Consider the following 47804-nt stretch of genomic DNA (forward strand, 5'->3'; position numbering starts at 1 on the left):
AAGATTCCAAAGATTCCAAAGATTCCAAAGATTCCAAAGATTCCAAAGATTCCAAAGACATATTAGAGTAAAAGCTCTATTTCCAAACTATGTTTCTCTCTATCTTCTTATTTGCTTTGATTACTTTTCATTATTATTGATCTATAGATTGTTCCACGTGGAACGTTGAATTATTTTTGTGATCCTTAAATAAAAAAAGCAGGATTACTCCTGCTTTTTATCACTACACAACATTCTTAGTCAGTGAACGTTACACGTGCAATTGCTTTTTTACCTGACTGAATAATGAAAGTGCCATTTTCTTTTACAGAGAAACTTGCATCAACAGCATTCCAGTCAACTTTTACTGCACCACGAGCTACCGCATCTTTTGCAGCTGCTGCATTTGGATTTAGACCAGCTACACGTAGAATTGTGGCAATAAAGATTTCTCCACCAAACTCACTACGCGAAATAGTCACCTCTGGGGTGTCTTCTGGTACCTCACCTTCTGTAATAAGGTTACCAGCACTTTTATGTGCATTAGCCGCAGCTTCTGCATCATGGAAACGTTCAACTAGTTCAAGTGCAAGGATACGTTTTACTTCTTGCGGATTACGACCAGCAGCAATTTCATCTAATAAGGTTTTGATCTCATCTAGAGATTTAAAACTTAATAAATCGAAATAGCGTTCAATTAAAGAGTCTGGCATTGATAAAACTTTTTGGTACATTGCCCCTGGAGTATCAAACACACCAATATAGTTAGCTAAAGATTTAGACATTTTATTTACGCCATCTAGACCTTCTAGAATCGGTACAGTGATACACACTTGCGATTCTTGGCCATAACGGCTTTGTAAAGTACGCCCCATAAGTAAGTTAAAGGTCTGGTCTGTACCGCCCAACTCAACGTCAGCTTCAAGTGCAATAGAGTCATAACCTTGAACTAAAGGATATAAAAACTCATGGATTGCAATCGGCTGATGGTTGCTATAGCGCTTTGTAAAGTCATCGCGTTCTAACATGCGAGATACGGTTTGCTGACTTGCTAGCTGAATAAGGTCAGCAGCAGACTTTTGATTAAACCATTCTGAGTTGAAACGTACTTTTGTTTTATTCGGATCTAATATTTTGAAAACTTGTTCTTGATAAGTCTTAGCGTTGGCTTCTACTTGTTCACGTGACAACGGCGGACGAGTTGCGCTTTTACCAGTTGGGTCACCGATCATAGCTGTATAGTCACCAATCAAGAAGGTAACTTCATGGCCCAAATCTTGGAAAGTTTTTAGTTTGTTAATAAGAACCGTATGGCCTAAATGTAAATCTGGTGCTGTAGGATCAAAACCAGCTTTAATTTTAAGAGGGCGATTCTCTTTAAGCTTTTTCAGTAAATCTTCTTCTGAAATAATTTCGTGCGTGCCTCGTTGGATGAGGGCAAGCTGTTCTTCGGCGGGCAAGAAATTTGACATCACAAAACCTAAACACATCAGTTATTCAATTTGTGCGATATACTAACATTTTTTCAGCGTCTTGCAGGGGAAGTTGTATATGAGCGCAATCTATATCGGCGTAATGACTGGCACTAGTATGGATGGTGTGGATATTGTTGCGGCTTCATTTGAGCCACTACAGCTTCATGCCACACTTACTGTTCCATTCGAACCCGAGTTACGTGATGAGCTTATGGCGTTAACTTTACCTGATGACAATGAAATTGACCGCATGGGTAAAGCTGATGTTGCTCTAGCGAAAATGATTGGTCATGGGATTAATACTCTCATTGAAAAAAACCAGCTAGATCGTAGTCAAATTAAAGCGATTGGTTCACATGGGCAAACCATTCGTCACCGTCCAGAACATGGCTTTACACTACAAATTGGCGATCCAAATATCATTACTGAAATCACTCAAATTCCAGTTGTTTCAGATTTTCGTCGTAGAGATATGGCAGCAGGTGGTCAAGGCGCGCCATTAGTTCCAGCTTTTCATCAGGCATTATTTCAACATCCAAGTATTCATCGTGTGATTTTGAATTTGGGTGGTATTGCCAATGTGAGTATGTTGCCTGCCAATAATCCTGATGGTGTATTTGGTTTTGATACGGGTCCTGCAAATATTTTGATGGACGCGTGGTGTCATCGCCATACAGGTCATCCATATGATGAAAATGGTGATTGGGCAGCTTATGGTCACCCTATTCGCTCTTTACTCGACCGTCTCCATGCACATGAATATTTTTCTAAAGAGCCACCTAAAAGCACAGGACGTGAGGATTTCAATATTGACTGGTTAGATGATCAGTTAATCGATTGGCGAAACGATTTAACTTATGATGAGTTAGAAGACACACCTGAAAACATTCAAGCCACCTTATTAAAGCTTACTGTACGTGCCATTCAAAAAGCGATTTATCGCTCAGAGATGGAAACAGGTGAAGTATATGTATGTGGTGGTGGTGCTTATAACTCTTACTTACTAGAACAATTACGCTGGCGTCTTCGTAAGCACAATTGGTCTGTTCAACCTACAGATGTTTTAGGACTCTCCCCTACTTGGGTCGAGGCTACCGCATTTGCTTGGTTAGCAATGCGGTTTGTAAAAGGTTTAAGTGGTAATTTGCCAGCAGTAACAGGTGCTTCGGATTTTAGAATTTTAGGAACAATCACGGCGGTGTAAGGCTATTTATCGATTTAATTGGTCATATTCGACCTCATAGCACATTTACTGACCCGAAATGCTCTTATTTAAATGAGCATAAAAACTCATGATGAACGCCAACAAAAATAATTTAAGGTATGTTTTCATGGATCTGACCAAACGTATTGATCAATACACTCGTGGCACCTGGACATTCGATGTGATTGATTCAGGCCCTATAGATGGTCCTCTCGTTGTTTTATTGCATGGTTTTCCAGAAACTGCTCATAGTTGGGAGCAGACTTCTGAGTTATTGCATCAGCATCAATTTAGAACGCTTGCGATTCATCAACGCGGTTATAGTTTGAATGCCAGCCCCCAAAGCCGATTTCAATACGCACTGAGTGAACTTGTAGAAGATGTAGCAAGTTTAATTGAGCAGCTTGGTCAGCCAGTTTATTTAATTGGGCATGACTGGGGCTCGGCAATCGCTTCAGGCGTTGCGATGAAATATCCACAATATATTCAACATCTCACTTTAGTCTCTGTGCCTCACCAAGCTGCTTTTTTAAAAGCTTGTTTAAGCAGTAGACAACTTTTTAAATCTTATTATTTTGCAATTTTTCAGCTGCCGATTCTGCCCGAACTTTTATTTAAAAAAATACCTAAATTGGGCCGCAAATTTCTTAAGTCATCAGGTATGACCGAAGAGCAAATTGAGATATTCGAGGCTGAGTTTATAGAAGAAAATAGATTATCTACGGCGTTGAATTGGTATCGTGGCTTTTTTTGGGACAAGCCTCAAAATCCGTTTAAAGCCATAGATGTTCCTACTCTTTTTATTTGGGGTAAACATGATATTGCAGTTACAGAAAAAAGTGCCGAGCTAAACTCACATTATTTTAAAAATAGTTATGAGGCAGTTTTTATGGATGCATCGCATTGGATTCCATATCAGAATGCACCTGAACTGGTGCAATATTTTTTAGAATCTGTCCGTAAAAAGTAAGGATCTGACCAATAAAAAAACCTCTCTATTTTGAGAGGTTTTTTTAATTTTAAAATTTTTTTAAATCGAGAACGAAGAACCACAACCACATGTTGTTGTTGCATTTGGGTTTTGGATAATAAAACGTGACCCTTCAAGACCTTCTACATAGTCAACCACTGAGCCAATTAAATATTGATAGCTAAGTGAGTCAACAAGCATTTTTACATCGCCATTTACGAATTCTGCATCATCTTCATTTACGCTTTCAGCAAAATTGAAGCCATACGAAAACCCTGAACACCCGCCTCCTGTTACATACACACGTAACATGAGATCGTCATTCCCTTCACTATCACGGAGTTGGCGTACCTTATTGGCAGCATTATCTGTCAAAACTAGAGCTTGGGCATTCATGATGATTGTTCCTCGGATTTTGCTGTGCCTTTCAAAATAAAAAAGACCCTATATTGAGTATAGCATAATCAATATAGGGTCTGTCTTCGAACTTTAAAGCCAATCTTGAGTATTTTTATCAAGATTATTTGTAATTCTCATCCTGTAAGCCACATTCAAAGTTTTTAGCATCTTGCTTACAACGGAATTGCCAAAGGAGTTTCATCATACGTTTATCGTACACACCACGTTGTGTAAGGTTAATGCGAGACTCACGCATGAGCTTTTGGTAACCAGGTTTATCTGCAGCTGGAACATCCATCCAGTAGCTTTGTGGGATATCAGCTTTCATTTTACCTAAAATGTTAAATGCACGTGGTAGCTGAGCTGCTACCCATTGTCGTGATTTCTGTCCAAAACCAGCAGGAAACTTATCAGGTCGAATAATAATATTTCCTGTCACCTGCAAAATCGGATAGTTCACGATCGCGCCTTTTGTTCCTAGCCCTTTTTGTAGTTCTAAAGGTTTAAATGCTGCTGCTGGCGCACCAATAATATCAACTTGATGGTTATTAAATTTAGCACCGAAATTTGTTACGTCAGCACTAACAGCCTGCGCTCCTACCTGCTGCACCATAATTTTTTGTGCTTCATCATAGTCAAGAACGGCAATTTTTTTACCTGCAGCTTTCGCTACTGTATTAATGCTACGGTCATTTACTAATAGATAGGCATCGCCAACTGGAATAACACCAACAACCTCATAGCGGCCGTTAACCATATATTTACTAAAAGTCGGACTCGCTAAACCCTGCATCACTTTTACAGCAAGCTTGAGATCAGGAATAGCTCCAATTGCATCTAATGACCCTGTAAACGAGTTAAATTGACGACCACGCATCCCTGACACACTAATACCATCACATTTGCCCGCTTTGAAATCTTCAGCAATCACGGCTTCATTCTGGTTTACTTTGAGTTCAATATCAGCTCCCCAGTTTTTAGCGGCAAGTTGATAATCCTTCATTAGCGCATAGACATCGCCATTTTTACCAACGAAGTCAAAAACACATACTGTTTGTTTAGCCTGAGCTGCAAAAGAAACTGTGGTAAGTCCAATCGCAAGTAATAGCATTTTGGAAAATTGCATATTCTTTTTCCTTTCCTTGTGGAGTTTTTGTTTTTCGATACCAAGAAATTTCACACCAAAATGGTATGAGTCGGATAGGCCTCATATAAAAAATCATGTTGTAGATATTTTTACGGAACTTTTTGCTTTTATGATTTTATTTCCATGAAAAATAGATAGCGATTGATCTACCTATTAGCAATTATATTCATCATTCAAGTCCTTGATCCATTTTTATACCTTCATGTTTCCCTATGAAGTTTTTATCTAAATTTAGCTTAACGTCTTTCTAACTAACAACAATGGCAGAATTGACAGTACATAGAAAACAAAAAGCCTAGAACTGAGTCTAGGCTTTTTGAGAGAAATTAAGATTATTCACCAGGCATTGAACATTCAAAGTTAGCCTTGTCCACAGAACAACGTGCTTTTTTCAATACAGACATCATTCCTGCATCGTAAACGCCACGTTTAGTTAGGTCCATACGGCCATCACGTAACATTTTTTGATACTTAAGCTTGTCTTCTGCACTTAAGTTCATTTTGTATTTGCCAGGAATTTGCGCTTCTAAACGGTTAATCATTGCCAAGTTCTTAGGTAACTGTTTAACGAACCAGTCACGAGATTTTTGACCAAAACCAGCTGGGAATTTATCAGAACGTAATACTAGATCTGCTGTAACGTGTAGTACAGGGAAGTTCCACATTACACCGTTTGCACCCAAACCTTTATTTAACTCTAATGGTTTATAAGCATAAGCAGGCGCACCTACCATATCTACTTGACCATTATTAAATTTCGCAGCAAAGTTTGAAATATCAGAAAGAACTGCTTGAGCACCTACGCGTTGCACCATAATTTTTTGTGCGTCGTCATAACCCAATACAGCGAATTTTTTACCCGCAGCTTTTTCAACAGAGTTGATGTTTTTATCACGTACGAAAATGAATGCCGAACCTAGCGGAGAAATACCAGCAACTTCGTATTTTTTACCACCCATATTAGTGGTCATTTTTGCTGCATTACGCGCATCTAATACATATGTGATTGCACGTTGAGCGATTTGGTTATTTGGAACACCGCCTAGTGAGTCGATAGATCCTGCGAATTTGTTATATTGGCGCGCACGCATTGCTGTCATTGCTACAGCATCACATTTGCCTGCTTTAAAATCATTATCAGCAACTGCCTCGTCCTGACGAGGAACCAAGTTAATTTCAGTACCCCAGCCTTTTGCAGCAAGAGCCCATTCTTCCATCATTTTATATGAGTCGCCTGCTTTTCCTAAGAGGTCGAATACACATACGGTACTCGCTGCTTGCGCTGAAGCAGAAAAACCAACAACAGAAGCGGCAGCCATAGCAAGTACGATTTTTTTCATTTTCTTCATCCTTCCACGGAACAGATTTTTTGTTTGAAGTTTCCTTTCAAAGACAGATATTAATCATGTTTTTTAGAAAAAAATAGAGCATTTACTCAATTTTTTTATCTAATTGGACCATTGTTTGTTCAATTTAAATTATTTATTAGCGATAAAAATCTCTAAGTTTCCATAAGTTACTTTTTATATTTATAATTTTCATACCCATATTCAGCTTTGAAATATATGTAGCGTTTTTGTGTTTAAAAAATCAACTACTCTGCGTTAAGTGTGCATTCAAAATTTGTCCGTTCAACTGTACAGCGAGCACGCTTAAGCACACTCATCATTGTGGCATCGTATACGCCCTGTTTTGTTAAGCTGAGGCGACCTTCACGTAAAATTTTTTGATATTTGGTTTTATCTTCTGCTGAAAAGTTCATTTTAATTTTTGCTGGGACACCCATTTCTAGACGTTTTATCATGGCAAAATTCTGAGGTATTTGTTGGATAAACCAATCGCGTGACTTTATTCCAAAATCTATGGGAAACTTATCACTTCTAGTAATTAAATCACCCGTAACGTTCACTACCGGAAAAGTAAACATAGCCCCACTCGTTCCCACACCTTTACCAATTTCTAGTGGTTTATAAGCATAAGCAGGTGCGGCAATTGCATCGACTTGCCCACTATTAAACTTTTTCACAAAATCGGTAATTTCAGAAGGAATGGGCTTTGCGCCAACACTTTCAACCATAATTTTCTGTGCTGCGTCATATTGCAAAATAGCAAACTTAGTCCCACGTACTTTTTCAATTGAGTTAAGGTTTTTATCTCTTACAAATAAGTATGCTAATCCAATTTGAATAATCCCAACAACCTCGTAATTCATTCCATTTTGCGCAGTCACTAGACGATGTTTATTGCGCTTATCGAGAACATAGCTAATCGCTTTTTGTGCAATCGAATTACTGGTTACCCCACCAATCGCATCGATAGAACCCGCAAATTTATTATAATTTCGCGCCCGCATGGAGGTCATATAAGCAGCATCACATTTGCCTTCACGCAATCTACGGTCAACCAAACCCTCATCTTGAAACGGAATTAAAGTGATATCAGCTTGCCAACTTTTAGCTGCAAGCGCCCACTCCTCCATCATTTTATAGGATTCACCCGACTTTCCTAATAAATCAAATACACACACATTTTGTCCCGCATGTGCAGTCCCCATAGCACAGCAAAGTACTGTACTAACAATCCCCAATCCCTTTTTCATTTTACTTTCCTTAGTCTGGTTTTATTAATAGCTCATTTATCAACCAAATCTTAATTTTTTTATTTTAGCCACATTTTTTTCGTTATGTGCTTTATCTTGTTCAATATTTGGATAATTTCAGACGAATAGCTAAATCTATAGCTTTTTAATCTCTCCAATATTTGCCAACTTGGAACTAAAATCCGGAAAGTTTTGTTTTCATCGGCAGTTCTCTTTAAAATACAGCATCCCTAACTCACCTCGATACAATAAGATGATTCAATTTGACCAAGTTTCTTTACGCCGCGGTGGACGTGTTCTATTTCAAAAAGCGTCTATGCAATTACACCCAGGCTGGAAGATTGGTCTGACTGGAGTCAATGGAGCTGGAAAATCCACCCTATTTGCAGCTTTACTTGGAAGTTTAGGGGCTGATGAAGGTTCACTAACTCGTCCTTCAGGCTGGATCGTGGCGCATATGGCGCAAGAAATAAAAGCACTAGATATGCCTGCAATTGATTTTGTTCTCTCGGGCGATGAAGAGTTTTGGGATATTCAAAATAAGCTTGCTCAACCAGATCAACTGAGTGACTTCGAGTTAGCTAAATTACATGGCCGCTTTGATGAAATTCATGGTTATTCAGCACCATCTAAAGCTGCTCAGCTCATGGCTGGTCTTGGCTTTTTAGAAAATCAATTGCGTTTGAACGTTGAGAGTTTCTCAGGTGGATGGCGTATGCGTTTAAATTTAGCACGCACCTTAATGAGCCGTTCAGATTTATTATTACTTGATGAACCAACAAACCATTTAGACTTAGATGCAATCTTGTGGTTAGAAGATTGGCTTAAAGCCTATGAAGGTACACTCATTCTCATTTCACATGATCGTGACTTTTTAGATGCGATTACAGATCATATTCTGCATATTGAAAATCAGGAACTCACGCTTTACACCGGGAACTACTCTACATTTGAAACCACACGTAGTGAACGTCTTGCCCAGCAACAACAAGCTTTTGAGAAACAAGAAGAAACGCGCGCTCATCTACAAAAGTTTATTGATCGTTTTAAAGCAAAAGCGACAAAAGCTCGTCAGGCACAAAGCCGTATTAAACAACTTGAGCGTATGCAGCAACTTGCACCTGCACATGTAGATACGCCGTTTACGTTTAGCTTCCGTGAACCGACCAAAATGAGTTCTCCTTTGCTGACTTTAGACAATGCCAGCATTGGTTATGGCGATACACAAATAGCTGAGAAAATCAGATTACAAATTACGCCAACCTCACGTATTGGTTTACTTGGTATGAACGGCGCAGGTAAATCAACCTTAATTAAAAGTTTGGTTGGTGACTTACCGCTATTAGCTGGTGAACGCAAGGCGTCAGAGTTACTTAATATTGGTTACTTTGCCCAGCACCAAATGGATGCTTTAGATGGCCATGCTACTCCAATGTTACAGCTTGCGCGTATAGCAGATAAAAAAATTAGTGAAGCCACCTTACGTTCTTTCTTAGGTAGTTTTGGCTTTAGTGGTGAACGCATGGATACGCCATGTGAAACCTTTTCTGGTGGAGAGCGCGCTCGTTTGGCCCTCGCACTTATTGTATGGCAGCGCCCAAATGTTTTAATCCTCGATGAGCCAACGAACCATTTAGATCTTGATATGCGTCACGCATTAAGCATGGCATTACAAGATTTTGAAGGGGCTGTTGTGCTGGTTTCCCACGAACGTCAACTCATTGCAAGTGTTTGTGATGAGCTTCTTTTGGTACACGGCGGTAAATCTACCGAATTCGAAGGTGATTTACAGGATTATGCAAAATGGCTACGTGAAGCACGTCAGCAACTAATCAATGCTCAAAATGCTGTAGGTCAAAATAATTCTTCCTCTCCCGCTCCTGCCCTCGCTAAAGTTGATAAAGAAGCGCAGCGTAAAGAAGCGGCTCGCCGTCGTGAACAAACTCGACCTATTCGTAAGAATATTGAAAAAGTTGAGTCTCAAATTGAGAAACTTCAACCACAGCTTGTCAAAATTGAAGAGTCTCTGGCAGACACGACGTTATATGAAGCTGCACGTAAGGATGATCTGCTCAAACTTATGAATGAACAGACTGAGTTGAAGGCTAAACTTGAACAATATGAAGAACAGCTTTTAGAACTTATGATGGAGTTAGAAGAGTTGGAAGCTTCATTCGAAAACTAATTATCTTGCCAGTTCCAGACTGACTGCATGCTGGAACTGGCTTTTTTGATAGAATTAAAAATAAAGCATATATTTTTGATAACATCAGAAGATGTTTGGGTGAAGATCAACTAATTTAATTTAGCTATTAAATTTTTGAGATAGATTCAAATTTGATAACATATAAAATATAAACTACATCTTAAGGGTTGCCATACACAGATAATTTAACTAAATTCTGTAGCTTCGTTTTACCCTTCTATTGAGTAGGTATTTAATTCGGGATCAGACAAACTGAATGAATTTTTTTGATTTTATTACTAATTTTGAACAATTTTTACCTATTTTGATTCAGGAGTATGGTGCATGGGTCTATGCCATTCTCTTTTTGATTATATTTTCTGAAACAGCTTTTGTGTTTATGTTCTTTTTACCTGGAGATAGCTTACTTTTAACTGTTGGTGCGCTGTGTTCAGTGATTGAAATGATGCATCTAGGTTATATGATTACTTTACTAACCGTTGCTGCCACACTGGGTTATATCGTAAATTATTCTATTGGTCGACATTTTGGTAATCGTATTTTTGAAGCAAAATCACGTTTTATTAAAAAAGAGTATTTAAATAAAACCAACCGCTATTTCTTGCAACACGGTGGTAAAACTATTCTTCTGGCACGTTTTATTCCATTCGCACGTTCTTTTGCCCCACTCGCGGCTGGCTCTAGCAATATGAGTTATGGAAAGTTTTTGATTTACAACGTAGCTGGCGCTATTTTATGGATCTGCATTTTAGTGACGGCAGGTTATCTATTCGGTCATGCCCTCATTCAGGTTACAGATTTAGTAGAAAATTAATATGCTTCAGGTTTAATAAAACTGAATACACAATAAAAAAAGGGGAATGATTTATCATTCCCCTTTTTTTTATATAGATCGAAATTAATCTATCTAAATTTTTTGTGGTTCTCATTACGGATGTTAACCAAGTTGATTGCTTCAGTTTTGGCTTGGTCTAATTGGCCTTTATCGACCAATACCGTAATTCGATCAATTTCAGCAACCAGCTGATCTAGACCGGTTTCATATTCTTTTACCTGTACATTTTCTGGTGGTAAGCCTTCTAATTTATGAGGTAGAACATGCTTTGAAGATACTGCTGCCTGACGCATAATCACAAGTTGCTGTTTTGCATTACTTACATCTTTCGCTTCAGCAAACGCTTTTGTGCTTTTTGCTAAAGTTTTCATGTCGGCTTCCAAGTCCGCTGCAAATGCAGAATGACTCACTAAAGCCGCACATGAAATCAGCATACTTGCTAAAAGTTTTTGACCCATCATCTTCTCTCCCTAGACTGATTTAGAATCGTGTTATCAATTAAGCATCAATATCTGCATTTAGAGCATTCTCTTCAATGAATGCACGACGTGGTTCCACATCATCACCCATTAAGCAAGAGAACATACGATCTGCTTCAATCGCATCGTCAATGGTCACCTGCAACATATGACGGTTTTCAGGGTCCATTGTCGTTTCCCAAAGCTGTTCAGCATTCATCTCACCAAGACCTTTATAGCGCTGGATCATCATACCGCGGCGCGAATCTTGCAAAATGTGTTGCCAAACCTGATGGAAGTTAGCCACTTGAATACGGCGATCACCTTTTTGTAAATAAGCACCATCTTCAAGCAAACTGAACCAACTCTTCGAGTTTTTCAGCAAACGAGCATACTCAGCTGAGTTCAATAAACCTGCATCAAGCAAATATGCGTGTGGCAGATTATGAACATATACCGTAATACGCGGCCAATAATGTGCAGATTTTTCACCCTGAGCATTTTCACGTTCAAATGACTCTAGTGTAATTTCTGGACGTAAACTTGGCTGTAATCTTGTAATGATATCTTTTACCTGATCAGCCCATTGCTGTACATAAGCCTGATCATGATTTTGATCGCTCTTGAATGCTTCTACTTCAAGTAAAGCATCAAGCAAACTCGCAGGATAACGTAACGTTAAGCGCTGTAAGCTCTTTTGCGAAACTTGATAATCCTGAATGACTCTAGCAAGTGCTTCACCTGTAATTGATGGTGCTTCAGCATTGGTATGCAAAGATAGCTCATCAATCGCATTTGAAATTAAATAATTTTCCAATGCATCATTATCTTTGATGTATTGTTCCTGCTTACCTTTTTTCAATTTGTATAAAGGTGGCTGTGCAATATAGATATACCCACGCTCAACCAACTCTGGCATTTGACGGAAGAAGAACGTTAACAACAAAGTTCGAATATGCGAACCATCAACGTCGGCATCGGTCATGATAATGATTTTATGATAACGCAGCTTGTCTGGATTATATTCTTCACGGCCAATACCACAACCGAGAGCAGTAATTAAAGTACCCACTTCCTGACTTGAAATCATTTTGTCAAAGCGTGCACGTTCAACGTTCAGGATTTTACCTTTCAACGGCAAAATAGCCTGCATTTTACGGTTACGACCTTGCTTGGCACTACCACCAGCAGAGTCACCCTCGACAAGATATAATTCAGAAAGTGCTGGATCTTTTTCCTGACAATCAGCCAATTTACCTGGTAAACCAGCAATATCAAGTGCGCTCTTACGACGCGTCATTTCACGCGCTTTACGTGCAGCATCACGCGCACGTGCAGCATCAATAATCTTACCGGCAATTGACTTTGCAGCTTGCGGGTTTTCAAGTAAGTAAGCAGAGAACTCTTTGTTCATTGCTTGCTCAACGGCAGGTTTTACTTCACTCGATACCAGTTTTTCTTTGGTTTGAGATGAGAATTTTGGATCAGGTACTTTTACCGAAATAATCGCGGTTAAACCTTCACGTGCATCGTCGCCCGTTACATTGACTTTTTCTTTCTTGAGAATATTTTCATTTTCAAGATATTGGTTTAAACCACGCGTCAAAGCTGCACGGAAACCAGCTAAATGGCTACCGCCATCTTTTTGAGGAATGTTATTGGTAAAGCAACGAACATTTTCTTGATAACTTTCATTCCACTGCAAGGCTACTTCTACACCAATACCGGTATCTGTATCCGCAGTAAAATGGAAAATCTCATTTAGATGAGTTTTACCTTCGTTAATGTATTTTACAAACTCAGATAATCCACCTTCGTAGTCATATACATGTTCAAGGTTAATACGCTCATCACGTAATACAATACGTACGCCCGCGTTTAAGAATGAAAGCTCACGTAAACGACGCGCTAGAATTTCTACGTTAAAAATGGTTTGAGTAAATGTTAGCTCACTTGGCCAAAAACGTACTGTTGTACCACTCTTATCTGTTTCACCAATCACACGTAATGGATATTGCGGATCACCGTGTTGATATTCTTGCTCATGCACTTGACCAGCACGAGAAATCATTAAATGTAATTTACTAGAAAGTGCGTTTACTACAGAAACACCTACACCGTGTAAACCACCTGAAACCTTATAGCTGTTGTCATCAAACTTACCGCCTGCGTGCAGAATGGTAAGAATTACTTCCGCTGCAGAAACACCTTCTTCAGGGTGAATATCGGTTGGAATACCACGACCATTATCAGAAACGCTCACTGATTCATCTTCATGAATAGTAACAATAATTTCATCACAATGCCCAGCTAGAGCTTCATCGATTGCGTTATCGACTACCTCGAATACCATATGGTGTAAACCGGTACCGTCGTCTGTATCCCCAATATACATACCCGGACGTTTACGAACTGCATCTAATCCACGTAATACTTTAATACTAGAGGAATCATAAGCCTTTTCATTGGTTTGTTCTGTTTGAGAGGCTGATTGAGACTCTGAACTCATGGTTTCTCCCTAGCAAATATAGGTTTATTCAAAGATAGATAACATCAAAAAATTATGGTGAAGCAAGACTAACTTGACCGGATTCAACATTGAATAATTGATATGAAATAGACAAATCATGTAAATGTTTTTTTACCGATGCATGATCTAAAGTTGTCATAAAAACCTGGCTACCAAGTTGGCTTAATCGTTCAATTAAACGTTGTTGTGCGGTTAAGTCTAATTCTGCTGTCAGATCATCTAATAATACCACAGTTTCCTTATTACTCGCATGCAACATTGCAATTTGTGACAGTTTTAAGGCAATTATCAGCAGTTTTTTCTGACCTCTTGATAAAACCACATCAGCATGTCCATAAGGGGTTTTTAAGCGCAAATCAGCTCGATGTGGACCATATTCGGTATAATGTCGTTCGATGTCTTTTTGGTGTTGATTGAGCAGGTCTTGCATGAGTCCCTGCTCTGTATGAAAACCTGGACTGTATTCCAATTCAATTTCAAGATCAGGGAGCAATTGACTCAAATCATTTTGAAAAAAGACATTCCATTGTTCCACAATACCCAAGCGTTGAGAGTGCAAAATTTCACCATAATCACTCAGCATTTTGTTCCAAGGCTCTAAATCAGCCAAAGACAAATTTCTTCGGGTTTTAAGTAAAGTATTTCGCTGTTTTAATGCACGCGAGTAGTATTGCCATGCAAAATAAAACTCAGGTTCCACGTGGAACATCAGCCAATCCAAAAGTTGGCGTCGCGGTTTTGCCCCATGATCAATAATATCGGTACTTTGTGGATCAAGGTGCTGCAAAGGAAGTAGTTTAGCAAGTTGGCCTTGGGTAGCCACGGTGTCGCCATTGACCTTCATCAACTGCTCACCAGAGGCTAACTTTTGCATGCCAATTTTCTCAGTACTAGACTGTGCAAAGACAATCGCATCTTCGGCAGCATACTGAATATAATTTTTAGGAATGTGAGTGCGGAATGAGCGCCCTGTTGCAAGCAAATGAATTGCTTCCAGAATGGAGGTTTTCCCTGAACCATTAGCGCCATAAAATATATTAAACGGCTGCAACCCTTGGAGTGCAACCGTTTTTAAATTACGCACACGTTCGATATTTAAGCGCGTAAGATGCATATTAGGATAGCCAGACTATACACGCATCGGCATAACTACATAAGTTTGATCAGTATGTGCCGGGTCTTGAACCAAAACAGACTGATTCGCCTCACTCATACTCATATTTACGTCATCACCATCAAGTACACCCAATACTTCAAGTAAATATTGCGCATTAAATGACATTTCGAGCGGTACATTTTGATATTGAATAGCTAGATCTTCAATAGCCTCATCTTGCTCAGGGTTATTCGCACGAAGCTGTAAAGAATCCTGATTAAAATTCAAGAAAACACCACGTAACTTTTCATTACTCAAAATTGCGACACGTTGCAATGATTGCTTAAATACATCATGGCTAATTAATACATGTTTATCGCCACCACGTGGAATTACACGACGATAATCAGGGAATTTTCCATCAATCAATTTTGTCGTAAAACGAACAGTAATATCACCCTGTTCCTTATCACGACTTGGCGTATTGATGGTTACATTTAACAATTCACGACCAATCAACAATGTTAATTGTTCATCTTCAATACTCAGTAAACGCTGTAATTCACCAACAGCTTTACGAGGTACAATGGCCTGAACCAATTGAGATGATGTAGAAGAAGCCGTAATTTCACAAAGTGCTAAACGGTGACCATCTGTTGTTACTGCACGTAATTGATTTTCATCAATTTCTAATAGAGTACCCGTTAAATAGAAACGCACATCTTGTACAGCCATCGCAAAAGCAGTTTTTTCAAATAAACGCTTTAACTCACGTTGGGTTACTTGTACTTGAGTACCTTGACTATTTTCAGTGGTCAATAATGGATAATCTTCTGCTGGCAAAGTCCCTAATACGAAACGGCTGTTACCAGATTTTAAGATACATCTTTGATCTTCAGTAATTTGCAAATCAATTAATGCAGCTGCAGGTAATGATTTACAAATTTCCATTAACTTACGAGCAGGGACTGTGGTTTCCCCCGCTTCAAGGCATGCCCCTTCTGTTAAAACAGTGCTCGCAACCAGCTCGACTTCTAAATCGGAACCAGTAATGGTGAGCGCCTGAGCATTAGTCTGAATTTTGACGTTTGAAAGAATATTCAATGTATGACGACGTTCTACCGCACCGACAACATGCGATAAAACATTGAGTAAACTTTCTTTAGCGATTTTCAAACGCACGATTCATTCCTCTAGCAACTTGGAGCAAATATTTCATTTTTTAGCTGTGTACTATGCTGCACTTACGTAGACTTTGCAACAAGGTCTTATTATTTCATTAACTCTGAAGTAAGCGCAGTAGATTTTTATAATCTTCATCAAAAATTGGATCTTCTTCTCGCAGACTTGCTACCTTTTCACAAGCATGCATCACAGTACTGTGATCGCGGCCACCGAAAGCCATTCCAATTTCTGGAAAACTATCACCAGTCAACTCACGGGCAAGCCCCATGGCCAACTGACGTGGTCGAGCATAAATTCGCGTACGTTTCGGCCCTACTAATTCTTTTAATGGGATCCGGAAATATTCGCTAACCACACGCTGGATATTTTCTACACTAATGGTTCGTGCACGGATGGCCAACACATCTTTTAAAGACTCACGAACCACATCAAGATCGATTGGTGCACCTTTAAAACGAGAAATTGCAACGACTTTATTAAGTGCCCCTTCAAGTTCACGCACGTTAGCAACAACTTGTTGTGCAATAAATAATGCACAATTTCGAGGTAAATCGACACCGCTATTTTCCGCTTTCTTTAATAAAATTTCGATGCGAGTTTCAATATCTGGTGGCTCTACACCAACTGAAAGTCCCCAAGAAAAACGGGAAACTAAACGCGGATCTAACTCTGTTAATTCTTTTGGATAACGGTCTGAAGTTAAAATAATTTGTTTAGATTCATCAAGTAAGGCATTAAATGTATAGAAGAATTCAACTAGGCTCGCCTCTTTACCTGCTAAGAGATGAATATCATCCACCAACAATAAATCTAAAGAACGACAGTTTTTCTTAAACTCTTCTACTTTGCCTTTTTGTAAAGAACTCACAAAATCCTGAACAAAACTCTCAGAAGTCATATACATCACACGAGCATTAGGTTTTGCCTGTAGTAAAGCATTGCCAACTGCCTGCATTAAGTGCGTCTTACCTAGCCCTGTAGGACCATATAAAAACAAAGGGTTATGTTGTGAAGCACCTAATTGAGTTAATACTTTTCTACATGTTTCAGCAGCCATCTGGTTCGAACGGCCTTCAACAAATAAAGAAAAAGTAAACTGCGGATTTAGTAGCTTTTTCTTCGCTGTTTTCGGATTGACCACGCTATTCGTATGAGGATTAGCAACGGAATCGGGTTCTTTTTTTACTTTGATACTTTGTGGTGGCGCGGTTTGCAAAGCCGCTGTCGTGGTTGCTGGTTGTTCAGCAGATGACAAAATACTCCCAGGACGAGAATCAACTAAAATCTCCACCTGACGGACACGCCCTTCTGACAACTGCTCAGCCAATATAGAAATTAATTCTAAATGGTTCTCTTGAATGTAACGCGTCCAATAAGGGTTAGGAGCATAGAGACGTAGTATTCCTTCTACTTCTTCAGCAACTAATGGGCGAATCCACATCGCAAAGACGTTATCAGAGAGCTCTTGTCGCAAGCGAGTTAAGCAGTCTGTCCAAAGCATGTGTATCCCCTATCTCTGCGTTTTTTAAATTCAAATAATCTAAAGATTAACCCTTCCTGATGAGAAGGGGTCGCCATTCTAACCAAGTTATCCACATCTGTCATGACGAATTCGACTGATTTTGCCTAAAAAGAAAACTCTTGTGAATAAATTTAAATTCAAAACCACTTGTGTATAACTTTTTGCACAACCTGTGGATAAATTAACACATAAACTTATCCACAATCCATAAATATAATAGAAACAGAGTTATCAACAACTCAAATATATGTTTTTTAAATTTAAAAGTTCGAAATCCACAGAAAAAGTCGTCCCTAATAAGAATAAATATAAATTTTAAAATTTGAATTTATTTAATAGGGGTGTGATCTTTTGTGGATAACTGCAAAATATGAATTTAAATTCAAATGCAGCAAATCAAAGACTAGATGATATCTTATTTTGTTGATAAGTATGTATATAAGGTGTGTATATAATAAAAGTTCTAATAAAAATAGACAATTGCTTTGTGCATAACTTTAAAAACTATATTTTGCATTAAATGATGACAATCATAAAAAAGAAGTAGAAAGGTTAAAAATTTAGGTTAAATACAAAACTTTCTTGGTTTTTCATTGACAGCGTAAACATTGCACAATAAAATCGCGGACCTTTATAGAAAGATCATTTTTGGGAGTTTCGATATGAAACGTACTTTCCAGCCATCTGAATTAAAGCGTAAACGCGTTCATGGTTTCCGTGCTCGTATGGCAACTAAAGCTGGTCGTCAAGTATTAGCTCGTCGTCGTGCAAAAGGTCGTCATAGCTTAACTGTTTAATACTGTTACGCTGACCAAGACTTGGGTGTGATGACACTTTACAATTTTAGCACAGATGTGCGAATACGCTGTGCTGCAGATTATAAAAGTGTATTCGATGGTGCGCTTTTTAAAGTGCATCAACCCCATTTTTTATTTCTTGCAAAATTAACCGAACAGCCTAATAGCCGTTTGGGTATTGTTGTTGCTAAGAAAAAAGTGCGCCGTGCGCATGAAAGAAATCGAATAAAACGTCTTGCTCGTGAGAGCTTTCGTCTACATCAGCCGAATTTTGGATCAGACATAGATGTTGTGGTAATGCCGAAAGTTGGTATAGAAACGATTACGAATGCTGAGCTATATCAACAATTAGATTTTGCTTGGCAAAAATTACAACGCTTAGCAAAAAAACATTCTAAAGTTGGCACAACCTCGCAGAATTAAGAGATAGCCAATGGTTCGTTTTCTACGTTGGTTGATTCGACTGTATCAAATTGCGATTAGTCCGCTTCTTGGACCCCGTTGTCGTTATATCCCGACTTGTTCCCAATATGCGATAGAAGCATTGCAAACTCATGGTGCAATAAAAGGCGTTTGGTTATCTTCTAAACGCATTTGTCGTTGTCATCCGTGGGGTGGGTCTGGATATGATCCGGTACCGCCAAAAGCAATTCGTTTTATTTCGTTTCATCAAATAGATTCTCAAACGCATCATGTTGCTGTACCCTTTCGTGATCGTTTACTGAAGCAAAATCTCTCTAACCATTTGGGGTAATAGATATGCAACAATGGGCCAGGTTTGCAATTCTCGGGGCCATGTTTGTCACCGCATATTTGCTCATTTTGGCTTGGCAAAAAGATTATGGAAATGCTGCAACTGCACCGCAAAAACAAGCGGCGGCTGTAAGTTCACATGAAGTATCTGCTGATTTGCCAAATGCTAAAAATGCAACAGTGGCTTCCGATGTGCCACAAGCAAATATTGCGCAGTCACAAACCACAGATGCAACTGCACCTGTGAATCAACAGCTTATTTCAGTACAAACTGACCTTTACCATATTTGGATCAATCCCAAAGGTGGTGATATTGTTCGTATTGAATTACTCTCACACGACGAAAGCAAAGATAGTGATCAGCCATTCGTTATGCTTGAAAATGATGTCAAGCGTACATATGTTGCTCAATCTGGCTTAATTGGTTTGAATGGACCAGATAGTAGTCGTGGTGGTCGTCCATTATATGCTGTTGAAAAAACATCATATACTTTGGCTGATGCTAAGGGTGTACAGGATCAAAAGGGTCAATCTGAAAAAGTTTTAAACGTTCCGATGGTATTTAAGACACCTGAAGGCGTTGAAATTATTAAAACTTTTACCTTTACCCAAGGGCAATATCCAATTGTTGTAAGACATCAAGTGATTAACCGTAGCCAACAAAGCTGGCAAGGTCAGATGTTTGGACAATTAAAACGTGATAACTCTGAAGATCCTGGTAAATCTTCTCAAGGTATTTTCACTCTAGGAACTTTCTTAGGTGGAGCTTGGGGGACGCCTGATTCACATTACAACAAGCTTAAGTTTGCTAATTTCTCTGAAGAAAAAGTAAGCACTGAAGCTAAAGGTGGATGGGTTGCGATTGTTCAGCATTATTTTGTAAGTGCTTGGATTCCTGGGAATCTTAAACTGACTCAAGCGAATGGTCAGCCTTATGTAGCTAAACTTGAATCTCGTCAATCTGCTGATCATATGAATATCATTGGTTTTACCTCACCAGTGATTAATGTTCCGGCAGGCACTTCAATGGAAGTGGACGCAAAACTTTATTCAGGTCCGAAAGTACAATCTGAATTAAAAGATTTAGCGGTTGGCTTGAATCAAACTGTTGATTATGGCTGGTTATGGCCGATTGCCAAGTTACTGTTCTTAGGTCTTCAATTCTTCCATAGCATTGTGGGCAACTGGGGATGGTCAATCATCTTACTTACAGTTATGGTGAAGATGATTTTGTGGCCTTTATCTTCAAAAAGTTATCGTTCAATGGCGAAAATGCGTGTGATTGCACCAGAAATGCAACGCATGAAAGAAGAGTTCGGTGAAGACCGTATGCGCTTCTCGCAAGAAATGATGGCTTTATACAAACGTGAACAAGTGAATCCTCTTTCAGGTTGTTTACCATTGTTGCTACAAATGCCAATTTTCCTTGCCTTGTACTGGGTACTCATGGAAAGTGTGGAATTACGTCACGCACCATGGTTAGGCTGGATTCAAGATTTGTCAGCAATGGATCCTTGGTTCATCTTGCCGTTGATCATGGGTGCTACCATGTTTGCACAGCAAATGTTGAACCCACAACCAGCAGATCCAATGCAGGCTAAAGTGTTCCGCATTATGCCGATTATGTTCACGGTATTTATGTTGTTCTTCCCGGCAGGTCTCGTGCTTTACTGGATTGTGAACAACAGTATTACTATTTTACAGCAATCGTTTATTAACAAGAGTGTTGCGAAAAGTCGTATAAATAAGACTGAATCAGCTTCTTAATCGTTTAACTTTTGCTGAATAAATCCGCTTAAGATGGTAATCTTAGGCGGATTTTTCTTTGGCTGGATTTTAGGTTTTTAGGTGAATAATATGCAAAGTCAAACCACGATTGCCGCAATTGCAACGCCGCCAGGGCGTGGTGGTGTGGGCGTGATTCGCCTATCGGGGCCTAAGGCTTATGAAATTGCTCAAAACCTGACACAGAAAAACTTGCCTGAAGCACGTATGGCGGGTTTCCGTAAGTTCTACGATGTTGATGGCAGCATTATGGATGAAGGCATTGTTCTATGCTTTCCCAATCCTCACTCATTTACAGGTGAAGATGTTGTAGAGTTACAAGGTCACGGCGGTCCAGTCATCCAAAATGCCTTGCTTGGTCGTCTATTCGAGCTTGGTGCAATCGCTGCAAAAGCCGGTGAGTTTTCCATGCGTGCTTTTGAAAATGGCAAGATGGACTTGGTACAAGCAGAAGCTATTGCCGACTTGATTGATGCGACTTCGCAAGCGGCGGCGCGCTCCGCTGTTCGTTCTTTACAAGGCGCTTTTTCAACAAAAATTAATACTGTTTTAGAAAAACTGATTCATCTACGTTTGCATGTAGAAGCGGCAATTGATTTTCCTGAAGAAGAAATTGATTTTTTGGCCGATGGCAAAATTTTAGCTTTACTTGAAGATGTACAACAGTCTGTACATGGTGTGCAAATGTCTGCACGACAGGGTCAATTACTACGTGAAGGTTTGCAAGTCGTTATTGCTGGTAAACCAAATGCAGGTAAATCGAGTTTGTTAAATGCGCTTGCTGGTGTTGAGCGCGCAATTGTGACGGATATTGCTGGAACAACTCGCGATGTTTTGCATGAAAAAATTAGCTTAAATGGTCTACCTATCACCTTAACAGATACTGCGGGTCTTCGTGAAACGGGTGATATCGTTGAAAAAGAAGGGATTCGCAGAGCAATCAAGGAAATTGAGCAGGCTGATTTGTTACTGCTGGTTTATGACTTAAATCAAGGTGATGACCCATTAAAACTCGCTCAAGAATATTTTGCTGAACACATTGAACCACGCCGCTTAATGTTAATTGGTAATAAATGCGATTTAACTGGTCAATTGGCAGAAATAAGTGATTTTCAAGGGTTCCGCCATATTACTGTTTCAGCAAAACAAGAAATGGGTGTACAAGGCCTCGTAGAGGCGATTACAGCTCATGCAGGCTTCCAGCCTGAGGAAGATACATTTATTGCGAGAACACGTCATTTAGACGCAATGAAGCGTACCCAGCTCTATCTTTCAGAAGCACATGAGCAACTTGTGGTATTTAATGCAGGTGAACTTGTTGCTGAGTCATTACGTCTTGCTCAAAATGCTTTAGGCGAAATTACGGGTGACTTTAGCGCCGATGACCTATTAGGCAAAATCTTTGGTTCTTTTTGTATTGGAAAATAATTAAAAAAATTCTGAATGATGCACGTGGTGTGTCATTCAGAGCAGTTCTTAACCATATCTTTTTAGAACCTTTAAAAACTCATCTAACTCATTCTGATCGACTTGTGCTTCTTTGAGCACGTGGTGATGTAAGTGCTGTTCCATCAATTCATTCATCAGACCGTTTATAGCGCCTTTAATTGCAGCAACTTGTTGTAGTATTTCTATGCATGAAATATCTGGCTGTTCAACAGCATACTCAATACTATTAATTTGCCCTTTTAGCCGTTTTACACGATTAAGAATTTTTTTATCCTGACCAATGTGACTCATCTGTTTTCTCTTAATAATTTAATATACTGGTATGGAGTATATTTGGTTTAAGTTTTATGCAGAATCCTAGTGTATCACGTCGTTATTCATATCAGTTTGATGAACTTTTCAAAAGCTACTTATGTTCCACGTGAAACATTGGCATAAATGAGTGGGAGTTTGGTTATAACTCGGTAATTAGTTCTGTTTTCATAAGATGAACTGATTAAAATGATCTCCTTTGCCACCTATGAGTCGGTTTTATGCTTAAAAAATTAGGAATATTGGCCTTATTTAGCTTAACTACAAGTTTGAGTTTCGCTAATGTAGATGCGGTTAGGGAAAATATTAAAAAACAATATCCTAATTTGAAAATTAGCAATATTCAAAAAACCGAAATGCAAGGGCTATATAGCGCTAATCTGGATCAACAAATAGTTTATGTGGGTGAAGATGGTCAGCATATGTTTGTGGGTTCTATGATTCGGTTGAAGGATCAGAAAAATTTAACCAAAGATCTAGTTTTAGGACAAAACTCAATTGATTGGAAACAACTTCCTTTAAAAGATGCCATTAAAACTGTGAAAGGTAATGGTCAGCATGTATTAGCCGTATTTTCTGACCCAAACTGTCCTTACTGTAAAAAGCTCGAACCTGAGCTTGATAAGCTTAAAGACGTAACAATTTACACGTTTATCTACCCTTTAAAACCTCAGTCTATTGTTGTTTCTAGGCAGGTTTGGTGTGCGCCAAATCAATCCTATTCATGGAAAAAATTGATTCAGCAAGGCGTTAAACCAACAGTTGCAAGCTGTGAAAATCCAATTGACCGTAATTTAGAGCTTGGAAAGAGATTAGGTTTTAATGGCACCCCTACTCTGATTTTTGCAAACGGATTTAAACTTGTAGGTGCTCGTTCTGCAGAAGAGATTCAAGCTGTTTGGAAAGAATTAAGCCTATAAAATAAAAAAGCACCATTAGGTGCTTTTTTATTACCCAAAATTAATTAACTTTTTCGTGCGATTAAATTGTAAATAAAGAGAATAATGACTGCACCAATAACAGATGCGATAAAGCCCGCAGCTGAGTTCTCTCCATAAAGCCCCAGTAATCGTCCGCCATAGGTAGCTAGAAGTGAACCTGCAATACCTATCAGAGTTGTCACAATAAATCCCGCTTTGTCATCGCCAGGATGTAAGGCACGAGCGATTAAACCAGCAAAGAAACCAACCACAATAGCAACAATAAGTGACCACATATTTGTTCTCCAGTTGTTTTTTTGATGAAGTTAATGATTTGCTTCATATTCTATCGTGCTTGAGAGGTATCGGTTTTGTCTGTAGCAGATTGCGATTTTTTGTGTCTTTTTTGTTCGAAGCTAATATTTTATATAAAAAAATAGCACCTCGCGGTGCTATTTTTTTGAAATTTATAAACCAATTTCGCCAATAAATGGCAAGTGACGATATTTTTGGTCATAGTCTAAGCCATAACCTACAATAAACTTATCTTCAACTTCAAAACCTAAAAATTTAACTTCGAGATCAATTTCACGGCGAGATGGTTTACTCACTAAAGTACACAATTGAATCGAATTCGGTTCGCGAGTTTGCAACATTTCCATAACTTTGCTTAAGGTATTACCTGAGTCGATAATATCTTCAACAACTAACACATCTTTACCGCGAATTTCACCATCAAGATCTTTTAAGATTTTAACATCTCGACTTGAAGTCGTACCGCCAGCGTAGCTAGATACTGTCATAAAGTCGAGTTCATGCGGTTTAGTAATCGTACGGCACAAGTCTGCCATGAAAATAACAGAACCACGCAGTAGCCCGATCAGGACCAACTCTTTGTCACTATTTGCATAGTGAGCGTTAATTTGCTCGCCGAGCTCTTTGACTTTTGCTTGAATTTCTTCGGTTGAAATCATGATGCTCATTGCAACAGTCATGTCAGATTCCTACAAGATATAAAAGAAAAAATAAAAAAGGTGTTGACCTGCAACACCTCTAAAATCTGAGTTAATGGTAAAATTTTAAAGCAAAATGACTTTTCATGCACCCTTTGGTGAACCAGAAATTTTATCATTTTGAGTAATATGTCGATCACGCTTTAATGCAAGAGCACATATTCCAAATAATAACAAAAACTTAACAGCCTGATTTTTATTGGGCTGTTTCTTTTTGATAAGCACGTTTTCCATAAATATAAGTCGCCTCAATATTACGGTCATCACCTAAAGTAAATAATGCAAACAGCGAATCTTCAACAGACTTAGATTTAGACTGACGCAGTTGCTGTAATGCTGTTGGCTTCAGATTCAATACAACAAAGTCCGCTTCTTTACCAAGGTTGAAGTTCCCTAATTGATCCTGTAGATCAAGTGCTTTTGCTCCACCTAATGTTGCATGGTAGAGCGCTTCAAAAGCAGAAAGTTTATCACCTTGTAATTGCTGGACCTTATAAGCCTCATTAACGGTTTGTAGTAAGCTAAACGATGTACCTGCACCGATATCTGTACCCAAGCCTACCTTTACTTGTTTTTCCCATGTTTTTTTCAATGGAAATAAACCACTGCCCAAGAACAAGTTTGAAGTTGGACAAAATGCGATAGCCGATTGCGTATCATGCATACATTGCCATTCTTCATCTTCTAAGTGAACACAATGAGCAAATACAGAACGTTTACCGGTGAGTCCATAATGTTGATAAACATCTAAGTAGCCTGCTTGTTCCGGAAATAAAGATTTCACCCAAGCAATTTCATCTTTATTTTCACTTAAATGGGTATGTACATAAACATCTGGAAATTCTTGTTTTAACTGCCCTGCTCTTTCTAATTGCTCGGGTGTAGAGGTTGGAGCAAAACGTGGCGTAATCGCATAAAGTGCACGGCCCTTACCATGCCATTTTTCAATGAGTGCTTTGGTGTCGCTATACGCCGTTTCTGGCGTGTCACACAGCGCTTCAGGGGCATTGCGGTCCATAAGTACCTTACCCGCAATTAAACGCATTTGAACGTGCTCTGCGGCTTCAAACAAGGCATCCACAGACTCAGGATGAACCGTACAGAAAACTAGTGCTGTAGTCGTACCGTGTTTTAAGAGTTCTTGAACAAAGAACTGAGCAATCTCATTTGCATATGCTTTGTCCTGAAACTGGATTTCAGTTGGGAACGTATAAGTATTGAGCCAGCTTAAAAGTTGTTCGCCGTATGCTCCAACCATTTCGGTTTGCGGAAAGTGAATATGGGTATCAATAAAGCCGGGTACAATCAACTGTTCTGGGTAATGTTGGATTTCAACTCCAGCAGGAAGATGCTCATTAGCTTCTTCCCATGCACCAAACCATTTGATTTTTCCATGTTCACTAATCAATACACCATCTTCTAGATAACGCACTTGATTTGAAATATCAGTTGGTTCTGAGACGGTTTGTTGGATATCTAAAAAACGACCACGCACAACGGTGGTATTTGCGATCAATGCCATGGAAAGCCTTTATATTTTCACTTTTTTCGATTGATTGTACCCCACTTAGCCAATATTTAAACGGTATAACGTTTACTTAGTCCCCATTCAGCCAAAATCCGTCGATAAGTCGTTGATGAACGGTCTGCTTCAAAATGCGCTTCCATTATTAAATCTAGAGGCAGTTCCTCTGGTTTTTGTGATTCGATGATGTCTTGGTCTTCGGCAAAAATTTGTGCATTAAACGCATATACTGCTTCTAAATCTCCTGTTTGATCAAAGTTTCGTGTTAACGGAACAAATAAACGGGTTTTATTACTTGATATAGGGCAACAGGCATTCAGTATTTTTAAAATGCCTCCTTCTGGAAAATCCACAGTAAGTGTGGCTGAAAACGGCGGATAAACATCAAAGGTGCGTTTCCATAAAAAGCCTTCTGGTTCGAGATGTTTTAACTCATGAGGATAGTTACTGACATTACTGATATAGACCGTTTTTAAGCCGTATTGGGTACGTTCAGTTTGATATTTAGGTACGACTGGATTATCACGGTCAGCAAAGGCATTGTGATGTACCCAGGCAAAATGTGCGACATCGATAAAACCTTCAAGTTGACGCCCGCTGGAACCGGCAATATCAACAAAAGGAGGCAAAATTGCCTGATGTTCTAGATGGTCCCAAGTATCTAATACAGGAATATTGGCTTGAGCAACATCACGACCATGAATACTTGTCCAAATTAGCCCATAACGTTGCACCACCGGAAATTTAGCCAGAGAAAAACGATCTGAAATTTTAGTTAACTCAGGTTGAGCTGGTATGTGGGTACATTTCCCTTCTGTGTTGTAGCGTAAACCATGGTAAGGACAAACAAGTTCCTCACCCTCAATCCAGCCTTTCGTTAAGGGAACACCACGATGCGGGCAAATGTCTCGAACAAGATGGATTTCCCCACTTTCAGTCTTATAGAGTGCCATGTTGACATCTAATAAGGTGACTCTTTGCGGTGCTGTAGACACATCTTGAATACGGGCAACCGGATACCAGTGACTCGATAAAATTTCCCAATCTTTTGCATCAAAACTGCTGTTACAAGGCATGGCAAGCGGCGTTAAAGTTGGAATAGCATTCATGGCATCACTCCTTAAAAAAATTAGGGCTCTCACGAGCCCTTAAAATTTGGGCTTTTTTCTTTTTAGTTGATGCAAAGAGCTTGCCAATATAGATTTTTAATAGAAGAAACAAGAATAAAATATTTAAAATACATAAGATTAAAAGACTACATTTTTGAATTATTGTTCTAATATTGGTTTGAAAGTGAAGTTAGTTGTTAACAATGCACTTAAAAAGCACAGATGTTCAGTGAATATGGCACAATAAAAAAGCACTTTTAAAGTGCTTTTTTATGTAGATCCCTTGATAGGATGAATTAAGACTGCAACTGTTTTTTATTGTGTCGTAAAGAAAGAAAAGCAGTAATTGCTAATACCAATACGATAAAGCTTAACGAGATCCAGATTGGCATGTGGAACACATCAAGCAACAACATTTTTGCACCAATGAACAATAAGATGATGCCTAAGCCGTATGGTAAGTAATGTAATTTACTTGCAGCGCCAGCAAGCAAGAAGAACATTGCGCGTAAACCTAAAATTGCCATTAAGTTCGCTGTTAAAACAATAAACGGGTCACTGGTTACCGCGAAAATAGCAGGAATAGAGTCTACTGCGAAAATAACGTCTGAAGCTTCAACCAAAATCAATACTAAAAATAACGGTGTTGCCCACAATAAACCGTTCTGGCGGACAAAGAACTTGTCCCCTTTAAGCTGTGGTGTAATACGCATGTGCTTACGTAACCATTTTAGAGCTTTGATGTCTTCAATATTGGTTTCTTCTTCTTGGCCCTTTAAGAATTTAAAGCCTGTATATACCAAGAACGCACCAAAGATATAAAGCACCCAAGAAAACTCTTGAACGAACCATGCGCCAATAAAGATAAAAAGAGTACGCAGTACGATTGCGCCTAATACGCCGTAGAGCAAAATTTTACGTTGTAGTGCAGCCGGAATAGCAAATGCTGCGAAAATCATTAACCAGACAAAAACGTTGTCAATCGCGAGAGACTTTTCAAGTAAGTAACCTGCGAAGTATTCCATAGTTTTTTGATTTGCTAGGGTCACACCAGCAGTTTGCTGTAGATACAGCCATAAACCACCGCCAAATAACATTGCAACGCTTACCCAAGCAACACTCCAGTAAGCAGCTTGCTTGATAGAAACATCTTGGCCTTGCTTTTGCTTAAAGCCTAAAAAGTCTACTAGAAGCATGACAATGACAATGCCAAAGAATGCTATATACAGCCATAAATTGCCGATCGATTCCATAAATCCTCTCTATATCCGGCAATTGGGCATAAAAAAACCTCGACCAGTTGCCAGATGAATTAAACATCTGTATCAACATGATCAAGGTCTTGCCTACATCATGAATCTCATGATGCTCAGATACCGACTTTTTAATAAAAGTGTATTGACGATATCTGACACATAACATTGCTGTTATGTTTGGAGGAGGCTACTCCCCTTGTCAAACTAAATTCTGTTTTGGATAAAACATATCCAATTTCCACATAGAATGGCAGATTTTTTAGGATTACGCAACTGAACTTAATGTCGTGGTTTTTAGTACTCAAAACCACAATGCGCTATTTAATAAAGCCCCGATCTAAAAGCGGTTTGCATATTATTTGGTAAAGATGAATAAAGAATCCGGTGAAGTGTGTGCCATAAGCATTCCAGAAGTAATAACCAGCTGTATTTACCAATAGCGCTACGATAAAAGCACCCAACATATCTAAAGGGAAATGCACACCTAAATAAATACGTGACCAAGCTACTACAAATGATAGTGAGAGAAGAATTATTCCAATCAGTTTACGCTGAGCAAATAGATAAGACAGAGCGATGGTACTGAAAATCAGCATATGATTACTTGGAAAAGACGCAGTGGGCGCATGTTCGATAAAAGTTGTTCCCACACCCATCACAAACGGCCGTGGGTGATGGTAAAACAGAGAAATAACATAACCTACTAAAAGTGACACGCAGGTTAAAAAGATAGATTTAATGACCCTATTCTTTAAATCTTGGTCGCCATAGAACCATAAAAATGTAAGGATGAATAAAAGGATATACAGGAGATCATTAGCAAAAAAGATAGCAAGACGAATGATAAATTGACTCGCATCCTGAGCACCATTAATAACATGGAATAAGCTAAGGTTGAGTGTTTCTAAAGACATTCATATTCCAAACAAGAACAAAAACGTGAGCTATGATAATGAATTAAGTGGAATGCCTTGATAGAGAATTGTCACAAAAATGAAATATAGCTTGTTTGTGAGTAAAGATTGAACAGCAGGCTAAGATAATTTTTAATGCGTGATCTGAGCGTTGATATTAAAGTGTTAACGTGTAGGCACTTTATCGAGAACGTTATTTTATGACTACTCAAGAAAAACAGAAAAAATTAAGTTTAAGGCCTTTATCTCCAAGAGATCCAAAGCAGCCGCATAGAGCAGCAACACCTTTAGAATTATTGTTTGATTTAATTTTTGTGGTGGCGATTGCAACAGCTGGTCAGCAATTACACCACGCGATTATTGAAAATCACCTATGGCATGCGTTACCAAGCTACCTGATGGTATTTTTTGCGCTATGGTGGGCATGGATGAATTTTTCGTGGTTTGCTTCGGCCTATGACAATGATGATGCTTTATATCGTTGTTTGACCTTTGTACAGATTGTGGGTTCATTGGTGATGGCCGCAGGTATTCCTGATGTATTTCGTAGTCAGGATTTTGACATAATCATCATTGGTTATGTGATCATGCGCATGGCACTTGTTACCCAGTGGTTACGTGCAGCAAAACATGACCCTGAGCGGCGAATTACCGCTTACCGCTATGCAATAGGCATTGTACTGGTTCAGGTGGGTTGGCTCGTTGCTAATTTTGCACACATACTTTCAGTTCCTTTATTTTTATTTCTGGTTGTGATGGAATTATGTATTCCTATCTATGCAGAAAAACATATACCAACGCCATGGCATCCTCATCATATTGTAGAGCGTTATGCGCTGCTTACGATTATTGTTTTGGGTGAATCAATCGTCGGTAGCTTTAATGCAATACGTGATGCCTTAGCCGCTCAATCTATGAATATCCCTGCCGTTTTCTTAATGATCGGTGGTTTGATTCTGATGTTTGCCATGTGGTGGGCTTATTTTGACCGTAGTGAACAGCATCATCATGTGAAAGGTGTACGCCCATTTGTATGGGGATACGGCCATTATTTTGTTTTTGTCAGTATTGCTGCTGTGGGTGCAGCGCTTGCTGCCGCTGTGGATGTCACAACCCATCATGCCCATATTTCCGATTTATATATGGGAGTAGTCGTTGCGGTGAGTGTGGTGCTCTATACCACATGCATTTGGGTACTTTATGAGTTCCAATGTTTATCAGGAATGACCAAGTGGTTTTACCCAATTACTGCCCTCATTATTTTATGTATTCCGTTTATTTGTAATAACGTGGGATATAGCGTGTTTGCGATGGGCATTATCTATAGTTTACGTTTAATAGTTTCTAATAAATTTATGGCAAACATAGAGCCAGAAAAGGTTTAGAACTGTTTAATTAAAAAAAAGGGTTTCAATTGAAACCCTTTTTTTGTTGAATCTTTAACGCAAAATTTAGGCAGCTTTAGCTTTTAAGGCATTCATTAATTTTTGATGTAAACCACCAAAACCGCCATTAGACATAATCACAACGGCATCGCCCTCGCCCGCTTCACTGACAATACGTTCAATAATTTCATCAAGTGAACGACTGACTTGAGCGTGGTTAGAAGCAGCTTCAATCACAGGTTGTAAGTCCCAATCTAGGCCTTCTGGCTGATACCAGATTACATCGTCTGCTAAGCGTGCTGAATGTGCCAAGCCATCTTTATGACTGCCCATACGCATCGTATTTGAGCGTGGTTCAATAATGGCCCATAAGCGGCGTTCGCCTAAGCGTTTACGTGCGCCGTCTAAAGTGGTGTCAATTGCAGTTGGATGGTGAGCGAAGTCATCATAAACCTCAATGCCGTTGACTGTACCGAGTAGCTCCATACGACGTTTTACGCCACCAAAGTTCGACAAAGCTTCACAAGCTTGTTCAAGCGCAACACCTACATGTTGAGCGGCTGCAATCGTTGCTAAAGCATTAGCTACGCTATGTTGCCCTGTCATGGTCCATTTAACTTCACCGACTACTTTGCCATTTTCGAGTACTTTAAAATGGCTGCCATCGATTGAGATTAATTCAGCAGATAAAGCAGCTTTTTCATTCGCTTCTAGACTGGTACGAATCACTGGTGTCCAGCAGCCCATTTCAAGCACTTCATCAATATGAGTTTCAGTAATTGGTGCAATAATGCGACCTTCGCTTGGAATAGTACGAACAAGGTGATGGAACTGCTTTTGAATCGCAGCAAGGTCATCAAAAATATCAGCGTGGTCGAATTCAAGGTTGTTTAAAATCGCCGTTTTGGGATGGTAATGAACAAACTTAGAACGTTTATCAAAGAAAGCAGAGTCATATTCATCAGCTTCAACGCAGAAGTATTTACCACCGCCTAAACGAGCACTTTCACTAAAACCAAGTGGAACACCACCAATTAAAAAGCCCGGATTTAAACCAGCCTGATCAAGCACCCAAGCCAACATGGTTGTAGTTGTGGTTTTACCATGAGTACCTGCTACACCAAGTACATGTTTACCTTGTAAAACATGATCAGCAAGGAACTGTGGACCAGAAATATAGGGTAAACCTTCGTTAAGCATATATTCCACGGCATCAATGCCACGTTTCATGGCATTTCCGACAATCACTAAATCTGGATGAGGCTGCAAATGACTACGGTCATAGCCTTGCATGAGGGTAATACCTGCGTTCTCTAACTGGGTAGACATCGGTGGGTAAACGTTTAAATCGGAACCTGTTACCTTGTGTCCTAAATCACGAGCTAAAAGTGCTAAAGAGCCCATAAAAGTGCCACAAATACCCAAGATATGCAGATGCATTGCTCACCTTCTCCACTGCTTTTGTACACAATATTCATATGAATGACTGTGTGTGTATTATTGATAAATTTGCCAGCAACGATAGCAAGGCTAAACTCGAAAAGATAGTCAAAAATCGTTGTTGTTCTATGTGTTTGAGGCCCTGACAAAAGCACATCTTTATTTTTTCGATTTAAGCTGAATTACAGTTTTATCTTTTATAATGTTTTGATCCATATTAATACTTAAATCATCGTGATGATGAAGGATGTGCCTTTGAATCCAACGGTTTTAGCTTTTGCTTTCTTAATTATTTCTAACTGCTTTATGACTCTTGCATGGTATGGGCATCTTAAGTTTTTGCACCATGCCCCACTTTGGCAAGCGATTTTATTCGGTTGGATTATTGCGCTGCTTGAATATAGTTTTATGATTCCAGCAACTCGTATGCTGAGTGCACAAGGCTGGCTACTCGGTGAAATGAAAATTACACAGGAAGTGGTTACACTGATTGTGTTTGTACCGTTCATGCTTTTCTTATTTAAACAACCATTTAAACTGGATTATTTGTGGGCGATGGTATGTTTATTTGGCTGTGTCTATTTCGTATTTAGAAGCCAGTAAGCTGTAATGGCTTGTGAATTAATTTAATAACAAGCCATAGTTATTAGACGCAACTGCTTTTTTAGAATTTTAGAAAATTGCTGATTTCTTGGCGTTGCGCTTTCACAGTCAAAAGGATAATTACTGTCTGCTGTGGTTGTACTCAAAGCGCCGTAGGGCTAATCATCATTAAGCTCTTATTGATTTGATTCAAGGCACCATATAAATAAAATTTGAGAATGTGCCATTGTTAAACCATGACATTTTTTGATGAGATTAAAAATATTCGCAGAGCTGGTCAGTTAAATTTTCGTGAGATGAAAAATCAGTCTATAATAATGGGCTTCCGAACCATTTAAAACTTGGCTCTCGTCGAGATTTATCTTCTTTTACTTTTGTCTCTGGAACATTAGCAATGAATGCGGCCGCAGCACAAGACGCTCAACCTCTCGTTGGAATTATTATGGGTTCTCAATCTGATTGGGCAACTCTCGAAAACACAGCCAATATGCTTAAACAGCTTGGCGTCCCATTTGAAGCGGAAGTGGTTTCTGCTCATCGTACTCCAGATCGTTTATTTGAATATGCAGAAACTGCGCGTGATCGCGGTATTCAAGTGATTATTGCTGGTGCTGGCGGTGCAGCGCATTTACCTGGAATGTGTGCCGCAAAAACTGATTTACCTGTTTTGGGTGTGCCAGTTAAATCATCAATTTTAAATGGCGTAGACTCTTTGCTTTCAATCGTACAAATGCCGGCTGGTATTGCAGTGGGTACTTTAGCGATTGGTCCAGCTGGTGCGACGAATGCTGCAATTATGGCGGCACAAATCTTAGGTTTAACTCGCCCTGAAATTGCAAAAAATGTTGCTGATTTCCGTGCTGCGCAAACCGATAAGGTTGCAAGCAAAAATATTCCGGGTCAGGTGTAAGAGGCTGAGATGGATAAAACTATCGGTATTTTTGGTGGTGGGCAATTGGGCCGAATGATGGCTCAGGCAGCATTACCATTAAATATTCAATGTACTTTTTTTGAAGCAAATACAGATTGCCCAGCAGGTGTTTTAGGCCAAGTCTTTTCTAGCCAAGATGAGCAAGGTTTAAAGCAGTTTATTGAAAGTGCTGATGTTTTCAGTCTTGAGTTTGAAAATACACCAGTTGAAGATGTTGATGTTTTGACACAAACCAAAGCATTGCACCCTCCCCGTGTTGCTTTAGCAACTGCGCAAAATCGGTTGTCAGAAAAAGCATTGTTTGATGAGCTTACTATTCCTGTTGCGCCGTATCGTGCGGTAGACAGCTTAGAAAGCTTGAAGAATGCTGTTGCTGAGCTTGGTTTACCCATTGTGCTTAAGACTGCAACAGGTGGATATGACGGTAAAGGTCAGTTTGTACTTCGTTCAGAAGACCAGATTGATACTGCTTGGGCTGAATTGGGCCCTGCAAAAAGTCTAGTTGCCGAAAGCTTTGTTAAATTCTCTCGCGAAGTTTCAATTATTGCAGTACGTGGCCAAAATGGTGAAGTAAAAACTTGGCCATTGGCTGAAAATCACCACCATAACGGTATTTTATCGCATTCAATTGTTCCAGCGCCGAATAGTGAAGCTTTACAGCCTGTCGCTCAAGATTACATTACACGGTTGCTGAATCACCTCAACTATGTAGGTGTATTAACTCTAGAACTGTTTGTGACAGAACAAGGTTTATGTGCAAATGAGATGGCACCACGTGTACACAACTCAGGTCACTGGTCAATTGAAGGCGCCGTCTGTTCTCAGTTTGAAAACCATATTCGAGCTGTTGCAGGTCTACCATTAGGCTCAACAGAAGTTGTTCGCCCAACGGTTATGATCAATATTATTGGTCAGCATCCTAAAACAGCAGATGTACTTGCTTTAAATGGTGCTCATCTACATCTTTATAACAAGTCTGAACGTGCTGGTCGTAAATTAGGCCATATCACTTTAATGCCTGTGGATAGTAATGAATTGACGACGTTATGCCGTCAATTGGCGGAAATTTTGCCAGAACCCCTCGCTTTAACAACAGATATGACCCTCTAAAGTATTTCTAATTCTCTAAAAAGCGATCTTCGGATCGCTTTTTTTATCTTTTAAATTTAAAAAATAATAAATCATAAGAGTTTTACGTTTGTGGATAACTTCTCATAGGAATTTTTGAATTTAAATATTGACTGAGTTTTTAAATTTAAAAATTGAAAACAAGTTTTTTACATTGTTTTGAATTTAAAGTTAGTTATCCACAAGAGCGTTTGATTTATAATTGATAATAGAGTCTGTATATTTTAAATTCAAAACCAATGATGTTTGGTGAAATGTTTTAAATTCAAAATAACGTAGCTAGTTTGAATTTAAAACACAGGGTGATTTTTTGAATTTAAAAAATAGGGATTGTTGAGATGATTGACTTTTCTATGTCATAAATAATGATGAAATAGAGAATGGAATCAAGAAATAGTACTGTTTTGCTGGATTGTGGATAACTTTATCCACAAAAATACCTACTTTATGGTTTAAATTTAAAATAAGGTTTTTGAATTTAAACTATGCGCTATTGTTTTGAATTCAAAATAGGTGATGTACAACGGAGAAGTTTTAAATTCAAAAACAAAGTGGGAAATTTGAATTTAAAACATTGGAAATGAATTTAAAGAAGAGATTATGAATTCAAATTTACGTTTTCTCTCTGAAATTTTAGACTCATAATGGTATGGTACTTAAAAATTTAAATTCAAAAATTGAAACTGGAATAATATGCGACGTTTTTCTTGTATTGTTGGCTCTGTATTTTTGGCAATGACTCAGGCTCAAGCAGAGCTGGTAATTAATGGTTCTACTTCTACAATATCTAGTAATGCGACTGTTCCTGTAACGAACAGTAATACTTATACGCCTAATAATAATTTCCAAAGTTGTTTGGCAAATTTACGTTCTCAAGCAATTGCTGCTGGAGTGTCGGGAACAACCTATGACCGTTATACTCAAAACTTAACTCCAGATTACTCGGTTATTGATAAATTAAACTATCAACCAGAATTTTCGACACCAATTTGGGATTATCTTTCTGGCTTAGTAGATGAAGAGCGTGTTGAGCTTGGAAAACAAAAACTAGCCCAATATCGCGATGTTTTAAATCGTGCTTCTCAAACCTACGGTGTGCCACCAGAAACAATTGTGGCGGTGTGGGGTGTTGAAAGTAATTTTGGTGATATTTCTGGAAAATATCCTTTATTACAATCACTCGGAACCTTAAGTTGTGAAGGTCGCCGACAAAGTTATTTCCGTACTGAATTTTTTGCCACCATGCGTATTTTACAGCGCGGTGACTTAACCGAAGATCAACTGAAAGGTTCATGGGCTGGTGCATTTGGACATACCCAATTTATGCCATCGACCTATGAACGTTTAGCTGTTGATTTTGATGGAGATGGTCGTCGAGACTTGGTGTCTAGTACAGCTGATGCACTGGCTTCAACGGCTAATTTCTTAAATAAAGCAGGCTGGCAAGCAGGAATGCCATGGGGTTTTGAAGTAAAAGTTCCCCAAGGTATGTCAATTGATGGAGAAGGGCGACGCTCAAAGAAAGCTTTAAGTAGCTGGAGTGCGCGAGGAGTAACCCGAATTGACGGCTCTCCACTTGTTCAAGGGGCTTTATCTAGTAGTACTCCGGCAGGTTTAATGGCACCAGCAGGTGTAAATGGTCCAGTATTTTTAGTATTTAAGAATTTTGATGCTATCTATAGTTATAACGCTGCGGAAAGTTATGGTCTTGCAATTGCCCATTTATCTGATCGTTTAAAAGGCGCTCGTCCTTTTGTAACATCTTGGCCAACTGATGATCCAGGAACTTCGCGTGCAGAGCGTCGTGAAATCCAACAATTTTTGATTAATCGCGGCTACGATATTGGTACAGTTGATGGTCTTATTGGTGATAAAACCCGTGTAGCTATTCGTCAGGAGCAAACTCGTTTAGGTTTAAATCCAACAGGACGAGCTGGGCAACAAATCTTACGAGCATTTCGTCAAGAACAAGCCAAAAAAATGATGCAATAAAATCAAGATAATAAAAAAAGGTCTGCATATGCAGACCTTTTTTATGAGTACTTGTATAAGATTGCTAATCTAATTTAACCGCTTCCAAAATATCAAAAATAACTGAAGTGACATCTTGGCTTAAATCTCGATCATTAAAGATTTCATACGCAGTGATCGTAACATCTGTATCACTTGGTAATTGCTTTTGTTCTTCTTCAATTAAATGTTCAATCGGTAGCAGAGTCTGTTTCACTTCAAGATGTAGAATATCTTTATATTCAATATTTTCATCTTCAAGTTCGATTTCATGCTCATTAAAAAAGGGGATTAGAATAGAATGAAGATACGGTTTTATTTCAATAATATCAAACAGTTCAATATCACGTGTTTGTTCAATTGTGCTGATGTGATCATTTACTTCAATCAGGATATGATAGTAACTCATCTTCATCTCCATCCTATTTTAGTTAGCTCTTATAACCACAATAACATGACTTTGATATGAATTTCGATGTATCTACCTAGAAATAGATACATCATTTTATATCAAATTCTTAATTATTGAGGTAAAGCACTTAATAGATTGCGATCGGCATCGGTAAGACCAGTGATTTTTGTGTCACCATCTTTACGAACTGAGTACATTAATGAATTTGGTTGATCACTGTGTTTTAAACCAAGCGCATGTCCTAGCTCATGAGCAATTGTTAAACGCAAATCATCAATAGACTTAAACTCATAAATCACAATTTGTTTGCCATTGTAGATACCTTTTTTAAAGACATCAGCTTGAGCATTTTGCTTAAATTGGTTCAATGAATCATTGAACTTATTATTAATCTCATTAAAGTGAGTAACTTTGGTATTCAAATCTTTAGCTTGCTGATTATATACAGCAATTTCTTTCTTTAAAGCAACAGTTTGTTTTTGCAAATCTTTCTGGGTTTTAGCCAAAGATTTAGCACTGTATTCAGGTGCTAATTTGCCTTTGTTAAGCTGCATCATTTGCTCGTCAAGATTTTTCAATTTGCCATTCAAAATCTGCTTTTTATTTTCAAGGTCAGATTGAGTCTGACCTAATGTTTGCTTCAATTGTTTAATTTGTTGCTGTTCATCAATTACACGTTGCTGTTCTTGCTGAAATTGAGCTGCAATTTTTTGACGCTGTTCTGAACGACTTTGGCCATTATCGTAAACTAGACGAATTTCTAACTTTGCATTTGGATCATAAGTAAAATAATCCTGCCCAGTGCCTTGTTTCCAAATATCCGCAGCTTGTTGGCTAATCTGAATCAATTGATCTTGGCTTAAACCAAAACGGGGGTCAACTTCAGCAATTTTATAAGTCAGATGCTGACCGGCTTTTTGCTGAACTTGAGTATGAGCTGCAGTAGCAAGATGAGCATTAGCCTGAAAATTAGAAAAAGCAAAGGCTACGCCTAGTAACAAAGATGTTAAACGCATAATTGACTGGGGAGATTTTAAAAAAAACGTATTATAAGAATATAAAGTGAAAAATCAATCAAAAAATGTACAATTACGATAAATAAATGAGACTTTAGTCTCATTATTTTTTACCAAATGCCAAATTATTTTTTAGAAAAAATTCAATATATTTAGTTTAGTTTAGTTTTTTTAATTATTTAACTTTAATGATTTTCCTTAATTGAACTATAAATTGAGCCTAATAACTCTAAATCTGAATCTGTTAATTTGAAATTATGAATATCTTGCTCTTTTAAACGGGGGTACATTAAAGATTTTGGATCAGTCGTGTGTTTTAGTCCTAAAGCATGGCCAAACTCATGAGCAAGGGTCAAACGTAATTCATTTAAAGAAGTATAACCGTAAATTTGGATTTGGTTTTGACTGAATAACCCCTTATGAAAGGGGTGAATATGAGCTTTTTGTTCTAGCTTAAATTGTGTTATTAAAGTCTTTAAATTGTTTTGCTCTTGATTTAACTCATTAATTTTTAAATTAAGTAATTGAATTTTAATATTTAAATTATTTGATTCATTTTGCAGATTTCCAGAGCTCTGCTGTAGTTGATTTTGCCGCTCTTTTAATTCATCGGCATGATAGTATTGATGTTCGCCTTGGTTAAAGCGTGTTACGTCTCGTTGATATTGTTCAAAATCAGCTTTTAGACTAGCCTTTTTTTTGTTTAAATCAGATGATAGCTGATCAATTTCTCGTTTGTTTAGAACAATTTCTTCATTTTTAATACGCCATTGTTCCTGCTTTTGCAAAAGTGCATTCAAATTTTCTTGTTGCTCACTTTTAATGATTTGATGATCATCATAAATTAAGTTAATTGATAACTGTGCTTCTGAATCATAAATGAAATAGGTTTTACCCGTCTCTTGGTGCCAGATTTCAGCAGCTTGTTGACTAACCTCAATCAATTTTTCTTGAGTTAATTGAAACCGTGGATCAATAAAAGCAATTCGATACTTTAAAGGTCGATGAGATGAACCAATTGCTAGATTACTTTGGGCAAAGATCGTCGTTTGAAAGCCTATACATAAACACAAGCTCAGTCCCCACCATAGAAATTTTTTCATGGCAAAATAAAAAATATAAATAAATCTTATTGTTAGTTACTTAATCACTTTCGTCAAAATGATAAAAAATGCAAGAGAGTAGGTGGGCTTTGTGATCTTGGTAGGAAAATTTAAAAAGATGTTTTTAGACTTGGCAATAATGGAAGAATTAATGTAATAAGTAACAATGTATTTTATTTTAAAAAATCTTTTTTATAATTAATAGATTAGTTTTTATAGTTGACCTTTTTGACATTAAACAATCAAAAAATATCCTTGAAAATCTATTGTTATTTTTTGTAAATAATAAAAAACCGCGCCTAAGCGCGGTTTTTTATTAAAGAAACAAATTATTTTTTGTCATCTTTAACTTCAGTAAACTCTGCATCTACAACGCCATCATCAGCTTTTTGTTGGCCTGCATCGCCACCTTGGAATGCATTTGGATCAAAGCCTTCTGCACCACCAGCTTGTTGTGCTTGTTCATAAGCACGTTGAGTGATAGGCATTAAGATGTTTTGTAAAGCTTCAGTTTTAGCTTTGATATCTTCAACATCATTTTCTTTTGTTGCTAATTCAAGTTCAGAAACCGCAGTACTTACAGCTGTTTTTTCATCTTCAGTAACTTTGTCACCAAGATCTTTTACAGCTTTGTTTGAACTAGAAATCAATGCATCAGCTTCGTTACGAGCTTTTGCAAGTTCTTCAAACTTACGGTCTTCTTCAGCATTCGCTTCAGCATCTTTAATCATTGCTTCGATTTCAGCATCAGACAAACCTGAGTTTGCTTTAATCTGGATCGATTGCTCTTTACCAGTGCTCTTATCTTTAGCAGATACTTTCAAGATACCATCCGCATTGATGTCGAAAGATACTTCAATTTGTGGCACACCGCGTGGAGCAGGTGGGATATCGCCTAACTGGAAGTTACCCAACAATTTGTTTTGTTGAGCCATCTTACGTTCACCTTGGTAAACTGAAATGTCTACAGCAGGCTGGTTGTCAGCAGCAGTAGAGAACACTTGTGATTTCTTCGCAGGAATCGTCGTGTTTTTCTCAATGATTGGTGTTAATACACCACCCATTGTTTCAATACCTAAAGTTAATGGTGTTACGTCTAATAAAAGAACGTCAGTTTTGTCACCAGACAATACTGCACCTTGAATCGCAGCACCGATTGCTACTGCTTCGTCAGGGTTCACGTCTTTACGTGGCTCTTTACCAAAGAATTCTTGTACTTTTTGTTGTACAAGCGGCATACGAGATTGACCACCAACCAAGATTACGTCAGAGATGTCAGAAGTCGAAAGACCAGCATCTTTAAGCGCAATACGGCAAGGCTCAATTGTACGAGCAACTAAATCAGCAACCAAACCTTCAAGTTTTGCACGTGTTACATTGATCACTAAGTGTTTAGGACCAGTCGCATCAGCAGTGATATATGGAAGGTTAATTTCAGTTGCATTAGATGAAGAAAGCTCAATTTTTGCTTTTTCAGCAGCTTCTTTCAAACGTTGTAACGCAAGTGGATCATTTTTCAAGTTCACACTTTGTTCTTTCTTAAATTCTTCAACCAAGAATTCAATTAACGCGTTATCAAAGTCTTCACCACCAAGGAAAGTATCACCATTTGTTGATAACACTTCGATTTGCTGGTCGCCATCAAGGTCTGCGATTTCAATGATTGATACGTCAAAAGTACCACCACCTAAGTCGTAAACCGCAATTTTACGATCGCCTTCTTTTTTGTCCATACCGAACGCAAGTGCAGCAGCAGTTGGTTCGTTAATGATACGTTTAACGTCTAAGCCAGCGATTTTACCCGCATCTTTAGTTGCTTGACGTTGAGCATCGTTAAAGTAAGCAGGAACAGTAATAACTGCTTCTGTAACTGTTTCACCTAAATAGTCTTCTGCAGTTTTCTTCATCTTTTTCAAGATTTCAGCAGAGATCTGTTGAGGCGCTAATTTTTTATCGTTTACTTCAACCCAAGCATCGCCATTGTCAGCTTTGATGATTTTGTAAGGTACAAGACCGATGTCTTTTTGTACCGCTTGATCTTCATAACGACGCCCAATTAAACGCTTAATAGCGAATAATGTATTTTTCGGGTTAGTTACTGCCTGACGCTTAGCACTTTGACCCACTAAGATCTCGCCATCTTTATAAGCAATGATCGATGGAGTTGTACGTGTGCCTTCAGCGTTTTCGATTACTTTTACTTTATCGCCTTCAAGTACAGCAACGCATGAGTTGGTAGTACCTAAGTCAATACCAATAATTTTTGCCATGTGACGTTTTCCTCAAAAATTCTTTTGCAATGTTTTTGCTTGTTATCCGATATGAGAGTGAATCTATTTTTTTCAAGCATTTTAGCTAAAAAAAATCTAAAAACTCTCAAAAATTTACTTATTGACCAACCATAACCATAGCAGGGCGCAATAAGCGGCCATTTAAGGTATAGCCTTTTTGTAAAACAGTACCGATTTCATTCGCTTTAGCATTTGGATCAATACCAACTGCTTGATGTAAATCTGCATTGAAACCATTTTTAGTATCAGCTTCTACAACGCCAAATTTTTCAAGCGCAGTTAACAGTGACTTTAAGGTTAATTTGATACCTTCAAGTACTGGTGTCTCTTCATCACCCGCCGCTTGGATTGCACGCTCTAGATTGTCTACAGAATCTAGTAATTCTTTTGCAAATTTTTCAAGCACAGTTTCCTTATGCTTTTCAGACTCACGTTGAATACGCTCTACACTTTTTTGTGCTTCGTAAACAGCATTCGCTGTACGTGCTTTTTCAAGTTTAAGACTTTCTTCTAATTTAGTGATTTGCGCTTGTAAAGATTCAACGGTAACGTCGTTTGCTTGCTCTACACCTTCAGCCTGAGTTTGCTCATTAGATTGCTCTGCTTGCTCGTGTTGAATGTCTTGAGCTTGCTCATTTTGCTCATTAGCCATTGATGATCTCCGTTTAAATGGGTTTTTAAACATGTACAGTCCTTTGGGCATCAGTATTTACTGTGTAAAATCTGAACTGCCATGCATATGCTGTAATTCATTAATAGAGATGAAGTATGGGCATTGCCTAAAAATTCAAGCGTACACGGCAATTTAAAACTTTTAATTTTGCGGTTTTAAGTAAAAATCTAAATTCTCGATCATAAAAGCAATAAATTCCTGTGTTATCTTGGGTAAATGTTGCCTCGATGCATATACCACTGACAGACTTAACTCCGGAGCTGAAAAGTTTTTAAATAAAGGAACTAGTCGTTTTTCTTTTAAATCTTTTTTAACTAATACTGAAGGCAACATGGCCACACCCTGAGCATGTAGACACATATCATAAACAGCATTTACATCATTACTTTTAAAGGTAACGTTTAAAGGATAATTTTGCGGTTGTTGCTCTTTATCAAAAAGAGTCCAGTATTGATGTTGGCTATGATGAGCTAAACATTCATATTGAATAAGTTGTCTTGGATGGGAGAGGGGGCTGTGCTGTTTTAAATAGTCTGGATGGGCACAAAATATTGATTCGATCTGACAGACTGGTCTCGCAATTAATCCATCTGCAACTTTTTGCGTTATACGCAAAGCCAAATCGACTTGTGCATCAATCAGGTCAATTGTATTTTCAGTAAGATATACATCAAATTGAATATGTGGATGTTGCTTTTTAAATTGACGAATACATTCCCCAACACCTAGTTGAAATAAAAATAAACCACAGGTAAAACGAATCGTACCGTTATGTTGTTCGGGTGCTGCCAGCTCTTGTAAAAGTTGTTGTTGTTGTAAAATATTTTCGCAATAGAGGAGGGCTTTTTCACCGGCTGGAGTGAGAGATATTTTCCGGGTATTCCGCTGAAATAGTCGAGTTGAAAATGTGTGCTCTAGGTGCTCAAGATAGCGAGAAACCATGGCACGGGAATAATTAAGATGTTCAGCAGCTTTGGTTAAATTGCCATGTTGAGCAATAGAAACAAAGACCTGTATGGCTTTTAATGTGTCCATATGTCTTATCATTATTACAATATATGCAACAGTTTATCTTAATTTAGTGCATTTACCTTACATAAATTGCAATTTAAAGTATTCCTTATGAAATTGGAGAATACATAATGAAATTTTTTAAATTAACTGCTTCAGCCCTAGCAACTGCCACAGCTTTGACAATGGCTTCCTCAGCTTTTGCACAAGATCTAAAAATCCAAAGTTTTCTAGCTAAACCAGAACATTTTGGGGTGACTTCTACTTTAATTGAAGGTGATAAAGAAGTTCTATTAGTAAATGCGCAATTCTCAAAATCTGAATCATTACGTATCGCTGCCGACATTATCGATAGCGGTAAAACCTTAAAGACAATTTTCGTAAGTTATGGTGATCCTGACTATTACTTTGGTTTAGATGTGTTTAAACACTACTTTCCAAATGTACAAATCATCGCAACTCCAGAAACTGTTAAACATATTCAAGATACCCAAGCCCTTAAAGTGAAATATTGGGGACCACAAATGGGTGCAAATGCGCCTAGCCAAATTTTTGTGCCTCAAGCTTATACTGCCAAAACTTTAAAACTTGAGAATGAATCAATCGAGATTAAAGGTAAAAAAGAGCTTACTTATTTATGGGTACCTTCTGCAAAAGCTGTAGTGGGTGGAATTCCAGTATCTTCAGGCATTCATCTATGGATGGCAGATACACCTAAAACTAAAGATCGTGCTGAAGTCATTCAATCTCTAGAAAGTATCAAAGCCCTTCAACCTAAAATTGTTGTACCTGCTCATATGGTGGAGGGGGCTCCACAAGGTCTAGATGCTGTTAATTTCTCAATTAACTATTTAAATAGTTATGAAAAAGCGGCTAAAGCAAGTAAAAATTCGGCTGAGCTTAGTAAACTTATGCAAAAGCAATATCCAGCTCTTAAAAGTGTGGATAGCCTAGAGCTAGGTGCAAAAGTTGTAAAAGGCGAGATGCAATGGCCGTAATTTAGTATTTAGGCCATATCTAGTTTCAAAAGAACCGCGATCATTTCGCGGTTCTTTTATGAAGAAATCAATTTTTTAGTTAAAAAAGCTCTGTAACAATCTACGCACCTTATATAGCGTTTCTATAAATGGAAAAATTTTGAATACGATTGCCAAATACTGTAAAAATAAAAAATTGATAAAAATAAACAAACGTTTATCTATAGTTTAATTTATCACATATAACGGTCAGTTTAAGAAATTGAATTTAATAAAAAATTGCACAATTCGTACTTCTATTACTACAAAAGACAACCAATGATACGCACGCCAGAAAAAAAAATTGTGAATTATAGGCATCGCGAAGATGAACTTTGCATTTAAACGTTTGTCGTAATGAAAGGAAAGCAATCATGAAAAAATTAGGTCTTATCTCTGTAGTACTTGCTGGTGTTGCATTTACAGCAGTTGGCTGTGCGTCTGAAGCTGGTTTAAACGCATCAGGTTCTGCTCAAACAAGTGCTAGCCCATCTGGTGTACATGCAGGTGTAGGTGTTGATGCTGGCGTTTCTGGCCAAGCACAACCAGGTCAAGTTGATGCTGGTGCTTCTGGTTCAGTTTCAGGTTCTGCAACGGCTCAGTAATTTGCTGCTAAAAATAAGAGATATGAGTTTATAGAAGATATATGTTCAAGATGCCAATACATATATGAAATGAGCTGCTACTCATTTTTCTGTAAATTAGAGAGAATTTACATTCCTCAAAAAAGCCCCAAAAGATAAGTCTTTTGGGGCTTTTTTACACTTTATTGAATTTAGTCATCATGGTGGTAATCTCGCCCATCACGATTCTCTACCCGTTTTTTATCCCATTCGCGGTGCTTTTTATCATCTTCATGGCGTCTTTTATCCCACTCATGACGGTTCCGGTCTTGTTCACGAACGTCCCTTCGTTGTTGTTCGTATACTCGTTGACGCTCTTCCCAACGTTTCCGTTCCCAATCGTTATAGTGACGTCCATCATTACGGTCATAGCGCTGATCACCATGATAACCATACCCGCCGCCACGATAATAAGGGTCATCTGGATAAGCAACACAGCCTACAGTTAAAAGACTGGCTGCTAACATAGTAACAACTAGTTTTGCTGACATAATCGTACCTCTTTTTGTCTGTTAACAATAATTGGCAAAAAAGTCCTGTTTTAATCGACAGATTTGTTAATGACATTTGCTATAAATCAGATTAGCGTAGATTGGTTTTTACCTTTGTATCTTGATTGCATGAGTTGTATGCGAATATAGTCAAACAACGAAGAATTCTGTAGAAAATATGAAGGATAATAGGAATTCATGGAGATAGGCATGACAGCATTCAATCAAAAAATTCAAACACTGCTAGATAAGGGGCAGGGCCCCGCTGCTCGAGCACTCGATAAATTGCCTCGAATAGCCCAAGAGTCTCTTGCTAAAATTTTGGGATATTCTTATCAATACCCAGATCTTGACTCATTTACTAAATGTTTGCTGGCTGTGCAAATTAAGCAGGGGAAAGTGGGATTTATTGGTTCAGATCCAATTGAGTCAAGAAGAATATTTGATGCACAAATGCAGGCTATACGTCAAAAATCAACTGATATTGAGTCAGTAGAAGATATTCGTTTACCTCTCCAAAGTGGAACTGTTTTTGCGAGACACTACCATCCAGCGCCTAATAAAAAATTACCTCTTCTTGTTTTCTATCATGGAGGAGGGTTTGTCGTTGGTGGGTTAGATACTCACGATGAGGTTTGTCGTATATTGGCAAAATATGCAAAAGTACAAGTACTCAGTATCGATTACCCTCTTGCACCTGAAGTATCTCCTCAACACTTAATTCAGTCATGTGAAGATGCATTAGCATGGGTATATCAAAATCGCAGACAATTAAAGATATTAAAAGGTCGAATTGCGGTAGCTGGTGATAGTGCAGGTGGAAACATCAGTACGGTTGTGGCTCAAAGATCAGTAAATAAACCTTATGCTCCACAGGCACAACTTCTCATTTACCCTACAGTTGATTTTAAGAGCCGACATCCTTCCTTCTATGCCTATAACGAAGGATTAGTTTTGACAGATAGCGATATCGATAATGTCACTCAATATTATGCAACCCAGCATAACGTAGAATTAGATGACCCTATTATTTCTCCAACCTATGGTAACTTGAAAAAGAATCCTCCAGCTTTTGTGATTACTGCTGGGCATGACGTATTACATGATGAAGCAAAAATCTATAGTTATAAGCTACGCCAAAATGGTGTCAAAATGCATTATGAAGAATACCCAGATCAAACTCATGGATTTATAAATTTGACGCCTATTTCTAAAAAGGCTAAACGGTACACCATCGAGTTCAGTAAAAACTTTAGAAAATTCTGGGATAAAAATAGCTAAATAAAAGTTTGGTCCATGTTTCACGTGGAACGTGGACTCATACTCAAATCTAAAATATAAGACTTTAAATAAAAGATAATAAATACTCACTAGAATTCTTTTATATAGATGATTAAATTTAACCTTTATTAGATTTTGCATTTTACTGTAGGAAGATATGAAAAAATTATTAATGCTATGTTGCTTGGGTTTAAGCAGTCATTCAGTCTGGGCTGACACTCTAGTTGAAATGCAAACAAATTTAGGCAACATTGAAATACAACTTTATGACGAAAAAGCTCCAAACAGCGTGAAGAATTTTAAAAGCTATATAAAGTCGAACTTTTATAAAGACACGATATTCCACCGCGTAATTCCTGGCTTCATGGTACAGGGTGGTGGGCTTACTGCAAACATGCAGGAAAAGAGTACTCGAGCACCAATCAAGAACGAAGCTGGAAATGGAATTGCTAACACACGCGGAACCTTAGCGATGGCTCGTACCGCAAACCCTGATTCAGCTACCAGTCAGTTCTTTATTAATGTTGCTGATAATAGTTTTCTGAATCGTTCTGCTGGTAATGCTGGTTATGCAGTTTTTGGAAAAGTGGTTAAAGGTATGGATGTAGTTGACCGCATTGTAAAAGTACCAACAACCAATGATGGAATGCATCAGAACGTACCTAAGCAACCTATTAAGATAATAGATATCAAAATCAAAAAAGAATGAAAATAAATCTATTTGATATTTATTGTTGTATATCAAATAGATGGACTTAAATATAACATTCTTGTTAATTTATTTGAGTAAAAAAGAGACGGTCAAACGCATGTGTTTGGAAAAGTGCTTGCGTACCAATTTTTTTTCCCTATAATGCACTCATCCCGACGCGATACATGAGAATATCTTAGCTTACAGGGTTAAGATGAAAGATTGGTATTGCGTTGAATTCTGTCTCTGACGAAGAGCAGA

The 47804-nt window shown here is 38.3% G+C and carries 42 protein-coding genes and 2 pseudogenes; 19 read left to right on the plus strand and 25 right to left on the minus strand.

Features of this window, described 5'->3' with window-relative positions; genetic code table 11:
• Nucleotides 1-236: 236 nt before the first annotated feature.
• A complete protein-coding gene (gene tyrS, locus I5515_RS16520) occupies nt 237-1469 on the minus strand; it encodes a tyrosine--tRNA ligase (RefSeq protein WP_199968725.1) in 1233 nt (410 codons plus the stop codon).
• A gap of 61 nt (nt 1470-1530) precedes the next feature.
• Here tyrS and I5515_RS16525 point away from each other — a divergent pair, with 61 nt between their 5' ends.
• Both I5515_RS16525 and I5515_RS16530 read left to right on the plus strand, forming a co-directional pair.
• Entirely contained in the window at nt 1531-2658 is a 1128-nt protein-coding gene (locus I5515_RS16525) for an anhydro-N-acetylmuramic acid kinase (RefSeq protein WP_199968726.1), read from the plus strand.
• 127 nt (nt 2659-2785) lie between these two features.
• Nucleotides 2786-3628: an alpha/beta fold hydrolase gene (locus I5515_RS16530; RefSeq protein WP_199968727.1), complete on the plus strand. Its 843-nt coding sequence runs from the start codon at nt 2786-2788 to the stop codon at nt 3626-3628.
• Between the two features lie 60 nt (nt 3629-3688).
• On the opposite strand, the gene erpA is transcribed toward I5515_RS16530, so the two are convergent.
• From erpA to I5515_RS16550, 4 genes are all read right to left on the minus strand, one after another.
• Nucleotides 3689-4024, minus strand: coding sequence for an iron-sulfur cluster insertion protein ErpA (erpA, locus tag I5515_RS16535; RefSeq protein WP_003656048.1), 336 nt, complete (start codon nt 4022-4024; stop codon nt 3689-3691).
• A gap of 124 nt (nt 4025-4148) precedes the next feature.
• Nucleotides 4149-5153 (minus strand): putative solute-binding protein, encoded by a 1005-nt coding sequence (locus I5515_RS16540; protein ID WP_199968728.1) that lies wholly within the window; start codon nt 5151-5153, stop codon nt 4149-4151.
• Between the two features lie 353 nt (nt 5154-5506).
• Nucleotides 5507-6514 carry a putative solute-binding protein gene (locus I5515_RS16545; RefSeq protein ID WP_199968729.1) on the minus strand — a complete coding sequence of 336 codons (1008 nt, stop codon included), beginning with the start codon at nt 6512-6514 and terminating at the stop codon, nt 5507-5509.
• Nucleotides 6515-6768: 254 nt separating this feature from the next.
• Nucleotides 6769-7773: a putative solute-binding protein gene (locus I5515_RS16550; protein WP_199968730.1), complete on the minus strand. Its 1005-nt coding sequence runs from the start codon at nt 7771-7773 to the stop codon at nt 6769-6771.
• A 253-nt stretch (nt 7774-8026) separates the two neighbouring features.
• Here I5515_RS16550 and I5515_RS16555 point away from each other — a divergent pair, with 253 nt between their 5' ends.
• Complete coding sequence (locus I5515_RS16555; RefSeq protein ID WP_199968733.1) at nt 8027-9958, plus strand: ATP-binding cassette domain-containing protein; 1932 nt, start codon at nt 8027-8029, stop codon at nt 9956-9958.
• A 277-nt stretch (nt 9959-10235) separates the two neighbouring features.
• Complete coding sequence (locus tag I5515_RS16560) at nt 10236-10793, plus strand: VTT domain-containing protein (RefSeq protein WP_199968734.1); 558 nt, start codon at nt 10236-10238, stop codon at nt 10791-10793.
• Between the two features lie 89 nt (nt 10794-10882).
• Here I5515_RS16560 and cybC read toward each other — a convergent pair whose 3' ends face one another.
• From cybC to dnaA, 5 genes are all read right to left on the minus strand, one after another.
• Nucleotides 10883-11275 (minus strand): cytochrome b562, encoded by a 393-nt coding sequence (gene cybC, locus I5515_RS16565; RefSeq protein WP_199968735.1) that lies wholly within the window; start codon nt 11273-11275, stop codon nt 10883-10885.
• A 37-nt stretch (nt 11276-11312) separates the two neighbouring features.
• Entirely contained in the window at nt 11313-13781 is a 2469-nt protein-coding gene (gyrB, locus tag I5515_RS16570; RefSeq protein ID WP_199968736.1) for a DNA topoisomerase (ATP-hydrolyzing) subunit B, read from the minus strand.
• A gap of 52 nt (nt 13782-13833) precedes the next feature.
• Nucleotides 13834-14916 carry a DNA replication/repair protein RecF gene (gene recF, locus I5515_RS16575; protein ID WP_199968738.1) on the minus strand — a complete coding sequence of 361 codons (1083 nt, stop codon included), beginning with the start codon at nt 14914-14916 and terminating at the stop codon, nt 13834-13836.
• A gap of 15 nt (nt 14917-14931) precedes the next feature.
• Nucleotides 14932-16080 carry a DNA polymerase III subunit beta gene (dnaN, locus tag I5515_RS16580; RefSeq protein WP_199968740.1) on the minus strand — a complete coding sequence of 383 codons (1149 nt, stop codon included), beginning with the start codon at nt 16078-16080 and terminating at the stop codon, nt 14932-14934.
• 97 nt (nt 16081-16177) lie between these two features.
• Complete coding sequence (gene dnaA, locus I5515_RS16585; RefSeq protein WP_199968742.1) at nt 16178-17584, minus strand: chromosomal replication initiator protein DnaA; 1407 nt, start codon at nt 17582-17584, stop codon at nt 16178-16180.
• 683 nt (nt 17585-18267) lie between these two features.
• Between dnaA and rpmH the strand changes: the two genes are divergently transcribed.
• From rpmH to mnmE, 5 genes are all read left to right on the plus strand, one after another.
• Nucleotides 18268-18402 carry a 50S ribosomal protein L34 gene (rpmH, locus tag I5515_RS16590; RefSeq protein WP_000831329.1) on the plus strand — a complete coding sequence of 45 codons (135 nt, stop codon included), beginning with the start codon at nt 18268-18270 and terminating at the stop codon, nt 18400-18402.
• 30 nt (nt 18403-18432) lie between these two features.
• Complete coding sequence (gene rnpA, locus I5515_RS16595) at nt 18433-18825, plus strand: ribonuclease P protein component (RefSeq protein WP_199968744.1); 393 nt, start codon at nt 18433-18435, stop codon at nt 18823-18825.
• A gap of 10 nt (nt 18826-18835) precedes the next feature.
• The gene (gene yidD, locus I5515_RS16600) at nt 18836-19156 is read left to right on the plus strand and encodes a membrane protein insertion efficiency factor YidD (RefSeq protein WP_003656027.1); all 321 of its coding nucleotides are present in this window, start codon (nt 18836-18838) and stop codon (nt 19154-19156) included.
• Between the two features lie 5 nt (nt 19157-19161).
• The gene (yidC, locus tag I5515_RS16605) at nt 19162-20922 is read left to right on the plus strand and encodes a membrane protein insertase YidC (protein WP_199968746.1); all 1761 of its coding nucleotides are present in this window, start codon (nt 19162-19164) and stop codon (nt 20920-20922) included.
• A gap of 90 nt (nt 20923-21012) precedes the next feature.
• On the plus strand, nt 21013-22368 hold the full coding sequence (gene mnmE, locus I5515_RS16610) for a tRNA uridine-5-carboxymethylaminomethyl(34) synthesis GTPase MnmE (protein WP_199968748.1): 1356 nt from the start codon (nt 21013-21015) through the stop codon (nt 22366-22368).
• A gap of 48 nt (nt 22369-22416) precedes the next feature.
• Here mnmE and I5515_RS16615 read toward each other — a convergent pair whose 3' ends face one another.
• Nucleotides 22417-22680 carry a metal/formaldehyde-sensitive transcriptional repressor gene (locus I5515_RS16615; RefSeq protein ID WP_199968750.1) on the minus strand — a complete coding sequence of 88 codons (264 nt, stop codon included), beginning with the start codon at nt 22678-22680 and terminating at the stop codon, nt 22417-22419.
• A gap of 242 nt (nt 22681-22922) precedes the next feature.
• Here I5515_RS16615 and I5515_RS16620 point away from each other — a divergent pair, with 242 nt between their 5' ends.
• Nucleotides 22923-23621, plus strand: a complete 699-nt coding sequence (locus I5515_RS16620) for a DsbC family protein (RefSeq protein WP_199968752.1) — start codon at nt 22923-22925, stop codon at nt 23619-23621.
• A gap of 44 nt (nt 23622-23665) precedes the next feature.
• On the opposite strand, the gene I5515_RS16625 is transcribed toward I5515_RS16620, so the two are convergent.
• The 6 genes from I5515_RS16625 to I5515_RS16650 all read right to left on the minus strand — a co-directional run bounded on the left by I5515_RS16625 (nt 23666) and on the right by I5515_RS16650 (nt 29438).
• Nucleotides 23666-23917, minus strand: coding sequence for a GlsB/YeaQ/YmgE family stress response membrane protein (locus I5515_RS16625; RefSeq protein ID WP_000269732.1), 252 nt, complete (start codon nt 23915-23917; stop codon nt 23666-23668).
• 171 nt (nt 23918-24088) lie between these two features.
• Nucleotides 24089-24616: a hypoxanthine phosphoribosyltransferase gene (gene hpt, locus I5515_RS16630; protein WP_199968760.1), complete on the minus strand. Its 528-nt coding sequence runs from the start codon at nt 24614-24616 to the stop codon at nt 24089-24091.
• A 214-nt stretch (nt 24617-24830) separates the two neighbouring features.
• A complete protein-coding gene (gene guaD, locus I5515_RS16635) occupies nt 24831-26156 on the minus strand; it encodes a guanine deaminase (protein WP_199968762.1) in 1326 nt (441 codons plus the stop codon).
• 56 nt (nt 26157-26212) lie between these two features.
• Nucleotides 26213-27268: an aromatic ring-hydroxylating oxygenase subunit alpha gene (locus I5515_RS16640; protein WP_199968764.1), complete on the minus strand. Its 1056-nt coding sequence runs from the start codon at nt 27266-27268 to the stop codon at nt 26213-26215.
• Nucleotides 27269-27564: 296 nt separating this feature from the next.
• Nucleotides 27565-28521 (minus strand): TerC family protein, encoded by a 957-nt coding sequence (locus I5515_RS16645; protein WP_199968767.1) that lies wholly within the window; start codon nt 28519-28521, stop codon nt 27565-27567.
• A 320-nt stretch (nt 28522-28841) separates the two neighbouring features.
• On the minus strand, nt 28842-29438 hold the full coding sequence (locus I5515_RS16650) for an undecaprenyl-diphosphatase (protein WP_199968768.1): 597 nt from the start codon (nt 29436-29438) through the stop codon (nt 28842-28844).
• A gap of 135 nt (nt 29439-29573) precedes the next feature.
• Between I5515_RS16650 and I5515_RS16655 the strand changes: the two are divergent.
• Nucleotides 29574-30823: pseudogene (locus I5515_RS16655) on the plus strand (low temperature requirement protein A).
• Between the two features lie 66 nt (nt 30824-30889).
• On the opposite strand, the gene mpl reads toward I5515_RS16655, so the two are convergent.
• Nucleotides 30890-32263, minus strand: coding sequence for a UDP-N-acetylmuramate:L-alanyl-gamma-D-glutamyl-meso-diaminopimelate ligase (gene mpl / locus I5515_RS16660; protein WP_199968770.1), 1374 nt, complete (start codon nt 32261-32263; stop codon nt 30890-30892).
• A 240-nt stretch (nt 32264-32503) separates the two neighbouring features.
• Between mpl and I5515_RS16665 the strand changes: the two genes are divergently transcribed.
• The 4 genes from I5515_RS16665 to I5515_RS16680 all read left to right on the plus strand — a co-directional run bounded on the left by I5515_RS16665 (nt 32504) and on the right by I5515_RS16680 (nt 36917).
• A complete protein-coding gene (locus tag I5515_RS16665) occupies nt 32504-32866 on the plus strand; it encodes a DMT family protein (protein ID WP_199968772.1) in 363 nt (120 codons plus the stop codon).
• A gap of 394 nt (nt 32867-33260) precedes the next feature.
• A complete protein-coding gene (purE, locus tag I5515_RS16670) occupies nt 33261-33776 on the plus strand; it encodes a 5-(carboxyamino)imidazole ribonucleotide mutase (RefSeq protein ID WP_002115451.1) in 516 nt (171 codons plus the stop codon).
• Nucleotides 33777-33785: 9 nt separating this feature from the next.
• On the plus strand, nt 33786-34907 hold the full coding sequence (locus I5515_RS16675) for a 5-(carboxyamino)imidazole ribonucleotide synthase (protein ID WP_199968774.1): 1122 nt from the start codon (nt 33786-33788) through the stop codon (nt 34905-34907).
• Between the two features lie 711 nt (nt 34908-35618).
• The gene (locus I5515_RS16680) at nt 35619-36917 is read left to right on the plus strand and encodes a lytic murein transglycosylase (protein ID WP_199968776.1); all 1299 of its coding nucleotides are present in this window, start codon (nt 35619-35621) and stop codon (nt 36915-36917) included.
• Between the two features lie 64 nt (nt 36918-36981).
• On the opposite strand, the gene I5515_RS16685 is transcribed toward I5515_RS16680, so the two are convergent.
• From I5515_RS16685 to I5515_RS16710, 6 genes and pseudogenes are all read right to left on the minus strand, one after another.
• Nucleotides 36982-37356: a hypothetical protein gene (locus I5515_RS16685; RefSeq protein WP_080645631.1), complete on the minus strand. Its 375-nt coding sequence runs from the start codon at nt 37354-37356 to the stop codon at nt 36982-36984.
• Nucleotides 37357-37457: 101 nt separating this feature from the next.
• Nucleotides 37458-38467 (minus strand): annotated as a pseudogene (locus tag I5515_RS16690) (M57 family metalloprotease).
• Between the two features lie 81 nt (nt 38468-38548).
• A complete protein-coding gene (locus tag I5515_RS16695) occupies nt 38549-39466 on the minus strand; it encodes a matrixin family metalloprotease (RefSeq protein WP_199968778.1) in 918 nt (305 codons plus the stop codon).
• 329 nt (nt 39467-39795) lie between these two features.
• Nucleotides 39796-41736, minus strand: a complete 1941-nt coding sequence (gene dnaK / locus I5515_RS16700) for a molecular chaperone DnaK (protein ID WP_003656004.1) — start codon at nt 41734-41736, stop codon at nt 39796-39798.
• A 118-nt stretch (nt 41737-41854) separates the two neighbouring features.
• Nucleotides 41855-42409 (minus strand): nucleotide exchange factor GrpE, encoded by a 555-nt coding sequence (gene grpE, locus I5515_RS16705; protein ID WP_199968779.1) that lies wholly within the window; start codon nt 42407-42409, stop codon nt 41855-41857.
• Between the two features lie 162 nt (nt 42410-42571).
• Nucleotides 42572-43465 (minus strand): LysR family transcriptional regulator, encoded by an 894-nt coding sequence (locus I5515_RS16710; protein ID WP_227562753.1) that lies wholly within the window; start codon nt 43463-43465, stop codon nt 42572-42574.
• A 107-nt stretch (nt 43466-43572) separates the two neighbouring features.
• On the opposite strand from I5515_RS16710, the gene I5515_RS16715 reads away from it, so the two are divergent.
• Together I5515_RS16715 and I5515_RS16720 are read left to right on the plus strand one after the other, a co-directional pair.
• Nucleotides 43573-44439, plus strand: coding sequence for an MBL fold metallo-hydrolase (locus tag I5515_RS16715; RefSeq protein ID WP_199968780.1), 867 nt, complete (start codon nt 43573-43575; stop codon nt 44437-44439).
• 392 nt (nt 44440-44831) lie between these two features.
• The gene (locus I5515_RS16720; RefSeq protein ID WP_199968781.1) at nt 44832-45062 is read left to right on the plus strand and encodes a hypothetical protein; all 231 of its coding nucleotides are present in this window, start codon (nt 44832-44834) and stop codon (nt 45060-45062) included.
• 170 nt (nt 45063-45232) lie between these two features.
• Here the strand turns inward: I5515_RS16720 and I5515_RS16725 are convergent, their stop codons facing one another.
• A complete protein-coding gene (locus I5515_RS16725) occupies nt 45233-45571 on the minus strand; it encodes a hypothetical protein (RefSeq protein ID WP_199968782.1) in 339 nt (112 codons plus the stop codon).
• A 210-nt stretch (nt 45572-45781) separates the two neighbouring features.
• Here I5515_RS16725 and I5515_RS16730 point away from each other — a divergent pair, with 210 nt between their 5' ends.
• Together I5515_RS16730 and I5515_RS16735 are read left to right on the plus strand one after the other, a co-directional pair.
• Entirely contained in the window at nt 45782-46852 is a 1071-nt protein-coding gene (locus tag I5515_RS16730; protein WP_199968784.1) for an alpha/beta hydrolase, read from the plus strand.
• A gap of 157 nt (nt 46853-47009) precedes the next feature.
• The gene (locus tag I5515_RS16735) at nt 47010-47561 is read left to right on the plus strand and encodes a peptidylprolyl isomerase (protein WP_199968786.1); all 552 of its coding nucleotides are present in this window, start codon (nt 47010-47012) and stop codon (nt 47559-47561) included.
• Nucleotides 47562-47804 lie beyond the last annotated feature (243 nt).

Origin of the sequence: Acinetobacter calcoaceticus (assembly GCF_016508255.1) — a bacterium.
Classification (GTDB): domain Bacteria; phylum Pseudomonadota; class Gammaproteobacteria; order Pseudomonadales; family Moraxellaceae; genus Acinetobacter; species Acinetobacter calcoaceticus_E.

What these genes read in the sequence shown, in the direction of transcription:
- tyrS (WP_199968725.1), bottom strand. Translation starts at nt 1,469, where the DNA reads ATGTGTTTAGGTTTTGTGATGTCAAATTTCTTGCCCGCCGAAGAACAG.
- I5515_RS16525 (WP_199968726.1), top strand. Translation starts at nt 1,531, where the DNA reads ATGAGCGCAATCTATATCGGCGTAATGACTGGCACTAGTATGGATGGT.
- I5515_RS16530 (WP_199968727.1), top strand. Translation starts at nt 2,786, where the DNA reads ATGGATCTGACCAAACGTATTGATCAATACACTCGTGGCACCTGGACA.
- erpA (WP_003656048.1), bottom strand. Translation starts at nt 4,024, where the DNA reads ATGAATGCCCAAGCTCTAGTTTTGACAGATAATGCTGCCAATAAGGTA.
- I5515_RS16540 (WP_199968728.1), bottom strand. Translation starts at nt 5,153, where the DNA reads ATGCAATTTTCCAAAATGCTATTACTTGCGATTGGACTTACCACAGTT.
- I5515_RS16545 (WP_199968729.1), bottom strand. Translation starts at nt 6,514, where the DNA reads ATGAAAAAAATCGTACTTGCTATGGCTGCCGCTTCTGTTGTTGGTTTT.
- I5515_RS16550 (WP_199968730.1), bottom strand. Translation starts at nt 7,773, where the DNA reads ATGAAAAAGGGATTGGGGATTGTTAGTACAGTACTTTGCTGTGCTATG.
- I5515_RS16555 (WP_199968733.1), top strand. Translation starts at nt 8,027, where the DNA reads ATGATTCAATTTGACCAAGTTTCTTTACGCCGCGGTGGACGTGTTCTA.
- I5515_RS16560 (WP_199968734.1), top strand. Translation starts at nt 10,236, where the DNA reads ATGAATTTTTTTGATTTTATTACTAATTTTGAACAATTTTTACCTATT.
- cybC (WP_199968735.1), bottom strand. Translation starts at nt 11,275, where the DNA reads ATGATGGGTCAAAAACTTTTAGCAAGTATGCTGATTTCATGTGCGGCT.
- gyrB (WP_199968736.1), bottom strand. Translation starts at nt 13,781, where the DNA reads ATGAGTTCAGAGTCTCAATCAGCCTCTCAAACAGAACAAACCAATGAA.
- recF (WP_199968738.1), bottom strand. Translation starts at nt 14,916, where the DNA reads ATGCATCTTACGCGCTTAAATATCGAACGTGTGCGTAATTTAAAAACG.
- dnaA (WP_199968742.1), bottom strand. Translation starts at nt 17,584, where the DNA reads ATGCTTTGGACAGACTGCTTAACTCGCTTGCGACAAGAGCTCTCTGAT.
- rpmH (WP_000831329.1), top strand. Translation starts at nt 18,268, where the DNA reads ATGAAACGTACTTTCCAGCCATCTGAATTAAAGCGTAAACGCGTTCAT.
- rnpA (WP_199968744.1), top strand. Translation starts at nt 18,433, where the DNA reads ATGACACTTTACAATTTTAGCACAGATGTGCGAATACGCTGTGCTGCA.
- yidD (WP_003656027.1), top strand. Translation starts at nt 18,836, where the DNA reads ATGGTTCGTTTTCTACGTTGGTTGATTCGACTGTATCAAATTGCGATT.
- yidC (WP_199968746.1), top strand. Translation starts at nt 19,162, where the DNA reads ATGCAACAATGGGCCAGGTTTGCAATTCTCGGGGCCATGTTTGTCACC.
- mnmE (WP_199968748.1), top strand. Translation starts at nt 21,013, where the DNA reads ATGCAAAGTCAAACCACGATTGCCGCAATTGCAACGCCGCCAGGGCGT.
- I5515_RS16615 (WP_199968750.1), bottom strand. Translation starts at nt 22,680, where the DNA reads ATGAGTCACATTGGTCAGGATAAAAAAATTCTTAATCGTGTAAAACGG.
- I5515_RS16620 (WP_199968752.1), top strand. Translation starts at nt 22,923, where the DNA reads ATGCTTAAAAAATTAGGAATATTGGCCTTATTTAGCTTAACTACAAGT.
- I5515_RS16625 (WP_000269732.1), bottom strand. Translation starts at nt 23,917, where the DNA reads ATGTGGTCACTTATTGTTGCTATTGTGGTTGGTTTCTTTGCTGGTTTA.
- hpt (WP_199968760.1), bottom strand. Translation starts at nt 24,616, where the DNA reads ATGACTGTTGCAATGAGCATCATGATTTCAACCGAAGAAATTCAAGCA.
- guaD (WP_199968762.1), bottom strand. Translation starts at nt 26,156, where the DNA reads ATGGCATTGATCGCAAATACCACCGTTGTGCGTGGTCGTTTTTTAGAT.
- I5515_RS16640 (WP_199968764.1), bottom strand. Translation starts at nt 27,268, where the DNA reads ATGAATGCTATTCCAACTTTAACGCCGCTTGCCATGCCTTGTAACAGC.
- I5515_RS16645 (WP_199968767.1), bottom strand. Translation starts at nt 28,521, where the DNA reads ATGGAATCGATCGGCAATTTATGGCTGTATATAGCATTCTTTGGCATT.
- I5515_RS16650 (WP_199968768.1), bottom strand. Translation starts at nt 29,438, where the DNA reads ATGTCTTTAGAAACACTCAACCTTAGCTTATTCCATGTTATTAATGGT.
- mpl (WP_199968770.1), bottom strand. Translation starts at nt 32,263, where the DNA reads ATGCATCTGCATATCTTGGGTATTTGTGGCACTTTTATGGGCTCTTTA.
- I5515_RS16665 (WP_199968772.1), top strand. Translation starts at nt 32,504, where the DNA reads ATGAAGGATGTGCCTTTGAATCCAACGGTTTTAGCTTTTGCTTTCTTA.
- purE (WP_002115451.1), top strand. Translation starts at nt 33,261, where the DNA reads ATGAATGCGGCCGCAGCACAAGACGCTCAACCTCTCGTTGGAATTATT.
- I5515_RS16675 (WP_199968774.1), top strand. Translation starts at nt 33,786, where the DNA reads ATGGATAAAACTATCGGTATTTTTGGTGGTGGGCAATTGGGCCGAATG.
- I5515_RS16680 (WP_199968776.1), top strand. Translation starts at nt 35,619, where the DNA reads ATGCGACGTTTTTCTTGTATTGTTGGCTCTGTATTTTTGGCAATGACT.
- I5515_RS16685 (WP_080645631.1), bottom strand. Translation starts at nt 37,356, where the DNA reads ATGGAGATGAAGATGAGTTACTATCATATCCTGATTGAAGTAAATGAT.
- I5515_RS16695 (WP_199968778.1), bottom strand. Translation starts at nt 39,466, where the DNA reads ATGAAAAAATTTCTATGGTGGGGACTGAGCTTGTGTTTATGTATAGGC.
- dnaK (WP_003656004.1), bottom strand. Translation starts at nt 41,736, where the DNA reads ATGGCAAAAATTATTGGTATTGACTTAGGTACTACCAACTCATGCGTT.
- grpE (WP_199968779.1), bottom strand. Translation starts at nt 42,409, where the DNA reads ATGGCTAATGAGCAAAATGAGCAAGCTCAAGACATTCAACACGAGCAA.
- I5515_RS16710 (WP_227562753.1), bottom strand. Translation starts at nt 43,465, where the DNA reads ATGGACACATTAAAAGCCATACAGGTCTTTGTTTCTATTGCTCAACAT.
- I5515_RS16715 (WP_199968780.1), top strand. Translation starts at nt 43,573, where the DNA reads ATGAAATTTTTTAAATTAACTGCTTCAGCCCTAGCAACTGCCACAGCT.
- I5515_RS16720 (WP_199968781.1), top strand. Translation starts at nt 44,832, where the DNA reads ATGAAAAAATTAGGTCTTATCTCTGTAGTACTTGCTGGTGTTGCATTT.
- I5515_RS16725 (WP_199968782.1), bottom strand. Translation starts at nt 45,571, where the DNA reads ATGTCAGCAAAACTAGTTGTTACTATGTTAGCAGCCAGTCTTTTAACT.
- I5515_RS16730 (WP_199968784.1), top strand. Translation starts at nt 45,782, where the DNA reads ATGACAGCATTCAATCAAAAAATTCAAACACTGCTAGATAAGGGGCAG.
- I5515_RS16735 (WP_199968786.1), top strand. Translation starts at nt 47,010, where the DNA reads ATGAAAAAATTATTAATGCTATGTTGCTTGGGTTTAAGCAGTCATTCA.